Source organism: Streptosporangium sp. NPDC004379 (assembly GCF_042873875.1).
Taxonomy (GTDB): Bacteria; Actinomycetota; Actinomycetes; order Streptosporangiales; family Streptosporangiaceae; genus Streptosporangium.
In genome coordinates this window covers 60,298-115,658 of sequence record NZ_JBIAMC010000002.1, presented here as the reverse complement: position 1 = coordinate 115,658, position 55,361 = coordinate 60,298, and the positions used below count along the sequence as shown (strand labels likewise).

The 55,361-nt window shown below is 73.9% G+C and carries 52 protein-coding genes; 27 read left to right on the top strand and 25 right to left on the bottom strand.

The features are described 5' to 3' along the window. Nucleotides 1-12: 12 nt before the first annotated feature. Nucleotides 13-426, bottom strand: a complete 414-nt coding sequence (locus tag ACFYSC_RS04595; protein WP_389956607.1) for a GntR family transcriptional regulator — start codon at nucleotides 424-426, stop codon at nucleotides 13-15. Nucleotides 427-674: 248 nt separating this feature from the next. On the opposite strand from ACFYSC_RS04595, the gene ACFYSC_RS04590 reads away from it, so the two are divergent. The 3 genes from ACFYSC_RS04590 (at nucleotide 675) to ACFYSC_RS04580 (ending at nucleotide 1,768) form a co-directional block, all read left to right on the top strand. Next, the gene (locus tag ACFYSC_RS04590) at nucleotides 675-968 is read left to right on the top strand and encodes a hypothetical protein (protein ID WP_389956604.1); all 294 of its coding nucleotides are present in this window, start codon (nucleotides 675-677) and stop codon (nucleotides 966-968) included. 42 nt (nucleotides 969-1,010) lie between these two features. Then, nucleotides 1,011-1,232 carry a hypothetical protein gene (locus ACFYSC_RS04585; protein ID WP_389956602.1) on the top strand — a complete coding sequence of 74 codons (222 nt, stop codon included), beginning with the start codon at nucleotides 1,011-1,013 and terminating at the stop codon, nucleotides 1,230-1,232. Between the two features lie 338 nt (nucleotides 1,233-1,570). Then, nucleotides 1,571-1,768, top strand: coding sequence for a hypothetical protein (locus tag ACFYSC_RS04580; protein WP_389956599.1), 198 nt, complete (start codon nucleotides 1,571-1,573; stop codon nucleotides 1,766-1,768). Here the strand turns inward: ACFYSC_RS04580 and ACFYSC_RS04575 are convergent. Next, nucleotides 1,765-3,825 carry a prolyl oligopeptidase family serine peptidase gene (locus ACFYSC_RS04575; RefSeq protein ID WP_389956596.1) on the bottom strand — a complete coding sequence of 687 codons (2,061 nt, stop codon included), beginning with the start codon at nucleotides 3,823-3,825 and terminating at the stop codon, nucleotides 1,765-1,767. The two genes, ACFYSC_RS04580 and ACFYSC_RS04575, sit on opposite strands and share 4 nt — an antisense overlap. 183 nt (nucleotides 3,826-4,008) lie before the next feature. Between ACFYSC_RS04575 and mshB the strand changes: the two genes are divergently transcribed. From mshB to ACFYSC_RS04560, 3 genes are all read left to right on the top strand, one after another. Then, complete coding sequence (mshB, locus tag ACFYSC_RS04570; protein ID WP_389956593.1) at nucleotides 4,009-4,911, top strand: N-acetyl-1-D-myo-inositol-2-amino-2-deoxy-alpha-D-glucopyranoside deacetylase; 903 nt, start codon at nucleotides 4,009-4,011, stop codon at nucleotides 4,909-4,911. Nucleotides 4,912-4,922: 11 nt separating this feature from the next. Further along, on the top strand, nucleotides 4,923-5,411 hold the full coding sequence (locus ACFYSC_RS04565) for a DUF6113 family protein (protein WP_389956591.1): 489 nt from the start codon (nucleotides 4,923-4,925) through the stop codon (nucleotides 5,409-5,411). A 114-nt stretch (nucleotides 5,412-5,525) separates the two neighbouring features. Beyond that, on the top strand, nucleotides 5,526-5,978 hold the full coding sequence (locus ACFYSC_RS04560) for a hypothetical protein (RefSeq protein ID WP_389956588.1): 453 nt from the start codon (nucleotides 5,526-5,528) through the stop codon (nucleotides 5,976-5,978). Here ACFYSC_RS04560 and ACFYSC_RS04555 read toward each other — a convergent pair. The 8 genes from ACFYSC_RS04555 to ACFYSC_RS04520 form a co-directional block, all read right to left on the bottom strand. Continuing rightward, nucleotides 5,968-8,631, bottom strand: coding sequence for a penicillin acylase family protein (locus ACFYSC_RS04555; RefSeq protein WP_389957924.1), 2,664 nt, complete (start codon nucleotides 8,629-8,631; stop codon nucleotides 5,968-5,970). The genes ACFYSC_RS04560 and ACFYSC_RS04555 overlap by 11 nt on opposite strands. A 237-nt stretch (nucleotides 8,632-8,868) precedes the next feature. Further along, a complete protein-coding gene (cysS, locus tag ACFYSC_RS04550; protein WP_389956585.1) occupies nucleotides 8,869-10,248 on the bottom strand; it encodes a cysteine--tRNA ligase in 1,380 nt (459 codons plus the stop codon). A gap of 136 nt (nucleotides 10,249-10,384) precedes the next feature. Next, the gene (locus ACFYSC_RS04545) at nucleotides 10,385-12,238 is read right to left on the bottom strand and encodes a sigma factor-like helix-turn-helix DNA-binding protein (RefSeq protein ID WP_389956582.1); all 1,854 of its coding nucleotides are present in this window, start codon (nucleotides 12,236-12,238) and stop codon (nucleotides 10,385-10,387) included. A gap of 49 nt (nucleotides 12,239-12,287) precedes the next feature. After that, complete coding sequence (locus ACFYSC_RS04540) at nucleotides 12,288-14,345, bottom strand: UvrD-helicase domain-containing protein (RefSeq protein WP_389956579.1); 2,058 nt, start codon at nucleotides 14,343-14,345, stop codon at nucleotides 12,288-12,290. A 3-nt stretch (nucleotides 14,346-14,348) separates the two neighbouring features. Further along, complete coding sequence (locus ACFYSC_RS04535; RefSeq protein WP_389956577.1) at nucleotides 14,349-16,670, bottom strand: hypothetical protein; 2,322 nt, start codon at nucleotides 16,668-16,670, stop codon at nucleotides 14,349-14,351. Between the two features lie 110 nt (nucleotides 16,671-16,780). Beyond that, the gene (locus ACFYSC_RS04530; protein ID WP_389956574.1) at nucleotides 16,781-17,530 is read right to left on the bottom strand and encodes a class I SAM-dependent methyltransferase; all 750 of its coding nucleotides are present in this window, start codon (nucleotides 17,528-17,530) and stop codon (nucleotides 16,781-16,783) included. Nucleotides 17,531-17,767: 237 nt separating this feature from the next. Beyond that, the gene (locus ACFYSC_RS04525; protein WP_389956572.1) at nucleotides 17,768-18,844 is read right to left on the bottom strand and encodes an ABC transporter substrate-binding protein; all 1,077 of its coding nucleotides are present in this window, start codon (nucleotides 18,842-18,844) and stop codon (nucleotides 17,768-17,770) included. 136 nt (nucleotides 18,845-18,980) lie between these two features. Further along, on the bottom strand, nucleotides 18,981-19,157 hold the full coding sequence (locus tag ACFYSC_RS04520) for a hypothetical protein (RefSeq protein ID WP_362946561.1): 177 nt from the start codon (nucleotides 19,155-19,157) through the stop codon (nucleotides 18,981-18,983). Nucleotides 19,158-19,318: 161 nt separating this feature from the next. Here ACFYSC_RS04520 and fdxA point away from each other — a divergent pair, with 161 nt between their 5' ends. From fdxA to ACFYSC_RS04505, 3 genes are all read left to right on the top strand, one after another. After that, on the top strand, nucleotides 19,319-19,645 hold the full coding sequence (gene fdxA / locus ACFYSC_RS04515) for a ferredoxin (protein ID WP_389956567.1): 327 nt from the start codon (nucleotides 19,319-19,321) through the stop codon (nucleotides 19,643-19,645). A gap of 152 nt (nucleotides 19,646-19,797) precedes the next feature. Next, complete coding sequence (gene dapC, locus ACFYSC_RS04510; RefSeq protein WP_389956564.1) at nucleotides 19,798-20,877, top strand: succinyldiaminopimelate transaminase; 1,080 nt, start codon at nucleotides 19,798-19,800, stop codon at nucleotides 20,875-20,877. An 11-nt stretch (nucleotides 20,878-20,888) separates the two neighbouring features. Continuing rightward, nucleotides 20,889-21,614 (top strand): DUF4178 domain-containing protein, encoded by a 726-nt coding sequence (locus ACFYSC_RS04505; protein WP_389956561.1) that lies wholly within the window; start codon nucleotides 20,889-20,891, stop codon nucleotides 21,612-21,614. Between the two features lie 13 nt (nucleotides 21,615-21,627). Here the strand turns inward: ACFYSC_RS04505 and ACFYSC_RS04500 are convergent, their stop codons facing one another. Beyond that, complete coding sequence (locus ACFYSC_RS04500; RefSeq protein WP_389956558.1) at nucleotides 21,628-22,491, bottom strand: hypothetical protein; 864 nt, start codon at nucleotides 22,489-22,491, stop codon at nucleotides 21,628-21,630. A gap of 287 nt (nucleotides 22,492-22,778) precedes the next feature. On the opposite strand from ACFYSC_RS04500, the gene dapE reads away from it, so the two are divergent. The 3 genes from dapE (at nucleotide 22,779) to ACFYSC_RS04485 (ending at nucleotide 25,621) form a co-directional block, all read left to right on the top strand. Beyond that, nucleotides 22,779-23,840, top strand: a complete 1,062-nt coding sequence (gene dapE / locus ACFYSC_RS04495; protein WP_389956555.1) for a succinyl-diaminopimelate desuccinylase — start codon at nucleotides 22,779-22,781, stop codon at nucleotides 23,838-23,840. Between the two features lie 237 nt (nucleotides 23,841-24,077). Further along, the gene (locus ACFYSC_RS04490) at nucleotides 24,078-24,872 is read left to right on the top strand and encodes a TIGR00730 family Rossman fold protein (protein ID WP_389956552.1); all 795 of its coding nucleotides are present in this window, start codon (nucleotides 24,078-24,080) and stop codon (nucleotides 24,870-24,872) included. Nucleotides 24,873-25,036: 164 nt separating this feature from the next. Next, complete coding sequence (locus ACFYSC_RS04485) at nucleotides 25,037-25,621, top strand: TIGR00730 family Rossman fold protein (RefSeq protein ID WP_389956550.1); 585 nt, start codon at nucleotides 25,037-25,039, stop codon at nucleotides 25,619-25,621. A 112-nt stretch (nucleotides 25,622-25,733) separates the two neighbouring features. On the opposite strand, the gene ACFYSC_RS04480 is transcribed toward ACFYSC_RS04485, so the two are convergent. Beyond that, nucleotides 25,734-26,147 carry a hypothetical protein gene (locus ACFYSC_RS04480; RefSeq protein ID WP_389956548.1) on the bottom strand — a complete coding sequence of 138 codons (414 nt, stop codon included), beginning with the start codon at nucleotides 26,145-26,147 and terminating at the stop codon, nucleotides 25,734-25,736. Nucleotides 26,148-26,189: 42 nt separating this feature from the next. Here ACFYSC_RS04480 and ACFYSC_RS04475 point away from each other — a divergent pair, with 42 nt between their 5' ends. After that, nucleotides 26,190-26,960: a hypothetical protein gene (locus ACFYSC_RS04475; RefSeq protein WP_389956546.1), complete on the top strand. Its 771-nt coding sequence runs from the start codon at nucleotides 26,190-26,192 to the stop codon at nucleotides 26,958-26,960. Further along, a complete protein-coding gene (locus ACFYSC_RS04470) occupies nucleotides 26,957-27,505 on the top strand; it encodes a DNA-3-methyladenine glycosylase I (RefSeq protein ID WP_389956543.1) in 549 nt (182 codons plus the stop codon). The genes ACFYSC_RS04475 and ACFYSC_RS04470 overlap by 4 nt, the downstream gene beginning before the upstream one ends. A 71-nt stretch (nucleotides 27,506-27,576) precedes the next feature. Here ACFYSC_RS04470 and ACFYSC_RS04465 read toward each other — a convergent pair whose 3' ends face one another. From ACFYSC_RS04465 to ACFYSC_RS04450, 4 genes are all read right to left on the bottom strand, one after another. Then, nucleotides 27,577-28,062, bottom strand: a complete 486-nt coding sequence (locus ACFYSC_RS04465) for a PPOX class F420-dependent oxidoreductase (RefSeq protein ID WP_389956541.1) — start codon at nucleotides 28,060-28,062, stop codon at nucleotides 27,577-27,579. Between the two features lie 59 nt (nucleotides 28,063-28,121). Further along, nucleotides 28,122-29,570, bottom strand: a complete 1,449-nt coding sequence (locus ACFYSC_RS04460) for an MFS transporter (protein WP_389956538.1) — start codon at nucleotides 29,568-29,570, stop codon at nucleotides 28,122-28,124. A gap of 89 nt (nucleotides 29,571-29,659) precedes the next feature. Continuing rightward, nucleotides 29,660-30,451, bottom strand: a complete 792-nt coding sequence (locus ACFYSC_RS04455; RefSeq protein WP_389956535.1) for an enoyl-CoA hydratase-related protein — start codon at nucleotides 30,449-30,451, stop codon at nucleotides 29,660-29,662. Continuing rightward, nucleotides 30,448-31,302 carry a PaaX family transcriptional regulator C-terminal domain-containing protein gene (locus ACFYSC_RS04450; protein ID WP_389956533.1) on the bottom strand — a complete coding sequence of 285 codons (855 nt, stop codon included), beginning with the start codon at nucleotides 31,300-31,302 and terminating at the stop codon, nucleotides 30,448-30,450. Before ACFYSC_RS04450 ends, ACFYSC_RS04455 begins: the two co-directional genes overlap by 4 nt. Before the next feature lie 191 nt (nucleotides 31,303-31,493). On the opposite strand from ACFYSC_RS04450, the gene ACFYSC_RS04445 reads away from it, so the two are divergent. Both ACFYSC_RS04445 and ACFYSC_RS04440 read left to right on the top strand, forming a co-directional pair. Continuing rightward, complete coding sequence (locus tag ACFYSC_RS04445; protein ID WP_362939188.1) at nucleotides 31,494-31,661, top strand: DUF3117 domain-containing protein; 168 nt, start codon at nucleotides 31,494-31,496, stop codon at nucleotides 31,659-31,661. A 187-nt stretch (nucleotides 31,662-31,848) separates the two neighbouring features. After that, nucleotides 31,849-33,333, top strand: coding sequence for a leucyl aminopeptidase family protein (locus tag ACFYSC_RS04440; protein WP_389956530.1), 1,485 nt, complete (start codon nucleotides 31,849-31,851; stop codon nucleotides 33,331-33,333). 117 nt (nucleotides 33,334-33,450) lie between these two features. Here the strand turns inward: ACFYSC_RS04440 and ACFYSC_RS04435 are convergent, their stop codons facing one another. Next, nucleotides 33,451-34,101 (bottom strand): O-methyltransferase, encoded by a 651-nt coding sequence (locus tag ACFYSC_RS04435; RefSeq protein ID WP_389956528.1) that lies wholly within the window; start codon nucleotides 34,099-34,101, stop codon nucleotides 33,451-33,453. A gap of 192 nt (nucleotides 34,102-34,293) precedes the next feature. On the opposite strand from ACFYSC_RS04435, the gene sigE reads away from it, so the two are divergent. The 4 genes from sigE (at nucleotide 34,294) to ACFYSC_RS04415 (ending at nucleotide 38,308) form a co-directional block, all read left to right on the top strand. Further along, on the top strand, nucleotides 34,294-34,926 hold the full coding sequence (sigE, locus tag ACFYSC_RS04430) for an RNA polymerase sigma factor SigE (protein ID WP_389956525.1): 633 nt from the start codon (nucleotides 34,294-34,296) through the stop codon (nucleotides 34,924-34,926). A 52-nt stretch (nucleotides 34,927-34,978) separates the two neighbouring features. After that, nucleotides 34,979-35,503 carry an anti-sigma factor family protein gene (locus ACFYSC_RS04425; RefSeq protein ID WP_389956522.1) on the top strand — a complete coding sequence of 175 codons (525 nt, stop codon included), beginning with the start codon at nucleotides 34,979-34,981 and terminating at the stop codon, nucleotides 35,501-35,503. 560 nt (nucleotides 35,504-36,063) lie between these two features. Then, nucleotides 36,064-37,827, top strand: coding sequence for a trypsin-like peptidase domain-containing protein (locus ACFYSC_RS04420; protein ID WP_389956519.1), 1,764 nt, complete (start codon nucleotides 36,064-36,066; stop codon nucleotides 37,825-37,827). Nucleotides 37,828-37,933: 106 nt separating this feature from the next. Next, nucleotides 37,934-38,308, top strand: a complete 375-nt coding sequence (locus ACFYSC_RS04415; RefSeq protein ID WP_389956516.1) for a sec-independent translocase — start codon at nucleotides 37,934-37,936, stop codon at nucleotides 38,306-38,308. 210 nt (nucleotides 38,309-38,518) lie between these two features. Here ACFYSC_RS04415 and ACFYSC_RS04410 read toward each other — a convergent pair whose 3' ends face one another. Next, the gene (locus ACFYSC_RS04410) at nucleotides 38,519-39,661 is read right to left on the bottom strand and encodes a P-loop NTPase (protein WP_362939210.1); all 1,143 of its coding nucleotides are present in this window, start codon (nucleotides 39,659-39,661) and stop codon (nucleotides 38,519-38,521) included. Nucleotides 39,662-39,929: 268 nt separating this feature from the next. Here ACFYSC_RS04410 and ACFYSC_RS04405 point away from each other — a divergent pair, with 268 nt between their 5' ends. Continuing rightward, nucleotides 39,930-40,478, top strand: a complete 549-nt coding sequence (locus ACFYSC_RS04405; RefSeq protein ID WP_389956513.1) for a MarR family winged helix-turn-helix transcriptional regulator — start codon at nucleotides 39,930-39,932, stop codon at nucleotides 40,476-40,478. A gap of 118 nt (nucleotides 40,479-40,596) precedes the next feature. On the opposite strand, the gene ACFYSC_RS04400 is transcribed toward ACFYSC_RS04405, so the two are convergent. Together ACFYSC_RS04400 and ACFYSC_RS04395 are read right to left on the bottom strand one after the other, a co-directional pair. Continuing rightward, nucleotides 40,597-41,058 (bottom strand): DUF1003 domain-containing protein, encoded by a 462-nt coding sequence (locus ACFYSC_RS04400; protein ID WP_389956510.1) that lies wholly within the window; start codon nucleotides 41,056-41,058, stop codon nucleotides 40,597-40,599. Further along, nucleotides 41,051-42,295 (bottom strand): magnesium transporter MgtE N-terminal domain-containing protein, encoded by a 1,245-nt coding sequence (locus tag ACFYSC_RS04395; RefSeq protein WP_389956507.1) that lies wholly within the window; start codon nucleotides 42,293-42,295, stop codon nucleotides 41,051-41,053. The genes ACFYSC_RS04400 and ACFYSC_RS04395 overlap by 8 nt, the downstream gene beginning before the upstream one ends. A 131-nt stretch (nucleotides 42,296-42,426) precedes the next feature. Between ACFYSC_RS04395 and ACFYSC_RS04390 the strand changes: the two genes are divergently transcribed. Next, complete coding sequence (locus tag ACFYSC_RS04390; RefSeq protein WP_389956504.1) at nucleotides 42,427-43,371, top strand: DMT family transporter; 945 nt, start codon at nucleotides 42,427-42,429, stop codon at nucleotides 43,369-43,371. Nucleotides 43,372-43,532: 161 nt separating this feature from the next. Here the strand turns inward: ACFYSC_RS04390 and ACFYSC_RS04385 are convergent, their stop codons facing one another. Further along, entirely contained in the window at nucleotides 43,533-43,898 is a 366-nt protein-coding gene (locus ACFYSC_RS04385) for a hypothetical protein (protein WP_389956501.1), read from the bottom strand. 102 nt (nucleotides 43,899-44,000) lie between these two features. Next, nucleotides 44,001-44,570 (bottom strand): biotin transporter BioY, encoded by a 570-nt coding sequence (locus ACFYSC_RS04380; protein WP_389956498.1) that lies wholly within the window; start codon nucleotides 44,568-44,570, stop codon nucleotides 44,001-44,003. 162 nt (nucleotides 44,571-44,732) lie between these two features. Here ACFYSC_RS04380 and ACFYSC_RS04375 point away from each other — a divergent pair, with 162 nt between their 5' ends. Further along, nucleotides 44,733-45,674, top strand: a complete 942-nt coding sequence (locus ACFYSC_RS04375; RefSeq protein WP_362939232.1) for a CoA ester lyase — start codon at nucleotides 44,733-44,735, stop codon at nucleotides 45,672-45,674. Between the two features lie 423 nt (nucleotides 45,675-46,097). Next, nucleotides 46,098-49,142: a hypothetical protein gene (locus ACFYSC_RS04370; RefSeq protein WP_389956496.1), complete on the top strand. Its 3,045-nt coding sequence runs from the start codon at nucleotides 46,098-46,100 to the stop codon at nucleotides 49,140-49,142. A gap of 30 nt (nucleotides 49,143-49,172) precedes the next feature. Here ACFYSC_RS04370 and ACFYSC_RS04365 read toward each other — a convergent pair whose 3' ends face one another. Next, on the bottom strand, nucleotides 49,173-49,556 hold the full coding sequence (locus ACFYSC_RS04365) for an NUDIX hydrolase (RefSeq protein ID WP_389956493.1): 384 nt from the start codon (nucleotides 49,554-49,556) through the stop codon (nucleotides 49,173-49,175). Between the two features lie 89 nt (nucleotides 49,557-49,645). Here ACFYSC_RS04365 and ACFYSC_RS04360 point away from each other — a divergent pair, with 89 nt between their 5' ends. The 3 genes from ACFYSC_RS04360 to ACFYSC_RS04350 are packed head-to-tail and all read left to right on the top strand — an operon-like array spanning nucleotide 49,646 to nucleotide 52,001. Further along, entirely contained in the window at nucleotides 49,646-50,308 is a 663-nt protein-coding gene (locus ACFYSC_RS04360; protein WP_389956490.1) for a DUF6758 family protein, read from the top strand. Between the two features lie 54 nt (nucleotides 50,309-50,362). Then, a complete protein-coding gene (locus tag ACFYSC_RS04355) occupies nucleotides 50,363-51,088 on the top strand; it encodes an MBL fold metallo-hydrolase (protein ID WP_389956487.1) in 726 nt (241 codons plus the stop codon). Nucleotides 51,089-51,092: 4 nt separating this feature from the next. Continuing rightward, nucleotides 51,093-52,001: a RecB family exonuclease gene (locus ACFYSC_RS04350; protein WP_389956484.1), complete on the top strand. Its 909-nt coding sequence runs from the start codon at nucleotides 51,093-51,095 to the stop codon at nucleotides 51,999-52,001. Between the two features lie 100 nt (nucleotides 52,002-52,101). Here the strand turns inward: ACFYSC_RS04350 and ACFYSC_RS04345 are convergent, their stop codons facing one another. Beyond that, complete coding sequence (locus ACFYSC_RS04345; protein ID WP_362939250.1) at nucleotides 52,102-52,974, bottom strand: alpha/beta hydrolase; 873 nt, start codon at nucleotides 52,972-52,974, stop codon at nucleotides 52,102-52,104. Nucleotides 52,975-53,151: 177 nt separating this feature from the next. After that, on the bottom strand, nucleotides 53,152-55,089 hold the full coding sequence (locus ACFYSC_RS04340) for a DEAD/DEAH box helicase (protein ID WP_389956481.1): 1,938 nt from the start codon (nucleotides 55,087-55,089) through the stop codon (nucleotides 53,152-53,154). Between the last annotated feature and the right edge of the window lie 272 nt (nucleotides 55,090-55,361).

Genomic DNA, 55,361 nt, shown 5'->3' with positions numbered 1-55,361 from the left:
GTGTGCGTGGGCTTAGCTCTGGGCGTCGATTTTGAGGATGGTCCGGTCCCCGGGAAGGAGGCGGGTCTCTCCGTCCGGCTCGGTGATGACCAGGACGGGTACGCCTTCGGCCACGCCGAGCTGCTTGCGTTCCGGCTCGGTCGGCATGCGGGCGGTGACCTGAGCGCCCGGGGCCAGCTGAACGATGACGGCCTCGCCGGCATCGCGGACCCGTGAGCCTCGTAGCTCGGTCACGATCAGTCCTTCTCCTCTGAGTACGGCCATGGCCCTGCGGACGGAGTCGCGGGAGATGCCGAACTCGGCCACGTAGTCGCTCTCCGCGGGGAGCCTCTGCCCCGGGCGGAGCCTTCCCTCTTCGATGCGTGCCCGGATCAGGTCGGCGAGCTGCTTGTAGACCGGGCGGTCGGCGCTGGGGTCGATGGCCATGGCATCGAAGTTACGTAGCAGTGTACGTAGTTACGGTTGCAGGTACGTACGTATGTAGCCTCATTCGAGGAGACGTGACCTCGTCTTGAGGAGTGGGCCATGACACTTCAGGAACCAACGCCCTGCCCTACGGAGCAGGCCAGACGGCTCAATGTGGATGTGGCCGCCACGAAGAGCAGATGATTCCCGCACGGGACACCCCGACAGGGACAATGGTGACCGCTTTCTCCCTCGGTGAGATTGAACCGGTGGATGCCGCTGAGGCGCTCCGCGCCGCTCTGGCCGAGCATGAGATCACCGCCGACGTTCACGACGGGTACGGCCTGGCGGTCGTGGCGGTGTGGGTGGACCTGCTCGTCTGGTGCGACGGGCGGCGCTTCTGGTGGCGCACCGAATGGAACGCCCGCCAGCGCCGTCCCGTCTACGCCGGGCATTCGGCGCTGGAGCCCGCCAAGGCCGCCCGGCGGGTCGCCCGGCGCTATGCCGACCTGCGCCGCGAGCACCCGACGGAGCCGGAGGAGCGCGGCGCATGCCCGCGGTGAGCCACTGTTTAAGCCCCCACATGGCACGGCTGCGAGCGACTGGTGTGGCGGGCGCCGTACCGATCGCTGGTACGGGTACGGCCGGTGGCCTGGACCTGCCCCTGCCGGGCGACGGTCTATGAACTGTGCCTCGGCGGTGGGCGGGCGTTCCTACGCCGGGCGGTCCAGCTCACCGGCGCACCCCACGTCCAGGAGACCGCGCCCAAGACGATCATCGAGGCTCAGGCGGTCTGGACGGCGGTGCTGTCCGGGCACGCCTGCTGAAAGACGGGCGGGGCGGCGGGAAAGGAGGGATCTCGCCGCCCCGCCTGCCGGGAGCCGTCCCACACGGCTCCCGGCCCTCGGCCTCCCCCGCCCATGCGGACCGCGCAGTCTCACGACCGGTCTCGGGAGCGGTGTCCGTCGCCCCCGTCGGTCACCGCTCCGCGCGTTCCCCGTAGACGGGACCGGCCTTCCCCGGAGACACCAGCGGTCCGCAGGGGCGGGGGAGGCGCGCAGGTTCCCTCGATCCGGGACCTGGAAGCATTCGACCGGTTGAGCAGCGGGTTCGAGGCGGGCCATAGCCTGTCCGCTCCAGAGGAACACGCCAGGAGGAGCGCCGCGTGGGTGGATACGTGCGGTGGAAGGACGTCCGGGCCGAGCATGTACGGCGAGCCGGCGGTGAGGAGGCCGTCCGAGCCGGGAAGCGGGAACTCCTGGCCGAGGTCCGGGAGTACGCGGCACGCCGGGAGAAGGCGGAAGAGGACCCGCCGGTCCCGTCCGTCGCGGAGGGGCCGGCGGGTTCCTCGCCGGGCCGTTAGCCCAGGGCCTTCTTGAGGAAGTCGACCTGGAGGAGCAGGAGGTTCTCCGCCACGACCTCCTGGGGCGTCATGTGGGTGACGCCCGACAGCGGCAGCACGGTGTGCGGGCGGCCGGCCGCCAGCAGGGCGGACGACAGCCGCAGCGTGTGCGCGGCCACCACGTTGTCGTCGGCCAGGCCGTGGATCAGCAGCAGCGGACGCTCCAGCTTCTCGGCGTCGGCGAACAGCGACGACGCCTCGTAGTGCCCGTCGCCCGGCTGACCGAGGTAACGCTCGGTGTAGCAGGTGTCGTACAGCCGCCAGTCGGTCACCGGGGCGCCGGCCACCGCCGCGTGGAACACGTCCGGGCGGCGCAGCACCGCCAGCGCCGCCAGGAAGCCGCCGAAGGACCAGCCGCGGATGGCGACCCGCGACAGGTCGAGGTCGTCGGGGAACCGGGCGGCGGCGCCGTGCAGGGCGTCCACCTGGTCTTCGAGGGGCGCGGTGGCCAGGTCGTTGAGGATGGCCCGCTCGAATTCGGGCCCGCGGCCCGGGGTGCCCCGGCCGTCGGCCACGACCACGGCGAAACCCTGGTCGGCGAACCACTGGCTGGTCAGGTAGGCGCCGGAGGCGGCCAGCACGCGCTGGGCGTGCGGCCCGCCGTACGGGTCCATCAGGACCGGCAGCCTCGCCGAGCCGGGCTCGTGCCCGGTCGGGAAGATCACGGCGGTGGACAGGTCGCGCTCGCCCGCCCGGATCAGGGAGACCCGCAGGTCCAGGCCGGGCCGCTCGGCGTAGGAGGGGATGTGGCCGCACTGCCTGCCGTGGTGCAGGACGGTCGTCATCGCGCCTTCGAGGTCCATCGCCTGGGCGGTGAGCACGAGGGTGCCGCCCGCGGTGTGACCGCTGTAGACGCCGCTCCCGGCCGGGCTGACCAGGGTGATTCGGCCGTCCCGGTAGGCCCACAGGGCGATCTCGGTGGGCTCGCCGCTCGCCCGGAACAGCACGGTGTCGCCCTCGATGTCGAGGACCTCGCGGACCTGGAGCGTGGCGGGGGTGACCGGCTCGTCGCCGACGAACAGGCGGTGGCCGCCCTCGGAGGCGGCGACCCAGACCACGGACCCGTCGGTGAGACGGCCGGGCACGCCGGTGTAGACCTCCACCCAGGCCGGGTCGGTGTCCTCCCGCAGCGGGGTGGTGGCGCCGGTGGCCGGATCGACGGCGAACAGCCGCTTGGACCGCTGGTCGCGCGGCATGGTGACGATCATGGGGCCGTGGGCGTCCCAGACGGCGTTGACGAGGTACTCGTCGGTGAACGGCACGGCGACCCGCGAGCCGTCCAGGGACAGCACGAACAGCTCGACCTTCGCGTTCGGCGTGCCCGCCGACGGGTAGCGCTGCTCGACGGCCGGGCGGGACGGGTTGGCCGGGTCGGCGATGTGCCACAGCTCGACCGGTGAGACGTCGGCCCGCTCGACCAGCAGCGCGTCACCGGCCGGGGACCACCAGTAGCCCCGCATGCGGTTCATCTCCTCGGCGGCGATGAACTCCGCCAGGCCGTACGTCACCTCGGGCGACTCCGGCCGGGCCAGCACGTGGTCGACCTCGTCCTCCAGGTCCTGGACGTGCAGCGCGCCGCCGGTGACGTAGGCGACGTAACCGCCGTTGGGCGACACCCGCGGGTCGATCACCGGCCCGGCGGTCTTCAGCCGGCGCACCCCGCCGGTCCTCAGGTCGGCGGCGTACAGGCTCCCGGAGAGCGCGAAGGCCGCCGTGGTCACCGCGGCGTCGGTGCTGTAGCCGACGATGCCGCCCGCCTGCTCCCGGCTGCGCTCCCGGCGGGCCCGCTCCTCGGGCGGCAGGTCCTCCTCGCCGCCCGCCAGGGCGCGCGGGTCGGCGATCAGCCGCTCCCGGCCGCCGGCGACGTCGTACTCCCACAGGCAGGTGACCGGGTCGGATCCGCCCTTGGACCGCAGGAAGACGACGCGATCCCCGCCGGGGGCGATGGTGAAACCGCGCGGCGCCCCGAGGGTGAACCGGCGGGTCCTGGCGTGAAGACGAGGAAAGCTCTCACTCATGTGAGCCATCTTGCCAGCTCCGCCTTCCCGGGGCGGAGGTGCCGCCGGACGTCCGGGCGTACCCCGAGGACCGGCGCGCGTCCGCGAGGACCGGCGGGACCCGGCGGGCGGGATCCGGGGAGGCCGCCGGGAGCGGCCGTGTCGGTGCCGGGCGGGGATCGGGCGCCGGATAACCTCTGAGCCATGACTGACCGGCGCCTGCTGCTCGTACACGCCCACCCCGACGACGAGTCGATCGGCACCGGAGGCGTCATGGCCAGGTACGCCGCCGAAGGCGCACACGTCACGCTGGTGACCTGCACGCTCGGCGAGGAGGGCGAGGTCATCCCGCCGGAGCTCGCGCACCTGGCGGCCGACCGCGACGACGCCCTCGGCGGGCACCGCGCCGGGGAACTGGCCGCCGCCTGCCGGGAGCTGGGGGTCGCCGACCACCGCTTCCTGGGCGGCCGGGGACGCTGGCGCGACTCCGGGATGATGGGCGTCCCCTCCAACGACCGTCCCGGGGCCTTCTGGCGGGCCGGTCTCGACGAGGCCGCCGGGGAGCTGGTGAAGGTCATCCGCGAGGTGCGGCCCCAGGTGCTCGTCACCTACGACGAGGACGGCTTCTACGGCCATCCCGACCACATCCAGGCCCACCGCGTCTCCTGGCGGGCCTTCGAGCTGGCCGCCGACCCGGCGTTCGGCGAGGGCGAGCCCTGGCGGATCGCCAAGTTCTACCTGACGGCGGTCGCCCGCTCCACGACGCGCCGGGCGGTCGAGGCGATGCGGGCGACCGGGACGCGGTTCCGCGTCGAGGACGCGGACTCGGCACCCGGCCGCGCGGACGAGGAGATCACCACCGAGGTCGACGTCCGCGCGTACTTCGGGCACAAGCTCGCCGCGATGCGGGCGCACGCCACCCAGATCACCGTGGACGCCCCCTGGTTCGCCCTGTCCAACGACGTCTGCCAGGAGGTGGCGAGGGTGGAGCACTTCGTGCTGCGGGCCGGGGCCTCGGGCCCGGCGACGCCCTCGCTGCCGGTCGAGGCCGGTGGCCTGGGGGAGCCGTACAAGCTGGAGGACGACCTGTTCGCCGGCATCGACTAGCCTCGATCCCCATGGACCCCATGCCCGCGCAGGACGCGCAGGAGCGGAACCCGGCCCGGCGGGGGCCGTCGGAGGCGACGGTCACTGCGGCGTCGTACGGCGTGCTCGTCCTGTTCGGGCTCGTCTCCGGGGTCGTGGGCGCCTTCCAGCACTCGTGGTATCTCTGGCCCGTCCCGATCTCGGCCGTCGGCTGCGTCGCCGTGCTGTTCGCCGCCTGTCACGTCGGCGGGCGGATGACGGGCGGGAAGCTGGGGGCGCTGACGCCCGCGGCGGCCTGGCTGGTGGTCACGATGATCTGGATGGGCCGGCGGCCCGAGGGCGACGTCGTCATCGCGGACGACCTGTCGAGCTACGTCTACCTCTACGGCGGCCTGCTCGCGGCGCTGGTCGCGGTCCTGCTCACCCCGTCGACCCGCGGCGGCTCGTGGCTGCTCACCCAGCGCTCCCTCGGCGCCGGCCCGGCCGGACGGGCCCCGGGGGAGCGCGGCACCGGTTCCTGACCGACCGCCGTCGGGCGTCCCGCGGAGCCCATTTCCGGGCCGCCGTCTCCCGGTTGCCGGGGCCATACCGGACGGGCCGTGACGGGGATTCGGAGGGGGCGCACAATGTGCGGTATGCGGCGGTTGTATCGGGTACGGCGGGCGGTCAACTACGCGAACCTGTCCACGCCGCTGGGGCTGCTGGTGGCGCGGGCGGGCCGGGCCAGGACCGCGCCGGGCCCCGGCGGGCTGGTCCTCGCCCACGGCTACCGCCTGCCGTTGCCGATCGCGGGCGCGTTCACCGTCGGCAACGTGGTGCTGACCAGGCACGACGAGGGCTACCTCACCGGGGCGCTGCTCCGGCACGAGGCCCGGCACACCTCGCAGTACGCGGCCTGCCTGGGCCTGCCCATGCTCCCGGCGTACGGCGTCGCGGCCGTGGTGTCCCTGCTGCTCAGCGGCCACCAGGCGGCCTGGAACGTCTTCGAGCGGCTGGCCGGCCTGGAGGACGGCGGCTACCCCCGCCGCCCGCCGCGCTGGCGCCGGTCCCGCCCGCCGCGGGACCGGCCGGGATCCGTCAGGGGTTGAGCGTCAGGGTGTGGGTGGCCGCCTTCTTCACCGCCTCCTCGTGGAAGGGCATCGGGACGGTCCTCCCGTCGGCCCACAGCGGCGCCTGGTCGGCGTAGTTGTCGTGGAAGGCGTGCCCCGACGCCCCGGTGAGGTTGATCCACTGCGACCTGTCCAGGTCCGACAGGTCGACCACCATGCGCATGGAGGGCACCGTCTGCACCGAGTAGTCCTTCTGGGCGTCCCACCCGGCCGCGTCGACCGCGTCCTTGCTGCCGCCCACCGCGAACGGCCCCCGGTTGAACAGCCACTCGATCGGGGCGATCCCCGAGGTGCCGAAGGTCTGGTTGGTGAGCGTCAGCGTGTGCAGGTCGCCCCAGCGCCAGGCCCTGACGTCCGGGCCGAGGCGGTCGCGCAGCTCGTCGTAGGCCAGGGCCATGGCGCTCCGCAGCATGTCGTCGCGGGTCTCGACGCCCTTGGTGCGGGAGTCGTCCCAGAACGGGTCGTCGGGCGTCTCCAGCATGAGGCGGACCACCTCGAACCAGCGGTCCCCGCCGGTCGGCCGGGCGCCCTCGGGCAGGTCGTCGTTGAACGTCTCGATGAGCAGGTGCCGCCAGACGGCGTTGAAGTACATCGCGGGCCCGGAGTCGGCGCCCTGGGAGTAGTCCCAGTCGCTCAGCAGCTCGCGGGCGTCCGCGGCGCCGCCGGCCACCTTCACGTCCAGCAGTCTGGGCACCAGGACGGGGGCGAAGCCGTTGCGGCTGTCCTTCTGGATCTCGCCCATCGTCGAGGCGTCCACCTTGCCCTTCTTCAGCTCGTCCTTCAGCCGGTCGGCGATGCGCTGGGAGCGGTAGCCGTACGACCAGTCCTTGGTGAGCAGGTTCGGGTAGCGCTCGGGGTCGATGACGGCGTTGTTGGCCGTCACGATGTAGCCCTCGGGCGGGTTGTAGGCGCTGGGCAGCTCGTCGAACGGGATGACGCCCTTCCAGGAGTACTCCCCGGTCCAGCCCGGCACCGGCCAGGTGCCGTCGCCCCGGCTGCGCACCGGGATGCGGCCGGGCGCCTGGTAGCCGATGTTGCCGTCGACGTCGGCGTAGACGAGGTTCTGCGCGGGCACCTCGAACCTGCTCGCCGCGGCGCGGAACTGCTGCCAGTTGCGGGCGGTGTTCAGCTCGAAGATCGCGTCGGCGGTCCGGCCGGGTTCGAGCGCCGTCCACTTCAGCGCCACGGCGTCGGCCTTCTCCCCGAAGGCGGAGTCGGCGCCGGTCATGGTGTCCTTCACGTCGTCCATGACGTCGGACACGATCGGCCCGTGCATGGTCTCGCGGACCTTGAGGCGGACCGGGTCGCCGCCCGCCACCCGGATCGTCTCGGTCCTCGTGGTCAGCGGCTTCCAGGCGCCCATGTACTGGTAGGTGTCGTCCTTGGTCCGCTCCAGGTACAGGTCGGCGACGTCGGGCCCGAGGTTGGTGAAGCCCCAGGCGATCCGGTCGTTGTGGCCGATGATCACGCCGGGCACGCCGGAGAAGGTGAACCCGGTGACGTCGAACGGGCACCCGGCGTTCACCGTACGGCAGTGCAGTCCGGCCTGGTACCACACCGAGGGCATGTTGGCCGACAGGTGGGGGTCATTGGCCAGCAGCGGCTTGCCGGACCCGGTGTGCGAGCCGCCGACCACCCAGGAGTTGGAGCCGATGCCGCTCGGGTCGGCGCTGTCGCCCATCAGGTTCGGCACCGCCCGCAGTACCCGCGAGGCGCGGGCCAGCGCCTCCACCCCGGTACCGGCCGGCGCACCCGTGCCCGCGGCGTCGGCCGGCGTGCCGGCACCCGTGCCCGCGTCGGCCGGGGCGCCCGGAGCCGTTCCGATGCCGGGCGGCGCGCCCGCGCCCGTGCCGGTGTCCGTCCCGGCGCCGGACCGCGTGGCGGCGTCCTTGTCGCCGGGCTCCCGGTTCTGGTCGAACTCACGGTCGGTGACCGTGCCGCGGGTGACGATCGGCTGGTGGGCGCCGAAGGGGTAGCCGGGCCAGAGCTGCCCGACCCGGTCGGCGGACAGCCTGCTCGCCGCGATCGCCCGGCCGATCTCGGAGTCCATGTTGGAGCGCAGGTCCCAGGCCATGGCCTTGAGCCAGGCGAGGGAGTCCACCGGGGTCCAGGGCTCGGGCTTGTAGCCGAAGTTGGTGAGCTTGAGGACCGCGTACTCCAGGCTCCGGTCGGCGAAGCCCCGGTTGCGCTCCATCCAGGAGTTCACGCCCTTGGCGTAGGCGTCGAGGTAGCGCCGGGTCCGCTCGTCGAGCAGCGGCAGCTCCTTCTCGGCCACCCTGCGCCAGCCCATGGTGCGGATGGCCTTGTCCTCGGGCAGGGTCGCCGAGCCGAACATCTCCGACAGCCGCCCGGCGGTCACGTGCCGGCGGAAATCCATCTCGAAGAAGCGGTCCTGCGCGTGCACGTAGCCCTGGGCGAGGAGGAGGTCCTCGGCGGAGTCGGCGTATATCTGGGGGATACCCGACTTGTCGCGGTAGACGGTGACCTTTCCCGACAGGCCGTCCACCTTCAGATCGCCGGAGAGCTGGGGGAAGGACGAGCGAACGGCCCATACGCCCACCCCGGCGATGACGACCGCGAGTACCACCACGACGGTGAACGCCCGAGCCAGCCACCTGAGCGGCCGGGGCATCCAGGCATACGGCCGGAACCTCACAAAGACCTCCTATGCGACGTGCTCGAACAAGTTTGGCAGCACCCTGGAGCGGGAGCGCCGCTTCCGAGCCCGCCGGGAGAGCCGTTCACAGGCCGGCCGGCAGCGCGGTCCGGGACCTCACCGCGACGAACGCCCTGGCACCCGGCGTGCGGGACCTCTGTCCGGCCCTCACGGGCCCTTCGGGAACCGGGTGGAGCGCGAGCGGTCCGGCCCTCAGGACCAGATCTGGCCCTGCGGGGTGTCGGCCACCCGTACGCCCAGGGCGGCCAGCTCGTCGCGGAGACGGTCGGAGGCGGGCCAGTCCCCGGCCTCCCGCGCCCGCTCCCGCCGGTCCAGCAGCTCGGCGGCGCCCGCGGGCAGGCTCGGGGCCCGGCCGATCTCGGACGCGAGGTCCAGGGCGAGGATCCGGTCGAGGTGGAGGAACGCCTCCAGCCGCGAGCCCGGCGCGATCGACTCGTCGCGCTCCAGCTCGCGCAGGAGCCGCAGGGCCAGCGGGGTGTCCAGGTCGTCGTCGAAGGCGTCCTCGATCGCCGAGACCCGCTCGGCGGGCATCGGCCGGCTCGGCGACTCCGACCACCCGGCCACCCGGGAGCGCCAGCGCCGCAGGGTGCGGTCCGCGGCCCGCAGGACGTCCCAGGTGAGGTTCATCTGACGGCGGTAGGGGTGCTCCAGCATCGCCAGCCGTACGGCCAGCGGATCGAGACCCGCCTCGGTGACGTCGGAGAGCAGGACGGCGTTCCCCGTCGATTTGGCCATCTTGCGGCCCTCGAAGAGCAGGTGCTCGCCGTGGACCCAGTGGGTGACCACCTCGCGGCCGGCGGCCGCGTCGGACTGGGCGCGCTCGTCCTCGTGGTGGGGGAAGCGCAGGTCGATCCCGCCGGTGTGCACGTCGACGCGCTCGCCGAGGAAGCGCAGCGACATGGCCGAGCACTCGACGTGCCAGCCGGGGAAGCCGCGCCCCCAGGGCGACTCCCAGGTCAGCTCCCGGTCGGCGGGCTTCCACAGCGCCCAGTCGGCGTGGAAGCGCTTGCGCTCGTCGACGCCCGCCACCCGGTGGCCTGGCCGCAGCCGGTCCAGCCGGTTGCCGGAGATCTCGCCGTAGGAGGGGAAGGAAGCGGCGTCGAAGAAGACCGACCCGTCGGGCGTGGCGTAGGCGTGTCCCTTCTCGATCAGCTTCGCGATCAGCTCGATCATCGCCTCGATCGTCTCGGAGGCGCGGGGGGAGTGCTCCGGCGGCCGGATGTTCAGGGCGAGGGTGTCGGCGCCGAACGCCTCCTCGTAGGACCGCGCGAGTTCGAGGGCGGAGCGGCCCTCGGCCCGCGCCCGGGCCAGGACCTTGTCCTCGCCGGTCGGGTCGATCTCGGCGTCGTCCACCAGGTGCCCGACGTCGGTGATGTTCCGGCAGACGACCACCCTGACCCCGCGCCGCTCGCAGACCCGGCGGATGAGGTCCGACAGCAGGTAGGACCGCAGGTTGCCCAGGTGCGCGTGACGGTAGACGGTCGGCCCGCAGGTGTACATGCGCATCGAGCGGGCCCCCTCGGCGAGGACCGGCTCGACCCGGCGGTTCCGCGTGTCGTACAGCCGCAACATGCCCCGAGCCTAACCGCCGCCCGCGCGCGGCGGCCCACCCGCCCGGGACCGTACGGCGCCACCCGCGGGTACGGCGCCGCCCGCGGGTACGGTCCCGCCCGCGGGCGGGGCCGGGCGGAAGGACCGCGAACCGGGCTCAGGCGGCCGTGCCGTCCAGCAGGGCCAGGATCTCCCGGTCGCCGCGCTCGCGCAGCCGCGCCAGGACCTCGTCGCGGCCCGAGCCCTCCGGCAGGCCGATCCGGGCGCCGATCAGCCGGACGCCCTCGGCCTCGGAGGCGACCGGGGCGGTGTAACCGATCAGGTGGAGCGCCCGGTTCAGCGACGGCAGGGTCGACGGGGCGGCCGGCAGGAAGCGGGTCAGCAGCTCGCCGCCGTCGGAGACGGTCAGGAAGACGTGGTCACCCTCGGAGGCGTTGGCCGCCACCAGGATCGGGCGGATCGACCCCATCGTCGGCTGGTTGTGCCAGCTGATCACCACGTCGCCCGAGGGGGTGGCGGCGGTGAGCTGACCGCCGGGGGCCATGCCCAGGTGGGCGGCGAACCCGGTGGGCAGCGGGGAACCCGAGCCGCGCAGGTGCTCGGCGTTGATGTCCACCCGGTGCCACCAGCGCCCGTCGCGGCTGCGGAAGCAGCGCCGGGTCGCCGAGACGTCACGGCGCGGCTGGTAGTCGGTCTGCTCGGCGCCGGCCACCCGGATCCATCCGCGCTGGGTGCGCTCGAAGCCGGGGCCGCCCGCGTAGGCGCGGACCGAGCTCTCGCTCACGTCGTAGCGGGAGGTGAGGTTCGCCACGATCGTGTTGACCGACTCCTCGCCGCCCGCCCGCTCGATCTCCCGGGCGATCATCTCCCGGATGCCGAGGTACTGGTCGCCGCCCCAGCGGGCCAGGCCGTACCTGTTGCGGTCGAGCCGCAGGAACCGGTCGTCGGCGGTGAGCTGGTTGCGGATGCCGACGAGGCTGTAGTCCTCGCCGATGCGCTCCTGGATCTCCTCGGGCGTCAGCGCGCTGCCCGCCACCGCGAGCACGGCCTCGGCCTTGTCGTTGACGCTGCGCGGCCACGGCACCACGTGGTTCTCGAAGACCCGGAGCTGCGGCACGGAGACGAGCCAGCGCTCGGCCACGTCCTCGCGGATGCCGAGCTGGCTGACCAGCGTGACGGCCTCGTCCAGCGGACGGGGGCCGTCGGCGAACAGCTGCCGGGTCTTCTCACGCAGCTCGTCGGACCCGCCCGCGACCAGCCAGCCGTCCACCTGCTCGTAGCCGGTCAGCAGGGTCCGCACGAACCGCCAGGCCGGGATGCCCAGCGTGGTGAGGTCGGTGCGGTGCCACGGCACCGCCGCGGCGAGGTCGTCGGCGGGCACGGCCGAACCCAGCCGGCCCCGCAGCCACGACACGTGGGCCATCAACGGCGCGGCGCCCTCGCCGGCCAGCCACGCCTCGACGTGGTCGCGCAGGTCCCGCTCGATCTGCCGGATGCGCTCCCGGGTCACCGAGAACCGCTGGGCCAGGTCGTCGAGCGTGGCGCGCTGGGAGGCGTAGAGGCGGTCCCTGGCGATGGCGCGCTGCCGCTCGTCCAGGTCGGCGAACACCTCGTCGATCAGCTCCGGCAGCGGCCGGTCCTGCCGGGCGGGACGCTGCCGGGCCGCGGCGCTCTCCGGGGTGACCGGTTCGAGCAGCCGTTCCAGCACCTCGGTGAACAGCCCGTGCACCGCCTCGCGGCCGAGCCCCTCGGACATGCGGACGCTGGCGGCCGGATCGGCGAACCTGAGCAACGGCAGGACGTCACCGAGCGTCAGATGCCCCCAGCACGTCAAAGCGAGATCGGCCAGGCGTCCTGAGACCTCGGAGGTCCCGATGGCGGCGCATGCCCGGTCGAGCGGTAGCGCCTGCCACCACGCCTCGGGGAGACGGGGATCGGTTGCGATCGGCGCCACCTGGCCGGGGGAGGTCCAGCGCAGGGGTGGCACGATGTCGCTCAGGCTGAGGTTCATTGGGGTCCAACCGCAAAAGGGGAAGATATCCGCAGTCCAGAATAGGTAGTCAGGTGGGAAGGAAGGGACTGGCGCGTCCCGTGTGAGACACGTAGAGCAGCTCTCTGGCCCGGGTGCAGGCCACGTAGAGCAGGCCGCGTTCGCGCTGCAGATCGTGCGCCCGCGCGGCGGGATCCTCCGCGGCGGGGGTGAGCGCTCCGGGGGCGGGCACGATCCCGTCGGCCACGCCGATCACGGCGACCCGCCGGAACTCCAGACCCTTCATTCCGTGCAGTGTCGTCACTCCCACCCCCAGATCGCGCAGCGCGGCCCGGGCGTCGCGCACCAGACCGGCGGTCCTGGCGGCCACCCCGATCTCCCGCGGCGGCACGCCGTCCCGGACCCACTCTCTCACCTGGACCACCAGACCGGTCAGTTCTTCCTCCGGCGAATCGTAGGCCCGCACCATCGGGCGGGGCCCGTGGCCGGGCGAGCGGAAACCGTACATCTCCTGGACGCCGGCCACCAGGCCGTCGGCGGGCCCGCCGCCGCGCAGCCGCACCGCCCAGGCGAGGATCTCCTGCGGCAGCCGGTGCGACACCCGCAGCCGCGTCGTCACCGCGTCGATGCCCACCGAGCCCAGCGGCACCCGCGTGTCGAGGACGCGCTGGTGGGGGTCGCCGACGATGAACAGGTCGTCGGGGGCGTACGGCACCGCCGCGCGCAGCAGCCGCCACTGCGCCGGATGCAGGTCCTGCGCCTCGTCCACCACGATGTGCCGGTACGGCTCGCGGACCGGCGCCTCGTCGCCCAGCAGGTCGCCGGTCGTCCGGCCGAGCAGCAGCGACGCCTCCGCCGCGAGCTGGAGCAGGGTGCGCTTGCCCCGCTCCCGCAGCCGCCCGGTGACGTGCTCGACGGCCCGCCACACGGACTCCCGCTCCTCGGGCCCGAGGTCCACGCCGCGGCCCGGACGGGGCGCGGCGAGATACTCCTCCATCGTCCGCAGGTTCTGCGCCAGCACCACCTGCTCCCACTCGCGCAGCAGGAACGCCGGGCTGTGGCCGCCGCCGCTCTCCTCCCAGAGCGCGGCCAGGTCGGCGGAGTCGGCCAGCGCGGGCGCGCGCCCCTCGACCCCGGAGACGACCCGGTGCGCCAGGCGGTCGACGTTGCCGACCTCGATCCGCTCCCGGACCTCCTCGTCCTCGACCAGCAGGTCCAGCCGGGCGGACAACTCGGCGCTCAGCTTCTGCGAGAACGTGACCAGCAGCACCGGGCCCGCGCCGCGCCGGGCCAGGAAGGCGGCCCGGTGCAGGGCCACGAGGGTCTTGCCGGTGCCCGCGCCGCCGGTGACCAGCACCGGCCGCTCGTACGGCCCGTGGTAGGCCAGCCGATGCTGCGGCGGGTGCAGGAACACGCACCAGTCCGGGGCGTCGAGCACGTGGTTCAGCTCGTGCGGGCTGCCGACGAAGACGGCCCGGTCCGGGCTGCGCAGGAGCGCGGCGGCGAGGTCGTCCGGATCGATCGGGCGTCCGTCCGGGGGGACCGCGCGGCAGGCGTCCAGCTCCCGCCACGCCCCGGCCAGCGACTCGCCCCGGGCCAGCGCGGCGAGCGGCTGGTACTGCGTCGGGGGCAGCAGCGGCTCCAGCGCCTCCAGGGCGAGGTCGTCGGTGATCAGCCGGACCAGCGGCAGCAACCGCCGGTCGACGCCCAGCTCGGCCAGGTCGGTGTCGCAGTTGTCGGCGAACAGCCGCGCGGAGGTGGCGGACGCGGCCCGGCGCAGCGCGGGCTCGGCCCGGCCGAGCGCCTCGGCGTCCCACGTCTCGACCACGCCCAGGGCGGTGTTGACCCCGAACCGGTGGCGACGGCCGTAGGCCCACGCCTCGGCGTCGGGCAGCACGGTCAGCAGCCAGTGGACGTCGCGCTGCCTGACCACGACGCCGCGGTGCCCCTCGGCCAGCCGGAGGGTGGCGACCCTGGGGTCGCCGGCCCCCCTGATCCGCTCCGGGTGCGGCGCGCCCGCCACGCCCTGCATGAACCGGCGCACCGCGACGACGACGTCCCGGCGCGCCGGCTGGGCCAGGGCGCCGAGTTCCAGGGGGAACTCCGGGGAGATGGCGAGCCGCGGCATCGGCTACGCCATCAGGGACAGCAGGTCGCGGTCCCCGCGCTCTCGCAGCCGGCTGAGCAGGTCGGGCGAGCTGATCGGTCCCGTCATGCCGACCCGGGTGGCGATGACCCGTACGGCCTGCTCGGGGGTGCCGCCCAGGGCGGTGTAGCCGACCAGCCGGAGCGCCCGGGAGAGCGGCTCGTCACCCGGGTCCGCCGCGGGCAGGTGCCTGGCGCGCAGCACCCCCTCGTCCGACAGCGTCAGGAACAGGTGGCTCCCCTCCTTGGCGCCCACGTCGGCGAGGAGCGGCCCCAGCGACGAGAGGACGGGCCCCTCGCGCCAGCTCAGCGTGACCTCGCCCACCGCGCTGTCGACCGTACGGGCCGCGCCGGGCGACATGCCCAGGTAGGCGGCGAAACCGCTGGGCAGCGGGCAGTCGTCGCCCCGCAGGTGCTCGGCGGCGATGTCGACCCGCAGCCACCAGCGGCCGTCCGGCTGCCGGAAGCAGCGCCGGGTCACCGCGACGTCCTTCAGCGGGCGGAACGGCGACCGGCCCGCCTGCCCCGCCGCGCCGGGCCGTCCTCCGGTCCCGCCGGGCGGCCGGTCCGCCTCCCCGGAGGGGGTGTCCGGCTCCCGGCCCGCGTTCTCCGCCGAGGCCCGCGGCACGGGGGCTCCGGCTCTGTCCCCGGCCTTCGCGTTGGCTTTGTCCCCGCTTTTGTCCCCGCTTTTGTCCCCGGCCCCCTTCGGTTCCTTGGGGCCCCTGGAGTCCTTCGGCCCCCTGGCCTCCTTGGAGCGCCCGGTCTGGGATCCGCCGCCCTGACGCTGGGGGGTCTTCTGCCCGGCGCTGAGGATGCGGAGCTGGGGGACGTTCTCCAGCCACTCCTTGGACACGTCGGGGTGGATGCCCAGCGAGGCGACCAGTGACAGCGCCTTGGTCATGGTCAGCGGCGGCTTCGCCTGGCTGATCACGTCGCGGGTGTGGTGGCGCAGCTCCACGATGTCGCCCTCCACCAGCCACTCGTCGACCAGGTGGTAGCCGTCCAGGGTGGCCAGCACGAACTGCCAGGCCGGCACGTCGAGGGAGGGCAGCTCCCGCCGGTGCCAGCCGGCGGCCGAGACCAGGCGCGACTTCGGAGCCGCCTTGCCGAGGGTCCGCCTGACCTCCGCCAGATGCTCCCGGTACGGCGCCGCCTCCGGCGAGGCGAGCCACTCGGCGAGCCGCCGCCGCAGGTCCGCCTCCGCCTCTGCGATGGCGGCGGGCGGCACCGCGAAGAGCTTGGCCAGCGCCTCCACCGCCGCGGGGTCGTCGCTGAACACCCTGTTCTGCGCGACGGCCCAGCTCCGGTCGTCCAGGTCGGCGAAGGCCGCGTCCAGCAGGGCGGGGAGGTCGGGGGACGCGGGCTCTCCGGCGGGCCCGGCCTGGTCCGCGGCGTCCCCGGCCTGGTCCGCGGCGTCCCCGGCCGGGGCTCCGGCGTCCGCGGCGACCGGTGACGCGGTGACCGGCGGCGCGGCGGCCGGCGACGCCACGGCCGGTGGCACCGCGGGGTCCGGCTCGGCCCCGGCCACGGAGGCCGGCTCGGATTCGGCGGTCGGCTCGGGTCCGGAAATCGGCTCGGGTTCGGAAGCCGGCTCGGCCACGGGGTCCGGTTCGGACTCGGCGGCGGGACCGGCGGCGGGTCCGGGTTCGGCGCCGGGCTCGGGTGCGGCGGCCGGTCTGACGGCCGGTCCGGCGTCGGGAACGGCCTCGGATGCCGGCGCGGGCTCGGGTTCGGCGGCCGGTTCACGTTCGGGGCCGGACACCGGGGCGGCGGCCGGCTCGGGTCCGGCCGCGCGGGCGGGTTGCGGGACGGATTCCGGAAGCGGTTCCGGGACGGATCCCGGAAGCGGCTCGGGCCCGGCGCCGGAGACCGGTCCGGCTCCGGCCTCGGCTCCGGTCCGCCCGGGATGGGCGAAGCGGTCGAGCACCGCGCCGAACAGCACGTGCACCACGGGGAACGCCTGAATGAAGGGCTGGTCGCGCAGCTCGCGGCCGGTGAGGGCGAGCAGGCCCGCCCAGGAGCCGGTGCGGTCGAGGGCGATGGCGGTGCACGGCTCGTCCGCCTCGTCGGGGTCCAGGACGTACAGCGCGGGCAGCACGTCGCCCACGGCGGCGGCCGGCCAGTGGTCCAGGGCGATCCGGGCCAGCAGCTCCGCGAGCCGGTCCGGGCCCAGCACGGCCAGCACCCGGTGCAGCGGCAGGCTGCGCCACCAGGCGTCCGGCAGATCGGGCTGGTCGGCCAGCTCCGGGATCGTGCCCGCGTCGCTCCAGCGCAGCGGCGGCACGAGGTCACTCAGACAGAAGTTCATCCGCTCCCCTTCCAGCCCCTCCAGCCGCCCGATCCGCTTCACGTCGCCGGGGAACGAGACTTATGGAACAGACCATAGTCTGGCAAATCACCCCGGCGCATCGGGCCGGTTCAGCGGCGTACGGCCGCGAATCTGAGCCGCACGTAATCCGCCATCCAACCGGTCTCCCGGCGCAGCGCGGGAGCGGCCAGCTCGTTGACCCGGCGCAGCAGCGAATCGACCATCCCGGCGGGGAGCGTGCGGAGCAGTGACCCGGCGAACATCCGCACCCAGCCGGCCGCCCCGTCGGGGCACTCGTCCATGGGGGTCGGCCGGTCGAAGTACTCCAGCAGCCGGACGACGAACCCGCCCCGCTCCAGCCGCGCGGCGTACTCGGCCGGGGTCGGGAAGTACCACGGCAGGTCGGGCTCGGGCAGCCCGTGCTCCCGCCAGGCGGTGGACATCGCCGCCGTCAGCGCGGCGCAGTTGCCCGCGCCGCCCATCTCGGCGACGAACCGCCCGCCCGGGGTCAGCGCCTCCCGCACACTGGCGATCACCGCGTCCGGATCGCGGCCCATCCAGTGCAGCGCGGCGTTGGAGAAGACCGCGTCGTACGGCTGGGCGACCGTGAAGTCGCCGCCGTCGCCGACGATGAAGTCGATCCCGGGATACCGCGCCAGGGCCTTCTCGATCATCGCCGTCGAACCGTCGATCCCCAGGACGCGGGCGCCCCGGGCGGCGATCTCGGCGCTCAGCACCCCGATGCCGCAGCCGAGGTCGACGACCCGCTCGCCCGGCCGCGGGTCCAGCAGGTCGACCAGGGGCGCGCCGTACGCGGAGACGTATCCGAAGCCGGTGTCGTGGGCGCTCCACCTCGTCATGCCGGGGGTGTCGTGTAGCAAGACGTCAGCTCTCTTCCGAACACCACGGGCCTCTTGCCGGTGCTCTCCGGACACTTTAGAGCCTCGGAGATGCCCCGACATGTCAGTCCCGTGAGCCCCTCCGGCCGGCGGACGTCCCGCGAGTCCCCAGGGTTCCACTCCGCGGATCTTCGCCGTGGTGAGGGGCCGCCTGCACGACCGCGGCGGGCGAAAGGTTCCGCACGACGGAACCGCGGGTCAGCCGGTCTTCCTGCCGTCCCAGCGGTGCCGGAGATAGCCCTTGGCCGCGTCGATCTCCGACACGGTGAGGTAGACGGGCTCGGCCCTGGTCGCGGGCAGCTTCGCCGCCAGCGCTCCGTCCAGGGCGTCGCGCATCCGCAGGGCCTCCATCCGCGCCGGGCGGGCGTAGCCCTTCATCATGAGGTTCTGGCCCCGGTCGGAGAACAGGAACTCCTCCCACAGCCGCGCGGCGGCCGGGTGCGGCGCGTTCCTGCTGATCGCCTGCACGTAGTAGCCCGCGAGCGCGGTGCCGCCCGGGACGACGACCTTCCAGCCGGGCCGGCCCGCCCCGGCCGCCGCGGCGGCCCGCGTGGCGTTCTGGTAGTCCCAGTCGATGACGGCGTTGGCCGTCCGCTCCCCGGGCGCGAGGTTGCCCGCCTTGCGCAGGCGGTCGAAGAACTCCACGCCCCGCTCCACCTCGGCGCCGCCGTCGCCGAGGGAGACCGCCATCACCCCGCCGAAGGCCGCCGCGGACTGCCGGGGGTCGCCGGGCAGCGCGACGCGGTAGCCGGGCCGCAGCAGGTCGGCGTAGGACGACGGGGCCGCGACCTTCGAGGAGTCGTAGGCGATGGACATGTAGCCGCCGTACGCGGCGTACCAGCGCCCCGCGGGATCCTTGACGCGGTCGGGGACGTCCAGCCAGCCCTGCACCCGATAGGGGGCGAAGGAGCCCGCGTGGGCGGCGGCGACCTCCAGGCTCAGGTCGAACACGTCGGGCTTGAGCCGGCCCGCGGCCTGGATCTCCCGCTGGCTGCTCGCGCCGGGTTCGAGCTGCTCGACCTTGATCCCGTACTCCCGGGAGAAGGTGTCGATGATCTCGCCGTAGTTGATCCAGTCACGCGGCAGCCCGATCACGGTGAGCGTGCCCTCCTTGCGGGCCGCCTCGACCAGGCGGTCCATGGTCGAGAACCCCTCCCGCATGGAGGCGGCGTCCACCTTGACCGGTGGAAGCGGCCTGGTCTCGGTAGCCGGGGCGCCACACCCGGCGATCGTGGCGACGAGGGCCACGGCGGCGGCGCTGATGCGTACGGTCACCCACCGGATACTCGCCGCGACGCGCGGGGCGGTCGAGGAGGCGCGACCGTTCTTGGGAAAGGGGTTACGCCGGAAAGGGTCCCGGTGTCCCGCGGACGTGCCGCCGGTGCGCGGACGCGGGCCCCGGGGAGCGGGCCTAACCCCGGCGTTCCGGCACCACCCTGGCCGCCGCGAGCGTGTCCTCGGCGATCTCCACCAGGGAGCCGTCGCGCCTGCGCACGCCCAGCGTGCCGCCGTGCCAGAACTCCAGCACGCCCACCGCGTCCCGGAAGCCTTCGGGGACCCGTCGTCGCGTGGTTACCCTTTTTCCCACGTCGGATGGGGTTATGGTGATGACGAGGCGAGCGCCGAGGCCTGGGGCCACTGTTTTTGCCCCCTCCCGTTTCGGACATGTGACGGGCACGGCAATACTAGGGCGTAGCAACCCCGCGGTCGAAGTCGCGCCCAGGTGCGTAAAGGAAGAAGGAGCCCCAGGTGACCTACGTCATCGCGCAGCCTTGCGTGGACGTCCTTGACAAGGCGTGCATCGAGGAGTGCCCCGTCGATTGCATCTACGAGGGTGAGCGCATGCTCTACATCCACCCCGACGAGTGCGTGGACTGCGGTGCGTGCGAACCCGTCTGCCCCGTCGAGGCCATCTTCTACGAGGACGACCTTCCCGAGCAGTGGAAGGACTTCTACAAGGCCAACGTGGAGTTCTTCGAGGAGCTCGGGTCGCCCGGCGGCGCCTCCAAGGTCGGCAAGATCGAAAAGGACCACCCGGTCGTCTCGGTCCTGCCCCCGCAGGCCGAGGACCACTGAGCGAACGCCGGCGGGCGGCGGCGGCCCCTGGCCGCCCCGCCCGGCGAGGTTCCGCCCTCCACGGCGGGGCCGCCCGGCCCCGCCGTGCGGGGCCGCACCGATGACAAGCCGTCTCCCGCGCCGGCGGGGGAGACCTCCAGCGGGGGAGAGCCGTGATCGATCTGCCTGACTTCCCATGGGACCGGCTCACGCCGCTGAAGAAGCTCGCGGGGTCGCATCCCGAGGGGATCGTCGACCTGTCGGTGGGCACCCCCGTCGATCCGGTCCCCGCCCTGGTACGGCAGGCCCTGTCGGACGCCTCCGACAGCCCCGGCTACCCGCTCACCCACGGCACCGAGCGGCTCCGCGCCGCCGCGGCCGGCTGGCTGCGGCGCAGGCACGGGGTGACCGTCGACCAGGCGGACGTGCTTCCGCTGATCGGCTCCAAGGAGCTGGTGGCCTGGCTGCCCACGCTGCTCGGCGTCGGACCCGGGCAGCGGGTCGTCCTCCCCGAGCTGGCCTACCCGACCTACGACGTCGGGGCCCGCCTCGCGGGCGCCGAGCCGTACGCCACCGACGGGCTGCTCTCGCTCGGCCCGGAGCGGGTGCCGCTGGTCTGGGTCAACTCCCCGTCCAACCCGACCGGCAGGGTCCTGCCGGCCGAGCACCTGCGGAAGGTCGTCGCCTGGGCGCGCGAGCGCGGGGCCGTCATCGCCTCCGACGAGTGCTACATCGAGCTGGGCTGGGAGGAACAGCCGATCTCGATCCTGCACCCGGACGTGTGCGGCGGCTCGCACGAGGGCCTGCTCGCGGTGCACTCGCTGTCCAAGCGTTCCAACCTGGCGGGATACCGCGCCGGGTTCGTCACGGGCGACCCCGCGCTGGTCCGGCGGCTGCTGGAGGTCCGCAAGCACGCCGGCATGATCGTGCCGGGGCCGGTGCAGGCGGCGGCCGCCGCCGCCCTGGACGACGACGGGCACGCCGAGGAGCAGCGTGCCCGCTACGCCGCCCGGCGCGCGGTGCTGCGTCCCGCCCTGGAGGCGGCCGGCTGGAAGATCGACCACTCCGCCGCCGGGCTGTACCTCTGGGCGTCCAACGGCGCCGACTGCTGGGCGCAGGTCCGGGAGCTGGCGGAGAAGGGCGTCCTGGTGGCCCCCGGCGACTTCTACGGCCCGGCCGGCGCGTCGCATGTCCGGATCGCGGTGACTGCGACGGATGAGCGGATAAGTGCGGCGGTGCGACGCCTCCAGTAGGATCCGGCGGCATGACCTCTGGGGCCGCCGTGGCAGTCGGACTGGGCGTGGTCGCCCTCGTCCTGCTGGCCGGTGTGCTCCTGGTGGCCGCCCGGCGGGGCGGGCGGCGCTCCGCGCGCCGTTCCCCCGGACCCCCCGCGCGAGCCGTGCCCCCCGGGGCCGAGACCGGGACCGGGGCCGCGCCGCCGTCCCCCGGGGCCGCGCTACCGTTCACGCCGTCGCCGTCCGGGCCGGAGGCGGGCCACGCCGGCGTCGACTACCCGGACCCCCGCGCCATCAAGGTGGGCGACACCATCGAGTGCCAGGGCGCGCGGAGCCGCGTCATGGGCGCCCTGTACCTGTCGTGGCAGGGCGACCAGTGGGTCGAGTACCTCCTCGACGACGGCTCCCGCCGCGACCGGTGGCTGTCGATCGAGACGCGTCCCGGCTCCGACGGCGCGCTCCACCTAGAGGTTCTGCTGTGGACGCGGGTGCCCACCCAGGGCATGATCCCCGCGAAGACCACGCTGACCGTCGAGGGGGTCGAGTTCTTCCCGGTGGAGCGCGGCACGGCGGCCTTCCGCGGGGAGGGCGTCAGCATGCCCGAGCGGGGACTGCTCGACTTCGCCGAATACCGCGCCGCCGACGGCCGCCTGCTCAGCTTCGAACGGCTCCAGGGTCACCGCTGGAGGTCCTTCCACGCCCAGCCGCTGCCGCCCGGGTCGATCACCTTCCACCGGCGCGCCGACCTCACCTGACGGGCCCGGCCCGTCAGGAGATCTCGACCCGCCCCGCCGACGCCGCGGCGTCCGGACGCCAGCCGTCCTCGCCCTTCGCCGACGTCCAGGCCCGGCCGTCGTAGCGGATCCGGCGCAGCCCGAACTCCTGGGCGTGCGCCACCGACCAGGAGGCCACCAGCCAGCCACGCCTGCGCGAGTCGGTGTCGAGCGTGGCGCCCGGCCCCAGGGCGCGGGCCAGCCGCCGCCTGGCCCGCTCGTCCGCGGGCAGCGGTGTCGCGCTCGCCGCCGCCGTGGCGCGGGCGGCCGTGGGGCTCTTGCTCGGCTTCGGGGGGAACCAGCAGTGCACGGCCCCCGGCACCCGTCCGGTGAACGCCGCGGCCAGGATCTTCCCGTCGTCCTCGTGCTGGGCGTAGGCCGACCCGTCGGCCGAACGCTGCACCCGCTGGGCCGCCTCGTGGAGCGGCAGCCTGCGGTAGTTCTTGACCTTCACCAGCGCCGAGAAGAACTTCCCCGTGGCGTAGACGGGGTCCACGAGCTGCTCGGGCCTGCCCCAGCCCTGGGAGGGCCGCTGCTGGAACACCCCCACCGAGTCGCGGTCGCCGTAGGTGAGGTTGTAGAGCTTGGACTCCTGGATGCCGGTGGCGTAGGCGATGACCACGGCCCGCTCGGGCAGCTTCCTGCGGGCCGCCACCGCCGCGATGACCGCGGCGACCTGGGCCTGCTCGATGTCCAGGTCGCGGGTGCCCTGCGGGGTCTTGACCCGGCAGCCCTCGCCGGGCCCGGCGAGGGTGGGGACCCGGTGGAGCAGCTTGAAGACGCCCACGGTGATGGCCACCGCGAGCACGACCACGATCACGATGATCGCGATGACCCCTTTGGAGAAGCGCCGTCGCACCCTGAAGAACCTACCGGTCCGGCGAGGTGCGGAGATCCGTTCCCGGGCCGGTCCACCCGGTCGTGGCGGGCCCGCCGACCGGCCGGGCGCCCACGCGGAGCCCGCCGTGCCGGAGCCCGCCGTGCCGGAGCCCGCCGTGCCGGGGTCCGTGGTACGGGGTCCGTGGTACGGGGTCCGTGGTACGGGGTCCGTCGTACGGAGCCCTCCCCGCGGAACCGGCCGTGGCGGCCCGCCGTACGGTCACGTGCCCTCGGGAGGGCCGTGGCCGGGCCGGTAGGGTCGCGGGCATGAGTACGCGTCTGGATCTCACACAGGACGTCGGCGCGCTCACCGCGCGGATCGTGGACGTCGAGTCGGTCAGCGGCCACGAGAAGGCGCTGGCCGACGCGGTCGAGGAGGCGCTGCGGGCGCTGCCGCACCTGACGGTGCACCGCGACGGCGACGCGGTCGTCGCCCGCACCGGACTGGGCCGCGGCGAGCGGGTGGTGATCGCCGGGCACATCGACACCGTGCCGGTCGCCGGCAACCTGCCGAGCCGGGTCGAGGACGGCCTGCTGTACGGCTGCGGCACCTCCGACATGAAGTCCGGCGTGGCGGTCGCGCTGCGGCTGGCCGCCGCGCTGCCGGAGCCGGGCCGGGACGTCACGTACGTCTTCTACGACTGCGAGGAGATCGAGGCCGAGCGCAACGGCCTGCTCCGGCTCAGCCGCCGGTGTCCCGACTGGCTCGCCGGGGACTTCGCGGTGCTCATGGAGCCCACCGACGGCGTGGTCGAGGGCGGCTGCCAGGGCACGCTGCGGGCGCAGGTCGTCACCCGCGGCAAGCGCGCGCACAGCGCCCGGTCCTGGTTCGGGGTCAACGCCGTCCACGCGGCCGGGCCGGTCCTGGCGATCCTCGACGGCTACCGCGCCAGGCGGCCCGTCGTGGACGGGCTGGAGTACCACGAGGGCCTGAACGCGGTCGCGATCAACGGCGGCGTCGCCGGCAACGTGATCCCCGACGAGTGCGTGGTGACCGTCAACTACCGCTTCGCCCCGGACCTGTCGCTGGAGGCGGCCCGGGACCACGTGCTCGAGGTGTTCGACGGGTTCGAGGTCCGTTTCACCGACGGGGCACCCGGCGCGCGGCCCGGCCTGTCCCATCCGGTGGCCGCGGCCTTCCTGTCGGCCGTCGGCGGTGAGCCGCGGGCCAAACTCGGCTGGACCGACGTCTCGCTCTTCTCCGGTCTCGGTGTCCCGGCGGTGAACTACGGGCCCGGAGATCCCGATCTCGCGCACCAGCGGGGGGAGTACGTCACGCTGGAGAAGATCGTCGAGTGCGAGCGCAGAATGCTCGACTGGCTGGGCTGACGGCCGGCACGCCCGGCGGTCCGCGTGCCCGGTCGTCCGGGCCGACGGCCCGCCCGGCGAGCCGGACGGGCCGGGGCCCAAATGAAAGTGGCTTTCCTCGTCGGCCATTTGACGGGGAAAGCCACTTTCAGTCCCGAGCAGCACCCTCGGCGGTTAGACGCGCGTTCGGCGAAATCCGGTTCCGTGTTCGCCGGGAGATTTTTCAAGATTTTTGTTGAACGGGCTAGCGTGTTCGGCATGAAGAAGACACGCCCGGAACGCCGGCAGGGTCCCTCCCTGATGCGCGGCGCCCTCGTTTCCGACTCCACCCATGACCAGAGGCTCCTCGACCGCAGGGGGCCGGCGGACTGGCTGCACATGGACCCCTGGCGGGTGATGCGCATCCAGGCGGAGTTCGTGGAGGGCTTCGGCCAGCTCGCCGAGCTGCCCCAGGCGGTCACCGTCTTCGGGTCCGCGCGGACCAAGGAGGGCACGCCCGAGTACGAGATGGGCATCGAGCTCGGCCGCAAGCTCTCCGAGGCCGGCTACGCCGTGATCACCGGGGGCGGGCCCGGCTGCATGGAGGCGGCCAACCGGGGCGCCAGGGAGGCGGGCGGCGTCTCCGTGGGCCTGGGCATCGAGCTCCCCTTCGAACAGCAGATGAACGAGTACGTCGACCTCGGCATCGAGTTCCGCTACTTCTTCGTCCGCAAGACCATGTTCGTGAAGTACGCGTGCGGGTTCGTGACGCTCCCCGGCGGCTTCGGCACGCTGGACGAGCTGTTCGAGGCGCTGACCCTGGTGCAGACCCGCAAGGTGACCTCCTTCCCCGTGGTGCTCCTGGGCACCGAGTACTGGGGCGGCCTGCTCGACTGGATGAGGACCACCCTGGTGGGCTCCGGCAAGATCTCCCCGGCCGACGTCGACCTGATCCACGTCACCGACGACGTGGACGAGGCCGTACGGATCATCACCGACGCCGACCGGAACCGGTCGCGGCGGCTTCAGGAGGAGGAGCGGGCGGCCGCGGAGATGGTCGGCGACGCGCAGTGAAGCCGTCGCCCGGAGGAGCCCCCGCGCGGTGGGGGCCTCGCACGGTGGGGGCCTCGCACGGTGGGGGCCGTCGCGCGGCGGAGCCGGAATCCGGTGGAGGCCGTCGTCGGGCGGAGCCCGGAATCCGGTGGAAGCCGGTGGAAGGCGCGCCGTAGGGTCTCATCGTGTTCGTATGCGTGTTCCTGGCGTCGAGCCAGAAGATCGACCCTAAGTACCTGACGCTGGCGGAGGAGGTGGGGGCCGAGATCGCCCGGCGGGGGCACACGCTCGTCAGCGGCGGCGCCCGGGTCTCCTGCATGGGCGCGGTGGCCCGCGCCACCCGCGCGGGCGGCGGCCGCACCGTCGGGATCATCCCCCAGGCCCTGGTCGACATCGAGGTCGCCGACGAGGACTCCGACGAGATGATCGTCACCACCGACATGCGGGAGCGCAAGGGCGTCATGGACGCCCGGTCCGACGCGTTCCTGGTGCTGCCCGGCGGCATCGGGACGCTGGAGGAGCTGTTCGAGATCTGGACGGCCCGCACACTGGGCCTGCACGACAAGCCGCTCGTGATCCTCGACCCCTGGGGGCTCTACGCGCCGCTGCGGCAGCTCGTGGACGACCTGCACGAGGCGGGCTTCACCCGGCCGAACGTCTTCGACGCGATCTCCTGGACCACCACGGTCGAGGAGGCGTTCCAGCACCTGGAGAGGCGGACGCGGCACCTGGTGCCGAGCCCCGAGGAGATCGGCGAGTCCACGCCGTAGCCGCCCCGCGGTCGGGGACCCTTCGCCGCCGGCGAGGCGGGCACCCCGCCGTACGGCGCGGCGGCAGGGCGGCCGGGCCCGGAGGACGGGCCGTTGCGGGTCGTGGCGGGTCTCAGGCCAGGCCGCGGCGGGTCAGCGCGGGCGGGCGCCGTCCGGCGAGGGCGTCGGCCATCTCGGCGGCCTGCCGTACCGGGCCCGGGCGGGTCGTGCGCAGGACCCGCGCCCCGGCCCAGACGCAGACCGCGGTCACGGCCAGCTCCGCGGCCTCCCCGGCGCTCCCGGCGTCCCCGGCCCCGGGCTCCCCGGCGTCTCCACTCCCGGACGTCCCGGCGGTGACCTCCTCGGCCCCGGCGGCCTGTCCGGTCCCGGCCATCCCGGTCGCTCCGGTGGTCCCGGCCAGGGCCGCGGGGGTCACGGACACGGTGTGCCCGGCACGGGTCAGCTCGGCGATCTCGGCGACGGAGCGGGCCTCGACCCAGCCGGGATCGCCCGGGTCTCCGGGACCGATCACAACAAGAGCTGCCATGACCCCAACCTTAGATCAGGGGAGTTGTGGCACGATTCGTATGTGCTGGTCGTACTCGCGCTCGCGCTCGCCGCCATCGCCATACTCGCCGGTGTCTGGGCGATCGCCACGGGACGGGGTGATGAGCTGGGGGAATTCATCCCGGACATCCCGCCGCTCGGCCTGCCCGAAGCCGGGCAGCTCGGTGCGGTGGATCTCATGGCGCTGCACCTGCCGGTGAGCCTCGTCGGCTACCACACCGAGAGTGTGGACGAGACGCTGAACCGGGTCGCCGCCGCGCTGAGCGAGCGCGACACCCGGATCGCGGTGCTGGAGCAGCGGGTGTCGGAGCTGCTGGCCGGTCGGCTCAAGGCCCGCCAGGAGGCCTACGCCAGGCCGCTGGGCGGCCCGCGCACCGAGCACGAGCCCGAGGCGCCGTGGGGCGCCACGGAGCTGCTGGAGGCCGGTCCGGAGACGCTCGCGGCCTCCAACGGCTCCCCGGACGCCTCCGCCGTGCCGTACGGCGACCGGATTGCCGCGAGCGGCGCCGGGCCCGTCCTCTCGGATCAGGACGAGTCCGATCTCCCGCCCCAGGACGGGTCCGCCTTCCCGGACCGGGATGAGCCCGGCCTTCCGGCTCGGGGTGGCCCGGAGGAGGCCGCCGCGGCCGGAGAGGACGGCGGGGGCGACGACGGCGACGGCGGTGAGGACGGCGACGACGGCGGCGCGGCCCCGGAGCCCGGCGACGGCCCCGCACGCGGCGGCAGGGAGACGGACGGCAGAGAAGCGGGCGACCGGGAGACGGGCGACCGGAAGATGCGAGAGGCACGATGACCGAGCCGGTGCGCTGCGGCTGGGCCGGTTCGGCCCCCGAGTACATCGCCTACCACGACGACGAGTGGGGCCGCAGGGTCGAGGGCGACGACCGGGTGTTCGAGCGGCTGACCCTGGAGGCGTTCCAGTCCGGGCTGTCGTGGATCACGATCCTGCGCAAGCGGGAGAACTTCCGGGCCGCCTTCGCCGGGTTCTCCATCCCCGCCGTGGCGGGGTTCGGCCCGGCCGACGTGGAGCGCCTGATGGGCGACGCGGGCATCGTCCGCAACCGGGCCAAGATCGAGGCCGCGGTCGCCAACGCGCGGGTCGCGCTCGACGTGGGCCTGTCCGAGCTGGTCTGGCGGTACGCCGACCCCGGCTCCCCGGTCCCGAAGACCCTGGCCGACGTGCCCGCCCAGACGCCCGGTTCCAAGGCGCTCGCCAAGGAGCTCCGGGCGCGCGGGTTCCGCTTCGTCGGCCCCACCACCGCTTACGCCCTCATGCAGGCCATCGGCCTGGTCAACGACCACCTGGCCGACTGCTGGGTCCGCGACGCCTGCCGCTGACCTCCGGTCCCGCCCGGTCACGCCGCCGGGCGCCGCCCCGGTGAGCCTTCCCGGACCGGATCCCGCGGGGATCAGTTCCGCGCGGGCGCGTCCAGGGCCGTTCCGTACAGGCGGGACACCCTGAGCCTGATCACCACGCGCCGGTCCTTCACCATCTGTTCGAGGAACGCGGTCTCGTCCGCCGGATCGCCGAAGCCGCCGGCCATCGCCAGCAGTTCCCGCCCGATCGCGTCACCGGGCTCCGTGCTCGCCTCCGACACCTCCGCCTCGCCCTCCGCGACGGCGTAGGACAAGACGTTCTCACCCTGGGCGTGCAGGGTCGCGCGCGGATCACGTCGCAGGTGCGTCACCTTGATGCGTCCCTCGGCCGAGGAGAAGCGGATGACCCGCTCCTCGGCGTCCCAGCCGAAGACCATCGATGCCAGGTGCGGGCGGCCGTCGCGTTTGACGGTCGCCAGCACGCCGAACCGCTGTCCGCCGAGGATCCGGGTCACCTCCTCCTCGGTGAGGGGGCGGGCGCCGGGGCCCTGGCCGGGGCCGTACTCGTTCTCGCTCATCGGGATCCGTTCTTTCCGTGATCGGGTGGTTCCAGGAGCCGGTCCGCCGGGCGCGGCGGTCAGACGGTGAGGGGGACCCCGCCGTCGTGCCCGGTCGCCTCGGCCCGCGTGCCCCCGGGCCGGTGCAGCACGGTCAGCGCCACCAGGACGGCCGCCACGAGCAGGCCGGCGGAGGTGGCGAAGGCCAGGTGGTAACCGCCGGTGAGCGCGGCGGCCCGGCTCTCGCCGTTCCCGAGCAGTTCCTCGGTGCGGGACGCGGCCAGCGTGGACAGGACCGCGACGCCGAGGGCCATGCCGATCTGCTGGGTGGTGTTGAAGAGGCCGGAGGCCAGGCCCGCGTCGTCCTCGCTCGCGCCGGACATGCCGAGCGTGGTCAGCGCCGGGAGGACCAGGCCGCCGCCCGCGATCAGCACCATCACCGGCAGCAGGTCGATCGTGTAGCGCGCGTCCACCGGGACGCGGGTCAGCCACAGCATGGCGGCCAGCAGCAGGAGCAGGCCGCCCAGCAGGACGGAGCGCGCGCCGAACCGGGCGCTGAGCCGCGCGGAGACGAAGAGCGAGACGGCGCCGATGGACACCGCGGCCGGGAGCATCGCCAGGCCGGTTTCGAGGGCGCCGTACCCGAGGACCTTCTGCATGTAGAGGGCGACGATGATCTGGAAGGCGAACATCGCCGACAGCGTGAGCATCTGGACGAGGTTGCCTCCCGCGACGTTGCGCGAGCGCAGGACGCGCAGCGGCATGAGCGGGGTCCGCGCGGTGGCCTGGCGGATGACGAACCCGGCGAGCAGGGCGAGCGAGACGGCGCCGAGGCCGAGCGTGCGGGCCGAGAGCCAGCCGTGCTCCTCGATCCCGACCACCGTGTAGATCCCGAGCATCAGGCCGGAGGTGACCAGCACGGCGCCCGCGACGTCCGCCCCGGCGGCGAGCCCGAGCCCGCGGTCGCGCGGCAGCGCCGGGATCGCCAGCGCGATGGTGAGCAGCCCGATCGGCAGGTTGATCAGGAAGATCCAGTGCCAGTCGAGCAGGTCGGTGAGCACCCCGCCCAGCACCTGCCCGAGCGAGGCGCCCGCCGCCCCGGTGAAGGCGAAGACCGCGATCGCCCTCCCGCGCTCCCGTTCCCCGGTGAACAGCGTCACCAGGATGCCGAGCACGACGGACGAGGCCATCGCGCTGCCGACGCCCTGGCCGAACCGCGCCGCGATCAGCATGCCCTGGCCGTCCGCGGTCCCCGCCAGCACGGAGGCCGCGGTGAACACCGCGTTCCCGGCCAGGAACATCGTCCTGCGGCCGATCAGGTCGCCCAGCCGCCCGGCCAGCAGGAGCAGCCCGCCGAACGCGACGAGGTAGGCGTTGACGATCCAGCTGAGGCCGGCGGGCGAGAAGTCCAGGTCCTTCTGGATGGCCGGCATCGCCACGGTGACGATGCTGCCGTCCAGGATCGTCATCAGTCCCGCGGCGGACAGCACGCCGAGGGCCAGGGATCTGGGAGGGGATGCGAACGACACGGTCGTCTCCTGTTCCGTGGGGCAACAGGAGAGACGCTAACAGATAGTTTTGTTGTGGACCATCCTTATTGGATTGGTTTTGTCCTCGACTAGTGACCCTCGAAGACGGGCCGCTCCTTCCTGAGGAAGGCGCGGGTGGCGTTGACGTGGTCGTCGGTCCTCGCGCACTCGTCCTGGAGGAGGGCCTCCTGGTCCAGGGCGTCCGGCAGGGAGGCGCCCGCGGCGAACACCAGGGCCCGCTTCGTGGCCCCGTACGCGCTCGTCGGGCCCTGTGCCAGCCGTACGGCCAGCTCCCGGGCGGCGGCGCCCAGCCCGTCAGCCGGGACGACCCTGGAGACGACCCCCAGCTCCAGCGCGCGGGCCGCGTCGAGCGGCTCGCCGAGCAGCAGGAGCTCGGCCGCGCGGGCCGGGCCGACCAGGCGTTGCAGGGTCCACGAGGCCCCGGAGTCGGGGGCCAGGCCGATGCCGGTGAAGGCCATGGCGAACTTCGCCTTCTCGGAGGCGATCCGCAGGTCGCAGGCGAAGGCCAGGGAGGCGCCCGCCCCGGCGGCGACGCCGTTCACCGCGGCGACGACCGGCTTGTTCATCTCGGTGATCGTCCGGACGATCGGGTTGTAGTGGGAGCGCACGGTGTCGTTCAGCCCCTGCCCCGCGTCCAGGGAGGCGGCGTGCTCGGCGAGGTCCTGGCCCGCGCAGAACGCCCGGCCCGCGCCCGTCAGCAGCACCGCCCGCACGACGGGGTCCTCCGCGGCCCGGGTCAGCGCGTCCAGCAGGGCGGCCTTGGCCCGCAGGGTCAGCGAGTTCATCGCCTCCGGCCGGTTGAGGGTGATGGCGGCGACGCCGTCGCCGACGGAGTAGAGGACGTCGTTCACGTCGTTCATGAAGCTGGCTCCTTGGCTTCCTTGGCTTCCTGAGGTTCGGCCGGAGGACGACCGGCGGCCTGCGGTTGCTCGGCGAGGGTGAGGTGGCGGTCGACGAACGCGGCGGCGGCGGGCAGGAGCCGGGCGGCCTCCCGCTCGAAGTAGGCCCGCGCCTTCTCCCCGGGCCAGCCGGACGGCAGCAGACCGGCGGGCAGCCCGGGATCGCGGAACAGGAAGTTGCGCCAGCCGTGCACGAGCCTGCTGCGGGTGGCGAACACCCGGTCGTCGGAGGCGTCCGCGGGCAGCCCGCCGACGAGGTCGACCGCCCGGGACAGCCACTCCTCGTAGGCCGCCCCGACGCCGTCCAGGTCCCAGGCGCGGGCGGCCAGCGCCGCGGGGTCGCCGTCCAGCACGGCCTCGAACCGGTCGGCCCGCGCGCCCTCGGCGGCGAGGACCCCGTCCAGTTCGGGGGAGGGGCGGGGCCCGATCCAGGTGCTCTCCGTCAGGGGGGCGTACCCGATGAAGGAGAGGTCGGCCCGGAGCCGCTCCCGCCGGGGCCGCTCGCGCACCGGTTCCACCACGAGGATGTGCCACCGGCCGTTCCAGGTGATCGTCTCAACTCGGTAAATTCTCGCGGCCGTCTCGTCGAGGCGGCGCACGCACTTGCCGGTGGCCTCGTAGCCGGGTCCCTGGGGCAGTCTGGCCGGGGCGAGCCAGCCCTGCCGGACCATCCGGGAGACGGCCGTGCGGACGGCGGGACCGGCGATGTCCAAGGGTGCGAGCAGCCGGACGAGGGCCGCCACGGACGCGCGGCCGCCCCGGGGCCGCAGGTGGTCCCCGTACAGATCGAACAGTGCGGCGCGGGCGTTCACGGGGACAAGTCTGGTCGCCGGACGGGGTCACGGACAACGGTGCCCATTGCCGGATGAGCCGAAGCGGAGGCTGATCGTTACCATTCCGAGCGCGGAGGCGGGATAATAGGACATCACAGAAGACGTGAATGCGTCGGCCACCCTCGGGTCTGACGGAAGATCCGGAGCCCGAAGCAGGAAGGGATACACGCATGGCGGCTATGAAGCCGAGGACCGGCGATGGTCCGCTGGAGGTCGTCAAGGAAGGCAGGGGGATCGTCATGCGTGTTCCCCTCGAAGGCGGCGGCCGGCTCGTCGTCGAGCTCTCGGCGGACGAGGCTGTCTCCCTCGGCGAGGAACTGAAGAAGATCGTCGGCTGATCCCGATCCGATACGGCGGTGCCGCCGGGTCTTCCTGAACGCTCCCCGCGGAGCATGACACCCGCCACGACCCGCGCGACCGCGACCGATGAATACATGACCACGGCCCTGGCCGCCGGGCCGCCCGAAGAGGCGGCTCGCGCCGGGGCCGCGGTGTTGTCCCGGCTGATCCGACTGGAGTGTTCTCATGCCCATCTCCCCGTGCTCACTCGTCTCCCGGCCCGCGGAGGGCCTCGGCCTGCCCGCCGCCGGACCGGCCGGCGCGCCCGCCGACGGGGGTGAGCGGGCCGCAGGGGACGCCGGGCTGCTGGCCGTGCCGTTCGGCCCGGACCTCGCCCTCCAGGAAGCCGCCGCCGGGGTCGCGCTGCCGGTGCCCGTGGCCGCGCTGCTGGCCCACCACCGGGCCAAGGGCGACGCCGGGGAGATCGTCGAGGTGCCCGTCGCCGACGGCGACTCCGTCGGCCGGGTGCTGCTGTACGGCGTCGGCGACGGCTCGGCCGACGCGCTGCGCAAGGCGGGCGCCGCCGTGGCCCGGCGCGGCAGGGGACGCGACGGGCTGCGGGCCGTACTGCCCGAGGGGCCGGTCGCGGCGTTCGTGGAGGGCGCGCTGCTGGCGACCTACACCTTCCGCATGGGCGAGCCGCAGAAGCCCGGCCCGGTGGGGCGGATCGAGTTCGTCGGCGAGGGGGCCGAGGCCGCCGTGGAACGGGGCGAGACGGTCGCCCGTGCGGTCGCGCTCGCCAGGGACCTCGCCAACACCCCGTCGTCGGTGAAGTCCCCCGCCTGGCTCGCCGAGCGCGCCCTGGAGCAGGGGGTCACCGCGAAGGTGTGGGACGCCGAGGCGTTGCGCGCCGAGGGCTTCGGCGGCATCCTCGCGGTCGGCCAGGGCTCGCCCAACCCGCCGCGCCTCATTCAGCTGTCGTACGAGCCGGAGGGCGCCACCGAGCACGTGGTGCTGGTCGGCAAGGGCATCACCTACGACAGCGGCGGCCTGTCGCTCAAGCCCACCGAGGGCATGAAGTTCATGAAGACCGACATGGCGGGCGGCGCCGTCGTCATCGCGGTGCTGGGCGCGCTGGCCGCCCTCGGCGCGCGGGTCCGCGTCACCGGGCTGATCGCCGCGGCCGAGAACTCCTTCTCCGGCTCGGCCCAGCGCCCCTCCGACGTGATCACCCAGTACGGCGGGCGGACCGTCGAGGTGCTCAACACCGACGCCGAGGGGCGCCTGGTGATGGCCGACGCGCTGGCCTACGCCGACGCCGAGCTCGACCCCGACGTCATGGTGGACATCGCCACGCTGACCGGGGCCATCGGCATCGCCCTCGGCAAGGGGCTGGGGGCCGTCTTCGCCTCCGACGACGCCCTGGCCGCCGGCCTGACCGCGGCGGGCGAGACCTCCGGCGAGCGGCTGTGGCGGATGCCGCTGATCGACGACTACGCGCCGGCCCTGGAGTCGTCCGTGGCCGACCTGACCAACGTCGAGGCCGGATCCACCTACGGCGCGGGCTCCATCACCGCGGCGCTGTTCCTGCGCGAGTTCACCGGCAAGCGCCCCTGGGCGCACCTGGACATCGCCGGCGTCGGGCGCAGCACCGCCGACGAGGGCCTCTTCGCCAAGGGCGCCACCGGGTACGGCGTGCGCCTGCTCCTGGAGTGGCTCACCGGCCGGTGAGCCGGGCCCCCCGTGCCGGGGGCCCCCCCGGGGGGGGGCCCCCGCCGGGGGGGGGCCCCCGGCACGGGGGGCCTCTCCGACGGGCCTCCGCCGTGGCGGGGGCCCGCGGCGCGGCGTCTAGTCGTCGAGCTTGACGGCGGCCAGGACGCCGTCGCCGAGGGGGATCATCAGCGGGCGCAGCCGTTCGTCGGACTGCACGAGCTTGCCCAGCTCCCGTATGGCGACGGTGTCCGGGTCGCGCTGCGTCCGGTCGGCGACCCGGTGGCCCAAGAGGGCGTCGCCGAACACCACGATGCCGCCGCGGCGCAGCAGGCGCAGCGCCTCGGCCAGGTAGTCGGCGTACTCCTGCCGGGAGCCGTCGCAGAAGACCAGGTCGTAGCCGCCGTCCGACAGGCGGGGCAGCACGTCCAGCGCCCGGCCGGTGATCAGCCGGACCCGGCCCCCGGAGAAGCCCGCCTGGGCGAAGACCTCCCGTGCCAGCCGCTGGTGCTCCGGCTCCACGTCCACGCTGGTCAGCGTGCCGTCCCGGCGCATGCCGCGCAGCAACCACAGGCCGGACGCCCCGCAGCCGGTGCCGATCTCCACGACGGCGCGGGCGTTGATGGCCGTGGCCAGGAAGCAGAGGGCGGCGCCGCCGCCGGGCGGGACGGCAGGCGCTCCCACCTCCGCGCCGCGCTGCCGCGCGGTGCGCAGAATCTCGTCCTCCGTGTGGAACCCGTCGGCATAGGCCAGAGTGGCCTCCAACGGACGTGTCGGCGACTCTGCCATCGGCCTCTCCTCCCGCTTTCTCCGTACACAGTCAGGCAGTGGGGCCCATAGTCCATATAGGCACTGGGTCGCAGCCTAAGGGAGCCGGGCCGGATCGGGAACTCATGTCGCCCCCGGTGCGTTGCACGGTTTAAGCGGCCTTTGCCGGTCCTCAGGACAGGCAGTGCACATGAAGGGGCGAAACCAGGCACTATGGCGATAGCGGTGGTCCCGGAGAGAGGAGTGCCGGTGGAGGATCCCAACCACCAGGCAGAAGCTCCCGTGTCCGAATGGACACCTCCCACGTGGGAGGAGGTGGTCCGCAATCACTCCGCCCGCGTCTACCGGCTGGCGTACCGGCTGACCGGGAACGTCCACGACGCGGAGGACCTGACCCAGGAGGTCTTCGTCCGGGTCTTCCGGTCCCTGTCGAACTACACGCCCGGCACCTTCGAGGGCTGGCTGCACCGCATCACCACCAACCTGTTCCTCGACATGGCGCGCCGCAGGCAGCGCATCAGGTTCGAGGGTCTCGCCGACGACGCCGCCGAGCGGTTGCGCGGGCGTGAGCCGTCGCCGGCGCAGGCGTACGACGACACCCACCTGGAGCCCGACATCCAGGCGGCGCTCGACGCGCTCGCGCCGGAGTTCCGCGCGGCCGTCGTCCTCTGCGACATCGAGGGGCTCTCCTACGAGGAGATCGCCGCGACGCTGGGGGTGAAGCTCGGCACCGTCCGCAGCCGCATCCACCGCGGCCGGTCACAGCTGCGTGACGCGCTGGAACACCGCGCGCCCAGGGGTGACCAGCTCCCCCCGACCATCACCCGCGGGGAGGAGTTCGCATGACCGGTCCCAGTCGTGACGGGCATCACCTCTGGCCGCTTGGCAAGGAGTGCGCATGAGTCATCTTGGAGAACGCGTTTCGGCGCTGGTCGACGGTGAGCTGAACCACCACGAGCGCGACCGCGCCCTGTCGCACCTCGCCTTCTGCGCCGCCTGCCGGGCCGAGGTCGACGCCGTGCGGGCGATCAAGACCCGGTTGCGGTCCCTGGACGGTCCCGCCGTGCCCGCCGACCTGTCCGTGTCGCTGCTGAGGATGGCCGAGCCCGGCGGCCCGCTGCCGCCGCGCGAGCGGCCCTTTCCCTCCGGGCGGACCTTCGGCGGCGCGCCGATCCCGAGCATGCACAGCGTGGCCCCGCCGGACAACCGGCCGCGCGGCCGCGGTCCGGGAGTCCGCCGATCCAGGAGGTTCGGCTACGTCGCGGTGGGCGTCGCCTCCGCCGCGGTGGCGATCGGCACGATGTTCGCCGTGAACGGCTCCGCCCCGGCCACGCACGCGCCGCCGGCCGACATGTTCGCCAACCACCACCGGCAGGCCACGCCCTCGGGTACGGTGACGCCGACCCCGTCGCCCATCCCCTGACCCCCAACGGGCCGGATCCGTCCGCGCCCCGTGACGACGCGCCGCCCGGGCCGCCCGGCGGCGCGTCGCCGCGTTCCGGGCCGCGTCCTCCGTGTCCGGAACGCCCCGTGACGTCCCCCGCGCCGCGGTGTCCCGGGGGCGCGTCGCCGGGTTCGAGGGCGCGTCGCCGCGTCAGGGACCGCGTCTCACGGAGGCGCGTCGAATTCCATCCCCTTTGCCGGATTTGATGGGAAAAGCTCCATGGCTGGCATGTAGGGCGACGCAACGGGCATACGATCTGGATCCGGGACTCAGTCGAGCAGGAGACGATCTGGGCGAGTGGAGGTCATGTCTACACCGTCCGCGCGGGCGTTCCGGCCGGCATGGCCGACATCGCAGCGGTGGCGCCGTACGGGCCCGGACCGGGGCGCCGCACCACCCGGGGGACGCGAGCCGTCCGCCGTTCTGCTCCGATCCCTTCGGGAAGGCACGTTTTACATCTCTCGTATGCCGCTCAGGGGAGGATTGCCGGATCGTTCCGGTGAGCGGCCTCGTGCGAGGCAAGGAGTGGTGAATATTCGATGACCGACGAGACCCGTCCCCACGAGGCGAACGACGCCGAGGGGCGCACGCCGTCGGGCTTCGCCGACGACAGGGGGGCCGCCCCCGAACCCTCTCGTCCGGACTTCCTGCCCGCCGGAGAGGCGCCGCCGCCCGGCGGCGAGCCGCCACGCGGCGACGGCTGGAACCGGCTGGGAGACCCCGGTCAGCCCGGTCGGCCGGGCCGGTACGGCCCGCAGGACCCGTACGGGCAGCAGGATCCCGGCGAGCGTCCCGGGTCCGCCGAGGGGCCCGGGTGGCCGGAGACCGGCGAGTGGGCGGCCCGGCCCGGGGAGGGCGCTCAGGGCCCGGCCCGGCACCCGGGCCAGGATCCCGGCCGCGACCCCGGTCAGGACCCGGCCTGGAACCCCGCTCAGGATCCCGGCCGTGACTCCGGCCAGGATCCGGCGTGGAACCCTGCCCAGGATCCGGCACGGAACCCGGGACAGGGCTCCGGCCCCGGCGGCGGCTGGGGCGACCCGTCGGGCAGGATCCACCACGACACGGCGATCTTCACCACCCCGGTGGGCCCGCCTCCCCCGCCGGAGCACGCGTTCGGCATGGGTCCCGGCTGGGCCCCGCCCCCCGGTCCCCCGGTGGGCGGCGCGGCCCCCGGCGGCAGGCGCGGGCCGCGCACCGGCACCCTCGTCGTCCTGGCCGTGGTGATCGCGCTGCTCGCCTCGACGCTGGGCAGCCTCGGCACCTACCTCCTCACCCGGTCCTCGGCCTCCGGCACCGACCCGTCCTTCAGCCTGGGCAAGCCTCCGAACGGCTCCGCGGCCCGGCCGCCGGACTCGATCGCGGGCGTGGCCTCCCGGGTCCTGCCCAGCGTGGTCTCGCTGGCGGTCAGCGGCGGCTCGGGCGCGAACACCGGCTCGGGCTTCCTGATCAAGGGGGGCTACGTGGTGACCAACAACCACGTGGTCGCCGGGGCCGCCAACGGCGGTGAGATCCAGATCCAGTTCAGCAACCGCAAGTCCACCCCGGCCCGGATCGTCGGCCGCGACCCCGAGTCCGACCTCGCCGTGGTCAAGCCCGACGACACCTTCGGCGCCCCCCAGGCCACGCTCGGCAACTCCGACAACGTGGTCGTCGGAGACCCGGTCGTGGCCATCGGCTCCCCGCTCGGCCTGACCGGCACCGTCACCTCCGGCATCGTCAGCTCGCTCAACCGCACGGTGCAGGCGGGCGAGGAGAACAGCTCCGACACCACCTGGTTCAGCGCGATCCAGACCGACGCCGCGATCAACCCCGGCAACTCCGGCGGCCCGCTGGTCAACGGAAACGGCGAGGTCATCGGGGTCAACTCGGCGATCGCCACGCTCGGCAGGTCGCTCGGCGGCCAGAGCGGCAGCATCGGCCTCGGCTTCGCCATCCCGGTGAACCACGCGCGCCGGGTCGCCGAGGAACTGATCAGCACCGGCGTCGCCAAGAAGTCCCGGATCGGCGTCACCATCGACCAGACCTACCAGGGCGCGGGGGTCCGCATCGCGAGCGAGGCCGAGCGCGGCGCCCAGCCGGTCGAGCCGAACGGCCCCGCCGACAAGGCGGGCCTCAAGCCCGGCGACGTCATCCTGGAGGTCGACGGCACGGTGCTCCAGGACGGCAGCGAGCTGATCGCGGTGATCCGCAACAAGGCGCCCGGCGAGAAGGTGACGGTCAAGTATCAGCGCGGAGGCCAGGAGAAGACGGCCGTCGTGACCATCGGCGCCGCGACTGCACAGCCCTCGCCCACCCCCTCCTGAAGGGGGCACCGGCGGGTGCGGGCGCGGGCGCGGGGACATTAGTCTGGAAGCTCCCGGGGTGTGTGTGCCCCGGGAGCCGCCCGGCGTTGCCCGTTAGGAGATCACAGTGTTCGGACTCGGCTGGCCTGAGATCGTGGCGCTCGTGGTCATCGGCCTGCTCGTCTTCGGCCCGGAGAAGCTTCCGCAGGCCGCCGCCCAGGCCGGCCGCACGCTGCGCAACCTGCGGCAGATGGCCAACACCGCCAAGCAGGACCTCCGGACGGGGCTGGGCCCGGAGTTCGCCGACTTCGACCCGGCCGACCTGAACCCGAAGAACTTCGTCCGCAAGCACCTCACCGGTGAGCTGGAGGACGACTGGAACGGCGCGGCCGCGGCGGCCACCGCCACGGCCACGCCGGTCGCCGCCGGCTCCTACGACGCGCCGGCGGACGGCGAGCTGGGCTACGGCGAGGTCCCGCCGTACGACTCCGAGGCGACCTGACCCGGGAGGCCGGACGAGGGAGGACACCCTTGCCCGGCAGGCCGGGCAAGGGTGAATATGAGAAAAAGAGGAGGGCCCCCGCCGAAGGGGCACCTCCTCTTCTCCGTCGTCCGGGCTTCTCCGCCGTCGCCGTGCGGGCCTCGCGCCGTCCCGGCCCGTCTCACCGGCCGGGGCCTCGCGCCGTCCCGGGACCCGGTCACGGCCGCCAGGTCAGCGGCCCCGGGTCGGGGAGATGCCGAGCTGCATGCCCCGCAGGCTGCCGGCCCGCTTGCCCAGGCCGTTCGCGATGCGGATCAGCTCGGCGGCGGCCGGGGCGTCGGGGTCGCTGAGCACCAGCGGTTTGCCCTCGTCGCCGCCCTCACGAAGCCGCATGTCGATCGGCACCTGGCCGAGCAGCGGCACGCGCGCGCCGAGGGTGCGGGTGAGCGCGTCGGCGACGGTCTGGCCGCCGCCCTCGCCGAACACCGCGATCCGCTCGTCGCAGTGCGGGCAGGGCAGCCACGACATGTTCTCGATGACGCCGGCGATCTGCTGGTGCGTCTGCACGGCGATGGACCCGGCGCGCTCGGCGACCTCGGCGGCGGCCTGCTGCGGGGTGGTGACCACGAGGATCTCCGCCGACGGCATCCGCTGCGCCACGGAGATGGCGATGTCACCGGTGCCCGGGGGAAGGTCCATCAGCAGCACGTCGAGGTCGCCCCAGTAGACGTCGGCCAGGAACTGGTGCAGCGCCCGGTCGAGCATCGGGCCGCGCCACACGACCGGGGTGTTGCCCTCGGGCTTGAACATGCCGACCGAGATGACCTTCATGTCGTGCGCCACCGGCGGCATGATCATGTCTTCGACCTTGGTGGGCCGCTCGGAGACGCCGAGCATACGCGGCACGCTGTGGCCGTAGATGTCGGCGTCCACGACGCCCACCTTGAGGCCGCTCGCGGCCATGGCGGCGGCGAGGTTGACGGTGACGGAGGACTTGCCGACGCCGCCCTTGCCCGAGGCGACCGCGAACACGCGGGTCAGCGAGCCGGGCTGGGCGAAGGGGATCTCCTTCTCGGGGCCCTTGGCGCCGCGCAGCTTGGTCTGCAGGGTCTTGCGCTGCTCGGGGCTCATGACGTCCATCTCCACCTGGACGCCGGTCACGCCGTCGATCCGGGAGACCGCGGCGGTGACGTCGCGGGTGATGGTGTCCTTCATGGGACAGCCCGACACCGTGAGGAAGATCCCGACACGCACCACCCCGTCGGGGGAGATGTCGACGCTTTTGACCATGTCGAGTTCGGTGATCGGCCGACGGATCTCGGGATCGTTGACGGTCGCGAGGGCGGCCGTCACCAGTTCCGGGGTAGGTGCCATCGAAGTGTCGGCAGCGGCCGTCGCGCGGGGCGACGGGGTGCCGTCCCTCCTTGTCTATGATCGTCCGGGCGGGTCGTGCGGGCGGGTGCCCGTGCGTCGCGACACCCAGCGGCTGGGCGAGGAGCCGCTCCCCGGAGGGAGCGGAGAGAAGTCACGGCCCATGGTATGAACCCGGGGTCGCCACGGGGAATTCCGGGATCCGGCGGCGGGCGCCGAATTCGGGGGATTCCCCTATGTAGATGCATGTGCAACGTTCTAAGGTTACCCCGTGACCGTGACGGCGGGCGAGCCGAGAGAGGCCACCGGCTCCGGGGGGTCCGGCGGCTCCGAAGGGACCGTGGGGACCGAGGGGTCCATGGGGACCGAGGGGTCCGTGGGGCCCGGGGGAGCCGACCTCTGGCGCATGCTCCAGAGGGCGCAGGCGCGCATCACCCGGGCGCTGGAGGCCGAGCTGCTGCTGGGGCACGACCTGGCCCTGGCCTCCTACGACGTGCTGACCAGGCTGGCGGAGTCGCCGGACCGGCGGCTGCGGATGAACGACCTGGCCGATCGGGTGCTGCTGTCGCGCAGCGGCCTGACCCGGCTCGTCGACCGCCTCCAGCGCGACGGCCTGGTCGAGCGGGAGGCGTGTCCCGACGACGCCCGGGGCCTGTTCGCGGTCCTCACCGACGGCGGCGCCGTACGGCTGGCCGAGGCCACCCCCACCTACCTGCGCGCGGTCCGCACCCACCTGCTGGGCGCGCTCGACGACGGCGAGCTGCGCCGGTGCGCGGCCGCGCTCGCCAAGCTCGCCGGACCGCCGCCCGGCGAGGGGTGACGCGGCCGGGCGAGGCGGCCGGGAGGACGACGTGGCCGGGCGGGGGCCGAGGCGGCCGGTGAGGGACGGCGCGGCCGGGCGGGGTGTCACAACGCCGGTCCGTGCCGGACGCACCGCGTCAGGACTCCTGCAGCTCGTCCTGGAGCCGCTGGAACTCCGAGCGGATGTAGTCGCGGGTGGCCACCTCGCCCAGCGCCAGGCGCAGGCCGGCGATCTCCCGGGTGAGATACTCCACCTCCGCCTGGTTGCGCTCGGCGGCGGCCCGGTCGAGCTCGTTCTGGATGCGGTCCCGGTCGTCCTGCCGGTTCTGCGCGAGCAGGATCAGCGGCGCGGCGTAGGAGGCCTGGAGCGACAGCATCAGGGTCAGGAAGATGAACGGGTAGGGGTCGAAACGCCAGCCGTGCGGCCCGAGGACGTTCCACGCGAGCCACACCGTCACGAAGACGGTCATGTACACGAGGAACCGGGCGGTGCCGAGGAACCGGGCGAACCGCTCGGCCATCCGCCCGAACGTCTCCGGGTCGTACTGCGGACGCAGCCGCGGCCCCGTCTCCCTGGGCAGGTCGAGCCGGTCAGTCATGCTCGCCGCCGGGGCCTCGGTACCGCTCCCGCCAGTCGTCGGGGAGCATGTGGTCCAGGACGTCGTCCACGGTGACGGCGCCGACGAGGCGGACCGCCTCGTCCACCACCGGCACCGCCATCAGGTTGTAGGTGGCGAGGTAGCAGGTCACCTGGCGCAGCGTGTAGCCGGGCTTGATCGGGTCGATGGAGGTGTCCATGACCGCGCCGAGCAGGGCCGACGGGGGCTCACGCAGCAGCCGCTGGAAGTGGGCCAGGCCGAGGTAGCGCCCGGTGGGCGTCTCGATGGGAGGCCGGGCGACGTACACCTGCGCGGCCACCGTCGGGGTGATCTCCCGCTGCCGGATGTGGGCCAGCGCCTCGGCGACCGTCGCGGTCGGCGGGAGCACGACCGGCTCGCTCGTCATCATGCCGCCCGCGGTGTCCTCGGGATAGACCAGCAGCCGCCGTACGGGGGCCGCCTCGTCCGGCTCCATGAGCGCCATGAGCGCCTCGGCGTCCTCGGGCGGCAGCTCCTGCAGCAGGTCGGCGGCGTCGTCGGGGTCCATCTCCTCCAGGACGTCGGCGGCCCGGGCAGGCTTGAGCCGGCTCATGATGCCGATCCGGTCGCGTTCCGGCATCTCCTCCAGGACGTCGGCGAGCCGTACGTCGTCGAGGGCCGCGGCCACCTCGATCCGGCGCTTGTCGGGGAGGTCGTGCAGGGCGCCGGCCAGGTCGGCGGCGCGCATCGTTTCGAAGGCGACCAGCAGGTTGGCCGCGCCCTGGTCGCGCTGCACCGCGCCGAGCCCCCTGACCTCGGACCAGTCCACGATCCTGGTCGGGCCGCGCCGCCGTCGCAGTCCCCGGGGCGGGCCGCCGCGGACCACCGCCACCTTCGTGATCGACCACTCGCCGCGGCCGGTCTCCTCCATGGCGAGGTCCAGGACCGTCATCCGCTCCCCGCCGACCTCCACCTCCAGGTCGAGCATCTCGCCGATGGCCAGGGACTCCGAGGCCCGCTGCTCGAACCGCCGCACGTTGATCTGACCGCCGAAGACGACCGCCCCGGCCTCGAACCCCCGCACCCTGGTGATGGGCAGGAAGACCCTCCTGTGCGCCTGGACCTCGACCACCAGCCCGTGCACGCGCGGCGGGACCGTGCCGGAGATGGACACGACCACGTCCCGTACCCTCCCGACGCGGTCCCCGGCAGGGTCGAAGACCGCGACCCCGGACAGGCGCGCGATGAAGATCTTCACATTTGAAGCGTAGGTCGCGCTTCGGATGGGCCGGTTCAAACGACGCTCACATTTCGGACGGCCCCTTGCCGTGGCCCGGAATGTCGTGACAGCATCAAAAGCTTAGAACGGTAATTACGCGGAGGCTGATCATGAGACGTGCGGCCCTGGCGATAGCGGTCGCGTCGGCCTGCTCCTTCGCCTTCTCCGGCACGATGGCCAAGTATCTCGCGGGCGGCGGCCTGTCGCCGATGGAGTCGGTCTGGGTGCGGATGGCGGGGTCCGCCCTGCTGCTCGTCGGCGTTCTCGCCCTGTTCAGGCCGGGGGCGCTGCGCGTCCCGCGCTCGCGGCTGCCGTTCGTCCTGGTGTACTCGGTGGTCGCGGTGGCGGGGGTGCAGTCGCTGTACTTCGCGGCCGTCGCCCGGCTGCCGGTGGGCATCGCCCTGCTGATCGAGTACACCTCGCCGGTGCTGGTCGTGCTCTGGGTGCGGTTCGTCCGGCGGGTACGGCTGCCGCGCGCCGCCTACCTGGGCGCGGTGGTGGCGGTCACCGGGCTGGCCGTCGTGGTCGAGGTGTGGACGGGCCTGTCCCTCGATCCGCTGGGCCTGGTGTTCGCCTTCGGGGCGGCGGCCTGCGGCGCCGGATACTTCCTGCTCAGCGACGGCTTCGGCGACGACATCGACCCCCTCGGCCTGATCGCCTGGGGGCTGCTCGGCGCGGCCGTGGTGCTCGTCCCGATCTCCCGGCCGTGGGACATCCCGTGGCGGGCGTTCACCCTGACCACCGACGCCGGCGGCGGTTTCGCGCTGCCGGTGTGGGCCGCGGCGCTCTGGCTGATCGCGGTCGCCACGGTCGCCGCCTACATCCTGGGCGTCATCGCGATCCGGCGGCTGTCGGCCGCGGTCGGCTCCACGGTCGGCACGCTGGAGGTCATCATCGGCGCGGTGGTCGCCTGGCTGCTGGCGGGTGAGGCGCTCGGGTTCTTCCAGATCGCCGGCGGCGTCGTCGTGCTGACCGGCGCCTACCTGGCCCAGCGGGTCACCGGGGAGCTGCCCCAGGCGGTGGTGGAGCTCCCGGAGCCGGCCCGCGCGGGGTGACCCGCGCGGAGCCCCGGAGTGACCCCGGCCGGCCCGGCGGAAGCCGTGGCGGGCCGGGGAGCGGGCTCACGGGCGCCGGCTGTACCGCGGGGCCGGCGCGGTGCCGGTCCCGGATCGGGGCGCCGGCCGTACCGCCGGACCGGCGCCGTGCCGGTCCCGGGTCAGGGGGCCGGTTCGCGGGGCGTCAGCCGTACCACCCGGGAACCCTCGGCCCAGCGGGCCGTCAGCCCCGCCCCGTCGGCGGCGTTGAGCCGCTCCTTGGCCAGCGCGGCCACCGCCTCCGGGGCGCGTCCCTGGTCCACCACCTCGACCGCCGCGTCGAAGGAGACCAGCCTGGCCCCGTTGTCCTTGCTGCGCAGGGTCACCCCGACCACCCCGGCCTCGGCCAGGCCGGGAAGGTCCTGCTCACCGCCGCCGGTCACCACGTAGATCGCGCCGTCGTGCCAGACGTGCCAGGCGAGCCGGGGCCGGTCCAGCGAGAGCCACAGGATCCCCGACTTCTTGGCGCCCTCTTCGATAACACCCATGCGGCGAATGTACGGCCTGCGGGCCCGGCGTCCCCGGCGGCGGGAGAGCGTCCGGGCCCCGCGTGTCCTCGCGTCCGGGCCCCGCGCGTCCTCGCGTCCGGGTCAGCGGCGGGAGAGCCGCCAGGCCGCCGGGAGCAGACCGGCCGCGATCGCGATCTTGGCGGCGTCGCCGAGCAGGAACGGGATCACACCCGCGGCGAGCGCGCCGCCCAGGCCGAGCCCGGTGACGGCCATCAGCACCGGCACGCCGAAGGCGTAGATCACCAGGTTGCCGAGGGCCATCGTGCCGACCGTGCGGGCGACGGTGCGGTCGCCGCCGCGCTCGGCGAGCCTGCCGACGAGGGCGGCGGCGGCGATGAAGCCGACGACGTAGCCGAACGTGGCCCCGCCGAAGCCCGCGGTGCCGCCCTGGAACCACGGCACGCCCGCGACGCCGACGACGGTGTAGAGGATCATGCTGAGCGCCGCGCGGTTCATGCCGAGGGCCGCGCCGACGAGCATGACCGCGAAGGTCTGGCCGGTGACCGGGACGGGCCACATGGGAACGGTCAGCTGCGCCGCGAGCCCGGTCAGGACCGCTCCGCCGGCGACGAGCGCGGCGTCCCGCACCCGGGACCCGGGGATGAGGTCGGACAGTACGGCGGGCCGGACCGCCGGAGAAGCGTTTGCCATCGTTCTCGTCTCCCTTTGCTGAAGCTTGGTTCCTCATTATTCGGACATCTCCGGCGCGACGCGCACGGGGGCACCGCCAAGAACGGGGGTGAGACTTTGTATGACAGCCATAGCGCCGGGTCCGGCGCGCCGGGGTGGGCGGCGTCCCGTTACGGTGTCGCCATGCGCTCCCGACGTTCGTGTCTCGCGGTCCCCGGCAGCAACCCGCGCTTCCTGGAGAAGGCCCAGGGCCTCCCCGCCGACGAGGTCTTCCTCGACCTGGAGGACTCCGTCGCGCCGCCGGCCAAGGAGGAGGCGCGCCGGAACGTCGTGGCCGCCCTGCGCGAGGGCGACTGGTCGGGCAAGACACGGGTGGTGCGGGTCAACGACCTGGGCACCCGGTGGACCTACCGGGACGTCATCGAGGTCGTGGAGGGGGCGGGGGAGTTCCTCGACTGCCTGATGCTGCCGAAGGTGGAGGACGCCACCCAGGTGGCCTGGCTGGACGTCCTGCTCACCCAGATCGAGATGGCGAACGGGCTGCCGGTCGGCCGGATCGGCATCGAGGCCCAGATCGAGAGCGCCCGGGGCCTGGTCAACGTGGACGCCATCGGCGGCGCCTCCCGGCGCCTGGAGACGCTGGTCTTCGGCCCGGCCGACTTCATGGCCTCGATCAACATGCGGACCATGGTCGTCGGGGAGCAGCCCCCCGGCTACACCGAGGGCGACGCCTACCACTACGTCCTGATGCGCATCCTCATGGCGGCCCGCACGCACGGCCTGCAGGCCGTCGACGGCCCGTACCTCGCGATCAAGGACCTGGACGGCTACCGCCGGGTGGCGGCCCGGTCGGCGGCGCTCGGCTTCGACGGCAAGTGGGTGCTGCACCCGACGCAGGTCGAGGCGGCCAACGAGGTGTTCTCGCCGTCCCAGGACGACTACGACCGGGCCGAGCTGATCCTCGACGCCTACGAGTACTACACGACGGTCGAGAGGCGCGGCGCGGTCATGCTCGGGGACGAGATGATCGACGAGGCGTCCCGGAAGATGGCGCTGGTGGTCGCGGCCAAGGGGCGGGCCGCCGGGCTGGGCCGTACCGCGTCGTTCACCCCGCCGTCCGCCTGACCCCGGTCGGATCGGCCGACCGGGCCCGATCGCGGTACGGATGACCGGGCGGGAGCGCGGGGTGCCGGAGTCCGGGCGGCCGGGCCGGAGGGGCGTGCGGGCCGTGGCGGACAGGTGGGCGGGCGGACGGTGTTTTCGGTCCGCCGAGATTCAGGAAATACGGTCTTAAAAGATGATGTTTCTGGTGGGTCGCATGTAAATCTGACTAGAGAGGTCTCGCCAGCGTGGCTCCGGCGTGTTGCTCTGGACTGTGTACGGTTCCGGCCCCGGCCGCCCCGCGGAGGTGATCGTTTAGGCGGAACGGGGTAGGAGTAGGTCCCGTGGGTTTCACCGCCCGGCCGGCAATCGCGGCGGGGTGTCACGGAGACGGCTGGAACGGTCCGGGAGGGTGATCCCGGGCCGAGACGGGCTTCCTGCGAGGAGGTGCTGAGCGTGGTCCCGGGCCCCCACGACCCGCGCTCACCGGAACGGCCGCCGGACGACGGCGCCGGTGACGACGCGATCCCAGGGGGCGGCCCCCGCCGCCCCGAGGACTACCCGCCCACCCTCCGGCACTTCCCGCCCGGACCCTCCGACGACGGCCCCCGGGGAGTGCCGCTGGCCTCCCCCTGGATGCTCCCGCCGTTCTCCGCTCCCGTCCCGGAGGAGGACGAGCCCCTGCGGGCGCGCCCCGAGGGACTGGGCGGCGAGCGTCGCCGCCCGCACACCCGCCCCTACTCCTCCTCCCGCGACGGCCTCCCCGAGGACTCCGCTCCCGGGGACCTCGTTCCCGAGGGCCGCGACCGCGACCGCGATCGGGATCGGGAGCGGGATCGGGATCGGGATCGGGATCGGGATCGGGAGCAGGACGGGGACGCCGCGCCGCGGCCCGCCCCCCGTCGCGCCGTACGGCCCGACATGCTCGTGGCCTCCGGCCCGCCGCGGGTGCCCGGCGGCGCGCCCGGGTTCGAGGCGCCGGGGGCGGACGCCGTACCCGACGACGACGACTTCGAGCCGGTGCGCCGCGTGGGGCGTCCCCCGGGAGGCCGCCCGGCCCGGCCCGACCTGCTGGTCGCCCAGGGCCCGCCCGGCAGGCGCGGACCGGCCGGCGGCCGGCACCACCGCTCCTCCCCGCCGCCCTCGGCCGTGCGCCGCTCCAGCCCGACGCGGCGCAGGAGCGTGCGCGGCCTGGTCGTGCCGGTCGCGGTCGTCATGGTCCTCGCCGTCGCGGTCGCAGGGGGCCTGGCGCTGTGGGGATGGGTCGGCGACCCCTTCGGCACCGGGCTGCGGCTGGTCGGCGACGAGAGCGGCTCCGGCGACTCCGCCTTCGTCGCGCAGCCCGAGGCCGGGGGCACCGGCTCCAGCCAGGTGCTCAACGCCATGGCGGCCGACGGCTCGACCGTGGTGGCCGTCGGCAGCGACACCACCAGCCCGGTGCCCAGGCCGCTCTTCCTCGTCTCCACCGACGGCGGCTCGACCTGGCGGCTCGGCAGGGTGAACGGGCCCGCGGGCTTCCAGGGCGGGCCGACCGCCGTCGGCGCGGTGGCGGGCGGCGACGGCCGCTGGCTGGCCGCGGGCAACGACCTCCTCGGCACCGGTCAGGGCCTGTGGACCAGCGCCGACGGCTACGAGTGGACCGCGGTGGATCCCGCCGGCACGGGCGCGTTCGTCACCGGCGACAAGATCATGGAGCTGGCCAGGACGTCCTCCGGCTTCGTCGCGGTCGGCACGGCCGTGCTCCCGGACGGCACCGCCGGGGCCGTCGCCTGGGTTTCGCCCGACGGTCGCGGCTGGAGCAGGGTGGACACCTCGAAGATCGGCGCCCCGGACAGGGTGCGGGGCCTCAAGGCGGTCGTGGCCAGGGGAGAGGCCGTGGTCGCGCTCGGTGATCCGGGGCAGGGGCGGTCGTCCTCGGTGATCCTCCGCTCGGCCGACGGCGGACGCACCTGGCTGCGGACGGGGACGGAGCTGGACGGCGTCATCCCCGAGCCGGGCACGCTCGCGGCCTCCGCCGGCGGGTTCGTGCTCGTCCCGGCCCAGCAGCGCGGCGAGAAGGGCGACGTCCAGGTCCGCTGCTCCTCACAGGGCGACGACTGGAACCGGTGCGGCAAGATCACCGGGATGGACCCCGACGGCACCGGCGTCCGGCGGCTGACCTCCTCGCCGCAGGGCGTGGCCGCGATCGCCGAGACGGCCTTCGAACGCTACGCCGTCTACACCAGCAAGGACGGTCACGACTGGGCGAGGTCCACCGACCTCGGGCAGGTCCCCGGCTCGCTGCGGGCGGTCACCGTCTCCGGCACCGGAACGCTCGTCGTCGGCGGCGACGAACGCGCCGCCGACGTGGACAACCGGCTGGTCCTCATCACCGCTCCCAGGGGAGGCCGGGCCGCGCCGGTCCCGCTGGGCGGGATCGAGGGACTGGCCAGGGCCGAGCGGGAGACCGCCCGGGTGGCCGCGGGGGAGGGCGGGTTCGTCGCCGTCGGCACCGCCTCCGGCGACGCGGGCGTCTGGACCAGCGCCGATGGGCAGAGCTGGACGGCCGCGGGCCCGGCGCAGGCCCTCGGCGGCCCGCGGCGCCAGTCGCTCGCCGACGTCGCGCAGGGCAGGCACGGCTGGCTGGCCGTGGGCGGCACCATGACCGACGCCTCCTCCACCGAGCCGCTGCTCCTCACCTCGGCGGGCGGCCCTTCGGCTGGTGGCGCGAACTGGCGGCGGGTCCCGATCGCGGGCCCCCTCGCACCCGCGGCCGACCACGACTTCCTCGCCCCGCACGCGGTGGCCGCCGGGCCCTCGGGCTACGTTCTGGCCGGGGAGGACCGCGGCCCGGCCGGGAGCGTCCCCGTGCTGTGGTTCACCCCGGACCTCAAGCGCTACACCAGGGCGGAGAAGCTGCCCGCGGGCGGCAGCGGGGTGCGGCTGCACGACGTCTCGGCGACCTCCACGGGCTACGTGGCCGTCGGCGGCGCCGGCACCGCCGGGCACGAGACCGGTGTGGTCTGGGTGTCCGCCGACGGCGTCGCCTGGACCGCGCGCAAACCGTTCCTGCCGCCGGGGGCGACGTCGGCGGGGCTGCGCCACGTCGTCCTGCACGGAGGGAGCATCGTCGCGACCGGTTCCGCCCGGACCGACCAGGGCGACCGGCCCTTCGGCGCGGTCTCGGCCGACAACGGGACGACCTGGCGCGTCTCCTGGCTCCCGGCCGGCCGGGCCGCCGCCGTGCAGGACCTGGCGGCCACGGACGACGGCGTGGTGGCGGTCGGCTGGGACGGCGTCCCCGGTGACGGCGACAGCGCGGTCTGGACCTCCGAGGACGGGGCGACCTGGCTGCGGCACGACCCCGAACAGGGCAACCAGAGCGGCGAGGGCGCCCAGTGGCTGGGCGCGGTCGCGATCGCCGGGGACCGGGTGGTGGCGCTGGGCCGTTCCACCACCTATGACGCCGACCACCTCACCGTGTGGCGCTCGACGCTCGCCCCGGAGCGATGACCGGCCGCCGTGCCGTACGGCGTCCGGGGTTCACCGCGGGGCGATGACCGACCACTCGGTGAGGGCCGCGAGCAGGCCGGGGGTCAGCGGGAGCCGGGCCAGCTCGCCGGGGGAGAACCAGCCCGCGTCGGCGGCGTCGTCGCCGGCCGCGAGGACGCCGCCGCGCACCTCCGCGAGGTAGTCGCGGATCTCGTAGACGACGCCGCCGGGTCCCGGCCGGTCCACCGAGCCGGCCAGGCGGCCCACGGCGACCGTCAGGCCCGTCTCCTCCAGCACCTCGCGCGCCACCGCCTCGGCGTCGGACTCGCCGGGCTCGACCCGGCCGCCCGGCACCGACCACAGCCCCTCGCCGGGCGGGCGCCCCCGGCGTACGAGGAGCAGCCGCCCCGAACCGTCACGGACGATCGCGCCCACACAATTTACCCGCACGTTGAGAAGATTACGGCGGGATAACGAGCAGTGCCCTTGACGGAGGGGGCGCCGAGGACGCACCGTGGGTAATCGTGAGAGCCGCGCCTACCTGCCCACGGTGTTTCGGCCCGCTCCGCGCGCCCAGCGTCTGGTCGAGCGCCTGGAGATGCGCCCGGCACGGCGACGTCCTGCCGCTGCAGGCGCCGATGCACCCCTCCGCCGCCGCCGTCGAGGCCGTCGCCCGCGACGCCCAGGTGCCCGTCTGGCTGCCCTGGCCGCTGCCGCAGGGATTCCTGGTCAACGGCCTGGCCCAGGCCGGAGACGACCGCACCGGGGCCAGGGCCACCGTGGTCGCCCTCTCCGGGCCGTCCCTGACCCGGGGGCCGGCCGACATGCTGGTGGTCGCCGAGGAGCCCGGCGTCGGGCTGGGCGCGGGGTACGCGGGACTGGACGGCCCCGACCCCGGCATCGGGTTCGACGAGGGCCCGGCACACGCCAAACTCGACATCAACGGCCGGCCGACCCCGCTGTGGTGCGTGACCGGCACGCCCGACCGCGCGGTGTACGCCGGGGAGGCGCTGGGCAACTGGCTGTGGCTGGTCATCTGGCCGCCCGAGGCGGGCTACCTCATCACCCTGGCCGAGCTGTCCCTGCGCGACCTGCGCGACCACGACCAGGCGCTGGACCTGCCGTTCGGCGCGTTCTCGCCGCGCCTGGGCGGCGAGGGGCCGGTGGAGACCGGCGAAGAGGACTGAGAAGAGAGCCGGGAAGACGGGGTCTCCGGCGGCTTGCGGGTAAAGTTCGGAAGCGTGACAGCGCGTATCGAACGAGTGGTGACCGAGGGGACCGTCGACGTCGACGGCGTCGAGTACGAGGTCGAGAACAACACCTGGATCATCGGTGACGACGAGGAGGTCATCGTCATCGACCCCGCGCGCGACGCGGAGACGATCCTGGCGGAGGTCGGCGAGCGGGAGGTGCTGGCCGTCGTCTGCACCCACGGCCTGCCCGACCACGTGGGCGCGGCCATCGAGGTCGCGGCCCGGGACGAGGCCGTGGTCGCCCTGCACCCCAAGGACCGGCCGCTGTGGCGGCGGACCTGGCCGGAGACCTGGCCGGACATCGAGATGGAGGACGAGGGCGTGTTCGGCGTCGCCGACGTCGAGCTGGAGGTGATGTCCACCCCGGGCGTCTCGCAGGGCGGCGTCTCCCTCTACTGCGAGGCCCTGTCGGCGGTGTTCACCGGCAAGACCCTGCAGGCCGACGGGCCGGGAAGGCTCGGCGACGAGCACCCCGCGCTGGCCGACCAGCTCACCGCGATCGGCGGCCGCCTGTTCACCCTGCCCCACGCCACGCGCGTGCTGCCCTCGCAGGGTGAGGAGACCACGATCGGCGCCCTGGAGCCGCGGTTCGACGACTGGCTGTCGGGTTCGCTGCTCCGCGGCCCGGAGACCGGCGGGACCGGTGAGGCAGATGGTCCGCTGACCGACGGCACGAAGGCGGCCGGCATCCGCCTCGACCTCCGCGACCAGTGACCCCGTGGACCAGCTACCCCTGGAGGGCATGCCGCGGCGGCTCTACTCCTGCACGCCGTCGCGGCTGAACACCTGGCTCGACTGCCCCCGGCGCTACCGGTTCACCTACATGGACCGGCCCGCGCCGTCCAGGGGGCCGGCGTGGGCGCACAACAGCGTGGGGATCAGCGTGCACAACGCCCTCGCGGGGTGGTGGCGCGAGCCGTACGAGCGGCGGACGCCGGAGACGGCGGCCACCCTGGTCGGCAGGGGGTGGATCGGCGAGGGCTTCCGCGACGCCGAGCAGTCGGCGGCCTGGCGGAAACGGGCCGCGGAGATGACCGGCGCCTACGCCGCGACCCTCGACCCCGCCGACGAGCCCGTCGGCGTTGAGCGGACGGTCGCCGCGCGGACCCCGGTCATCGCGCTCTCCGGCCGCGTCGACCGGCTCGACCGGCGCGGCGGGGAGCTGGTCGTGGTCGACTACAAGACCGGCCGCCGGCCCTCCACCACCGACGACGCCCGGTTCTCCCTGGCGCTGGCCGTCTACGCGGTGGCCTCGGAGCGGATGCTGCGCACCCCCTGCCGCCGGGTGGAGCTGCACCACCTTCCGAGCGGCTCGATCGTGGAGTGGGAGCACACCGAGGAGTCGCTGGCCGGTCATCTGCGGCGGGCCGAGGAGATCGCGACCGAGGCGTCGGAGGCCGACGACCGCTACCGCGCCTGGGCGGGCCCGGCGCGCTCCACCGGGCGGGCCGGCCGTACGCAGCCGGAGGCCGGCCGTACGCCGCCGGAGGTCCCCGCGGAGATCGACGCGGTCTTCCCGCCCCGGACCGGTCCCCTGTGTTCCTGGTGCGATTTCCGGAAGCACTGCCCCGAGGGCCGCGCCGCCGCCGGCGACCGCGACCCCTGGGCCGCCCTGGCCGACGACTGATCCCGGCCCCGCCGGGCCCGGCTCAGGAACCTTCGGTCCGCCGGGCCGGTCCGGGGACCCCTCGTGGCCCTGTCCGAGCCGTCGGGGCCGTCGGGGCCGCTCAGTTCAGCAGGCGGGCCTCGGACTCGTTCCAGAACCGGGTGAGCGCGGCGGCCGTCGTCTCCGGGGCCTCCACCGCGGGGGAGTGGGCCGCGCCGGGCAGGACCACGCACTCGGTGCCCAGCCGGTGGGCCATCTCCGCCTGCGTCTCCAGCGGCCAGCCGTCGTCGTGCTCGCCGCACAGCACGAACGTGGGCACCCCGACCTGGGCGAGGTCGTCGCAGCGGTCCGGCGCCGACAGCACCTGGCGGGTCATCGCGACCATCCCGGTCACGGAGTTGGCGAGCAGCCGCCCGCGCAGGAACTCGACGATCTCGTCGGGCACGCCGGCCGCCAGCGCCTCCGGCTCCATCCGGGTCTGCCACAGCCGCTCGATGCCCGCCTCGGGCAGCTCGGCGAGCATGGCGCGGCTCACCTGGGCGCGCACCCCCGGGATCGAGGAGGGGCCCGAGCTCATCAGCGTGTAGGACGCGAACTTGGTGCGGCCGTCGATGACCGCCTCGCGGGCGACCAGGCCGCCGAAGGAGTGGCCGACCAGGTGGACGGGGCCGCCCCCGCCGACGTGCTGGGCCAGGACGTCGACGTCGTTGCCGAGCGCCGCGCAGGTGTAGGCGGCGGGGTCGTCGGGGCCCTCCGTCTCGTACTGGCCCCGCATGTCGATCGCGATGACCTCGCGGCCGGCCTGGGCGAGGGTCTGCAGGACCGCGATGAAGTCTTCCTTGCTGCCGGTGAGGCCGGGGACCAGCAGCGCTGGCCAGCGCTCGGCTATGCCACTGACCGGCAGGGCCTCCAGCGCGGCGAAGGTCCCAACGGCCGTCTCGATCCGCCGGGAACGGACGCCAGGAGGCAGGGTCAGAAATCGTGGCGTACTCACGTGGCCCCACGATACCTCTCCCCGCGGAGTGCCTTCGTGCGCCTGAGATGCGGAAAAGGGGCGCGATCCGATGGGTCGCGCCCCTTTCGGCGGGAGCCCGGGCCGCCCTCCCCCTCCGGGGCGGGTGCGGTTCGGGCCCCCTCGTTCTCCTCCGTGCCTTCCGCCGGGCTCCGCCGCCTACTGCGGGCGGCGCGGACCCCGCTGCTGCCCCCGCGCGGGGGGACGGCGGCGGCTCTGCGCCCGCTCCGACGCCGCCGACGGGGCGATCTCGTCGTCGTCCGTCGCGAGGTCCGGCGACTGGAAGATCACCGTGAACGGACTCGCCGGAACGATCTTCTCCGGCTGCGGGCGGGAGGCCGGGACGTCGGGTTCGTCGTCCCACCGGCCGGTCGCCGGCTCCTCTTCCCGGACCACGTCGTCCCGGATGGCTTCGTCCCGGACCGTGTCATTTCGGGCGACTTCATCCCGGACGGTACCGCTCTGGACTACTTCCTCCCGGACGGCGTCGTCCGGGGAGGGGGCGCTCCGATCCTCGCCGCCGAGGCTCACCTCGGGGTTCAGGCCGGACTTACGGCGACGGGACCTCGCGGGGCGCTCCTCCCGGGCGTCCTCGCGGGGCGCCGCGTCCGTCTCCGGCACGGCGGGCTCGGCGACCGGGCGCCGAGCCTCCTCGGTCACGAGCGGCGCGTTCCGCTCGCCGGCGGCCCCGGCCGCCACGGCGGTCTCGGGGACCGCGGTGTCACGGGCACCCCCGGCGTCGGGCCGGGACGGCTCCTCCACCGCTCCGGCGGCCTGTACGGCCTCCTGGGCGTTCCGGCCGCCCCGGGTACGGCGACGCTCCCGGGGGGTGCGGGCCGGACGCTCCCGGCGCTCCCTGGACTCCTCCTCGCGGCTCCGGCGTTCCCTGGACTCCTCCTCGCGACCCCGGCGCGGACCGCGCGAGCGGCTGCGGCCGGTCTCCCCGAGGTCCTCGATCTCCTCGGCCGCCAGGCCCGCGCGGGAGCGGTTGGCGCGCGGCAGCACGCCCTTGGTGCCCTCGGGGATGCCCAGGTCGGTGTAGATGTGCGCGGAGGTCGAGTAGGTCTCGACCGGCTCGGCGAAGTCGAGCGACAGCGCGTTGTTGATGACCTTCCAGCGGGTGAGGTCCTCCCACTCCACGAAGGTCACCGCGACGCCCGTCTTGCCCGCCCGGCCGGTGCGGCCGATCCGGTGCACGTAGGCCTTCTCGTCCTGCGGGCAGTCGTAGTTGACCACGTGGGTGACGTCGTCGACGTCGATGCCGCGCGCCGCGACGTCCGTCGCCACGAGAACGTCGATCTTGCCGTTGCGGAAGGCGCGCAGCGCCTGCTCGCGCTGGCCCTGACCGAGGTCCCCGTGGACGGCCGCGGCGGCGAAGCCGCGCTCCTTGAGGTCCTCCACGACCCTGTCGCAGGCCCGCTTGGTCTCACAGAAGATCATCGTGAGTCCGCGGCCCTCGCACTGCAGGAGCCGGCCCACGATCTCGACCTTGTCCATCCGGTGCACACGCCAGACGAACTGCGTCGTCTGCGGCGTGGCCTCGGCCTCGGCGTCGTTGTTCTCGGCCCGCACGTGGGTCGGGCGGCTGAGGTAACGCCGGGACAGGGCGACGATCTCACCCGGCAGCGTCGCGGAGAACAGCATCGTCTGCCGCTCCGCCGGGATGAGCTTGATGATCCGCTCGATGTCGGGCAGGAAGCCCAGGTCGAGCATGCGGTCGGCCTCGTCCAGGACGAGGGCGCTGATCTGGCTGAGGTCGAGGTGCTTCTGCTTGACCAGGTCGAGCAGACGGCCCGGGGTGCCGACGATGACGTCGACGCCCTGCTTGAGCGCCTCGATCTGAGGTTCGTAGGCGCGCCCGCCGTACACGGTGAGGATCCGCGAGCCCAGCTTTCCCGCCGCCGTGACCAGGTCTTCGGTGACCTGGACGGCCAGCTCGCGGGTCGGCACGACGACCAGCCCGCGCGGCTTCTTGCGGTTCTTCCTGGGCTTGCCCACCCGCTGCAGCATGGCGACGCCGAAGGCGTACGTCTTGCCGGTGCCGGTACGCGCCTGTCCGATGATGTCCTGGCCGTTGAGCGCCAGGGGGAGTGCCATCTCCTGAATGGGGAACGGCGTGGTGATGCCCTCGGTCTCGAGGGCGTCAGCGATCTCCGGGTTGACTCCGAGGTCTCGGAACGTCGTCAGCTTGGCCTGCCTAAGTCTCCGTTGAAGGCAGTCCTGCCGGGACCACGGGCTGAAATGGTTCCCCGTGCCCGGGTCCTCGCGGAAGGGCCGGCCCTCTGATGTCATCAGCGACCGCTGCGGCGTCATGCCGACTTCGGGGGCGTCCAGGAGGTGAAATCTCCTGGGTTAACACGGGTGCGGTC

Bases quoted from the DNA above. Each gene is read 5' to 3' on its own strand.
- ACFYSC_RS04465 (WP_389956541.1), bottom strand. From the start codon at position 28,062: ATGAGCGAGAACGAGTACGGCCCCGGCCAGGGCCCCGGCGCCCGCCCC.
- ACFYSC_RS04375 (WP_362939232.1), top strand. From the start codon at position 44,733: ATGCGCTCCCGACGTTCGTGTCTCGCGGTCCCCGGCAGCAACCCGCGC.
- ACFYSC_RS04505 (WP_389956561.1), top strand. From the start codon at position 20,889: ATGACCTCTGGGGCCGCCGTGGCAGTCGGACTGGGCGTGGTCGCCCTC.
- ACFYSC_RS04565 (WP_389956591.1), top strand. From the start codon at position 4,923: ATGGACCCCATGCCCGCGCAGGACGCGCAGGAGCGGAACCCGGCCCGG.
- ACFYSC_RS04400 (WP_389956510.1), bottom strand. From the start codon at position 41,058: ATGACTGACCGGCTCGACCTGCCCAGGGAGACGGGGCCGCGGCTGCGT.
- ACFYSC_RS04540 (WP_389956579.1), bottom strand. From the start codon at position 14,345: ATGCCGCGGCTCGCCATCTCCCCGGAGTTCCCCCTGGAACTCGGCGCC.
- ACFYSC_RS04445 (WP_362939188.1), top strand. From the start codon at position 31,494: ATGGCGGCTATGAAGCCGAGGACCGGCGATGGTCCGCTGGAGGTCGTC.
- ACFYSC_RS04420 (WP_389956519.1), top strand. From the start codon at position 36,064: ATGACCGACGAGACCCGTCCCCACGAGGCGAACGACGCCGAGGGGCGC.
- cysS (WP_389956585.1), bottom strand. From the start codon at position 10,248: ATGTTGCGGCTGTACGACACGCGGAACCGCCGGGTCGAGCCGGTCCTC.
- sigE (WP_389956525.1), top strand. From the start codon at position 34,294: ATGGCGATAGCGGTGGTCCCGGAGAGAGGAGTGCCGGTGGAGGATCCC.
- ACFYSC_RS04595 (WP_389956607.1), bottom strand. From the start codon at position 426: ATGGCCATCGACCCCAGCGCCGACCGCCCGGTCTACAAGCAGCTCGCC.
- ACFYSC_RS04390 (WP_389956504.1), top strand. From the start codon at position 42,427: ATGAGACGTGCGGCCCTGGCGATAGCGGTCGCGTCGGCCTGCTCCTTC.
- ACFYSC_RS04410 (WP_362939210.1), bottom strand. From the start codon at position 39,661: ATGGCACCTACCCCGGAACTGGTGACGGCCGCCCTCGCGACCGTCAAC.
- ACFYSC_RS04380 (WP_389956498.1), bottom strand. From the start codon at position 44,570: ATGGCAAACGCTTCTCCGGCGGTCCGGCCCGCCGTACTGTCCGACCTC.
- ACFYSC_RS04385 (WP_389956501.1), bottom strand. From the start codon at position 43,898: ATGGGTGTTATCGAAGAGGGCGCCAAGAAGTCGGGGATCCTGTGGCTC.
- ACFYSC_RS04435 (WP_389956528.1), bottom strand. From the start codon at position 34,101: ATGGCAGAGTCGCCGACACGTCCGTTGGAGGCCACTCTGGCCTATGCC.
- ACFYSC_RS04470 (WP_389956543.1), top strand. From the start codon at position 26,957: ATGACCGAGCCGGTGCGCTGCGGCTGGGCCGGTTCGGCCCCCGAGTAC.
- ACFYSC_RS04440 (WP_389956530.1), top strand. From the start codon at position 31,849: ATGCCCATCTCCCCGTGCTCACTCGTCTCCCGGCCCGCGGAGGGCCTC.
- ACFYSC_RS04425 (WP_389956522.1), top strand. From the start codon at position 34,979: ATGAGTCATCTTGGAGAACGCGTTTCGGCGCTGGTCGACGGTGAGCTG.
- dapE (WP_389956555.1), top strand. From the start codon at position 22,779: ATGAGTACGCGTCTGGATCTCACACAGGACGTCGGCGCGCTCACCGCG.
- ACFYSC_RS04575 (WP_389956596.1), bottom strand. From the start codon at position 3,825: ATGAGTGAGAGCTTTCCTCGTCTTCACGCCAGGACCCGCCGGTTCACC.
- ACFYSC_RS04555 (WP_389957924.1), bottom strand. From the start codon at position 8,631: ATGCCCCGGCCGCTCAGGTGGCTGGCTCGGGCGTTCACCGTCGTGGTG.
- ACFYSC_RS04560 (WP_389956588.1), top strand. From the start codon at position 5,526: ATGCGGCGGTTGTATCGGGTACGGCGGGCGGTCAACTACGCGAACCTG.
- ACFYSC_RS04455 (WP_389956535.1), bottom strand. From the start codon at position 30,451: ATGAACGACGTGAACGACGTCCTCTACTCCGTCGGCGACGGCGTCGCC.
- ACFYSC_RS04490 (WP_389956552.1), top strand. From the start codon at position 24,078: ATGAAGAAGACACGCCCGGAACGCCGGCAGGGTCCCTCCCTGATGCGC.
- ACFYSC_RS04545 (WP_389956582.1), bottom strand. From the start codon at position 12,238: ATGAACCTCAGCCTGAGCGACATCGTGCCACCCCTGCGCTGGACCTCC.
- ACFYSC_RS04340 (WP_389956481.1), bottom strand. From the start codon at position 55,089: ATGGCACTCCCCCTGGCGCTCAACGGCCAGGACATCATCGGACAGGCG.
- ACFYSC_RS04535 (WP_389956577.1), bottom strand. From the start codon at position 16,670: ATGAACTTCTGTCTGAGTGACCTCGTGCCGCCGCTGCGCTGGAGCGAC.
- ACFYSC_RS04530 (WP_389956574.1), bottom strand. From the start codon at position 17,530: ATGACGAGGTGGAGCGCCCACGACACCGGCTTCGGATACGTCTCCGCG.
- mshB (WP_389956593.1), top strand. From the start codon at position 4,009: ATGACTGACCGGCGCCTGCTGCTCGTACACGCCCACCCCGACGACGAG.
- ACFYSC_RS04480 (WP_389956548.1), bottom strand. From the start codon at position 26,147: ATGGCAGCTCTTGTTGTGATCGGTCCCGGAGACCCGGGCGATCCCGGC.